At 60.4% G+C, this 45,743-nt stretch carries 39 protein-coding genes, 6 tRNA genes and 1 rRNA gene (1 of these 46 cut by a window edge); 9 read left to right on the forward strand and 37 right to left on the reverse strand.

Features of this window, described 5'->3' with window-relative positions; translation table 11 throughout:
- The 26 genes from H6A60_RS03250 to H6A60_RS03375 all read right to left on the reverse strand — a co-directional run.
- Positions 1–886, reverse strand: partial view of a M20 metallopeptidase family protein gene (locus H6A60_RS03250; RefSeq protein ID WP_205101972.1) — the 5' portion only. The gene continues 287 nt to the left of window position 1, outside the view; the window shows 886 of its 1,173 coding nt (coding positions 1–886); its start codon is at positions 884–886; the stop codon falls past the left edge of the window.
- A 91-nt stretch (positions 887–977) separates the two neighbouring features.
- A complete protein-coding gene (locus H6A60_RS03255; RefSeq protein WP_205101973.1) occupies positions 978–2,168 on the reverse strand; it encodes a hypothetical protein in 1,191 nt (396 codons plus the stop codon).
- Positions 2,169–2,473: 305 nt separating this feature from the next.
- Positions 2,474–3,841, reverse strand: coding sequence for a phosphate regulon sensor histidine kinase PhoR (phoR, locus tag H6A60_RS03260; protein WP_205101974.1), 1,368 nt, complete (start codon positions 3,839–3,841; stop codon positions 2,474–2,476).
- Positions 3,842–3,900: 59 nt separating this feature from the next.
- Entirely contained in the window at positions 3,901–4,641 is a 741-nt protein-coding gene (locus H6A60_RS03265) for a response regulator (protein WP_205101975.1), read from the reverse strand.
- A gap of 43 nt (positions 4,642–4,684) precedes the next feature.
- Positions 4,685–5,374: a phosphate signaling complex protein PhoU gene (gene phoU / locus H6A60_RS03270; RefSeq protein ID WP_205101976.1), complete on the reverse strand. Its 690-nt coding sequence runs from the start codon at positions 5,372–5,374 to the stop codon at positions 4,685–4,687.
- Positions 5,375–5,410: 36 nt separating this feature from the next.
- Positions 5,411–6,172, reverse strand: coding sequence for a phosphate ABC transporter ATP-binding protein PstB (gene pstB / locus H6A60_RS03275; protein WP_239477558.1), 762 nt, complete (start codon positions 6,170–6,172; stop codon positions 5,411–5,413).
- Positions 6,173–6,320: 148 nt separating this feature from the next.
- Positions 6,321–7,178 (reverse strand): phosphate ABC transporter permease PstA, encoded by an 858-nt coding sequence (pstA, locus tag H6A60_RS03280; protein WP_205101977.1) that lies wholly within the window; start codon positions 7,176–7,178, stop codon positions 6,321–6,323.
- Positions 7,175–8,059, reverse strand: coding sequence for a phosphate ABC transporter permease subunit PstC (gene pstC, locus H6A60_RS03285; protein WP_205101978.1), 885 nt, complete (start codon positions 8,057–8,059; stop codon positions 7,175–7,177). The genes pstA and pstC overlap by 4 nt, the downstream gene beginning before the upstream one ends.
- 129 nt (positions 8,060–8,188) lie before the next feature.
- On the reverse strand, positions 8,189–9,013 hold the full coding sequence (locus tag H6A60_RS03290; protein WP_205101979.1) for a phosphate ABC transporter substrate-binding protein: 825 nt from the start codon (positions 9,011–9,013) through the stop codon (positions 8,189–8,191).
- A gap of 603 nt (positions 9,014–9,616) precedes the next feature.
- Positions 9,617–9,693 (reverse strand) — tRNA-Pro (locus tag H6A60_RS03295).
- A gap of 65 nt (positions 9,694–9,758) precedes the next feature.
- Positions 9,759–10,109: an integration host factor subunit alpha gene (locus tag H6A60_RS03300; RefSeq protein WP_205101980.1), complete on the reverse strand. Its 351-nt coding sequence runs from the start codon at positions 10,107–10,109 to the stop codon at positions 9,759–9,761.
- A 107-nt stretch (positions 10,110–10,216) separates the two neighbouring features.
- On the reverse strand, positions 10,217–12,640 hold the full coding sequence (pheT, locus tag H6A60_RS03305; protein ID WP_205101981.1) for a phenylalanine--tRNA ligase subunit beta: 2,424 nt from the start codon (positions 12,638–12,640) through the stop codon (positions 10,217–10,219).
- Between the two features lie 21 nt (positions 12,641–12,661).
- Complete coding sequence (gene pheS / locus H6A60_RS03310) at positions 12,662–13,678, reverse strand: phenylalanine--tRNA ligase subunit alpha (protein ID WP_205101982.1); 1,017 nt, start codon at positions 13,676–13,678, stop codon at positions 12,662–12,664.
- Between the two features lie 373 nt (positions 13,679–14,051).
- Positions 14,052–14,402 carry a 50S ribosomal protein L20 gene (rplT, locus tag H6A60_RS03315; RefSeq protein ID WP_205101983.1) on the reverse strand — a complete coding sequence of 117 codons (351 nt, stop codon included), beginning with the start codon at positions 14,400–14,402 and terminating at the stop codon, positions 14,052–14,054.
- 14 nt (positions 14,403–14,416) lie between these two features.
- Entirely contained in the window at positions 14,417–14,614 is a 198-nt protein-coding gene (gene rpmI, locus H6A60_RS03320) for a 50S ribosomal protein L35 (RefSeq protein ID WP_205101984.1), read from the reverse strand.
- 165 nt (positions 14,615–14,779) lie between these two features.
- Positions 14,780–15,301: a translation initiation factor IF-3 gene (gene infC, locus H6A60_RS03325; protein WP_205102028.1), complete on the reverse strand. Its 522-nt coding sequence runs from the start codon at positions 15,299–15,301 to the stop codon at positions 14,780–14,782.
- A gap of 152 nt (positions 15,302–15,453) precedes the next feature.
- Positions 15,454–17,373, reverse strand: coding sequence for a threonine--tRNA ligase (thrS, locus tag H6A60_RS03330; protein WP_205101985.1), 1,920 nt, complete (start codon positions 17,371–17,373; stop codon positions 15,454–15,456).
- A 175-nt stretch (positions 17,374–17,548) separates the two neighbouring features.
- Positions 17,549–17,625: transfer RNA gene (locus H6A60_RS03335), tRNA-Val, on the reverse strand.
- Positions 17,626–17,747: 122 nt separating this feature from the next.
- Positions 17,748–17,824: transfer RNA gene (locus H6A60_RS03340), tRNA-Val, on the reverse strand.
- A 250-nt stretch (positions 17,825–18,074) separates the two neighbouring features.
- Positions 18,075–20,201: a RelA/SpoT family protein gene (locus tag H6A60_RS03345; protein ID WP_205101986.1), complete on the reverse strand. Its 2,127-nt coding sequence runs from the start codon at positions 20,199–20,201 to the stop codon at positions 18,075–18,077.
- Between the two features lie 286 nt (positions 20,202–20,487).
- The gene (locus H6A60_RS03350; RefSeq protein WP_205101987.1) at positions 20,488–22,545 is read right to left on the reverse strand and encodes a hypothetical protein; all 2,058 of its coding nucleotides are present in this window, start codon (positions 22,543–22,545) and stop codon (positions 20,488–20,490) included.
- Positions 22,546–22,870: 325 nt separating this feature from the next.
- Positions 22,871–24,244, reverse strand: a complete 1,374-nt coding sequence (locus tag H6A60_RS03355; protein ID WP_205101988.1) for a PFL family protein — start codon at positions 24,242–24,244, stop codon at positions 22,871–22,873.
- A 45-nt stretch (positions 24,245–24,289) separates the two neighbouring features.
- Complete coding sequence (locus H6A60_RS03360; RefSeq protein ID WP_205101989.1) at positions 24,290–24,871, reverse strand: glycine cleavage system transcriptional repressor; 582 nt, start codon at positions 24,869–24,871, stop codon at positions 24,290–24,292.
- 119 nt (positions 24,872–24,990) lie between these two features.
- Positions 24,991–25,857 (reverse strand): TatD family hydrolase, encoded by an 867-nt coding sequence (locus H6A60_RS03365; RefSeq protein ID WP_205101990.1) that lies wholly within the window; start codon positions 25,855–25,857, stop codon positions 24,991–24,993.
- 21 nt (positions 25,858–25,878) lie between these two features.
- Positions 25,879–26,604 (reverse strand): ABC transporter ATP-binding protein, encoded by a 726-nt coding sequence (locus H6A60_RS03370; RefSeq protein WP_205101991.1) that lies wholly within the window; start codon positions 26,602–26,604, stop codon positions 25,879–25,881.
- A complete protein-coding gene (locus H6A60_RS03375) occupies positions 26,597–27,883 on the reverse strand; it encodes a lipoprotein-releasing ABC transporter permease subunit (protein ID WP_205101992.1) in 1,287 nt (428 codons plus the stop codon). Before H6A60_RS03375 ends, H6A60_RS03370 begins: the two co-directional genes overlap by 8 nt.
- A 136-nt stretch (positions 27,884–28,019) precedes the next feature.
- On the opposite strand from H6A60_RS03375, the gene H6A60_RS03380 reads away from it, so the two are divergent.
- The 5 genes from H6A60_RS03380 (at position 28,020) to H6A60_RS03400 (ending at position 34,789) form a co-directional block, all read left to right on the forward strand.
- Entirely contained in the window at positions 28,020–29,153 is a 1,134-nt protein-coding gene (locus tag H6A60_RS03380) for a hypothetical protein (RefSeq protein WP_205101993.1), read from the forward strand.
- The gene (recJ, locus tag H6A60_RS03385; protein ID WP_205101994.1) at positions 29,150–30,847 is read left to right on the forward strand and encodes a single-stranded-DNA-specific exonuclease RecJ; all 1,698 of its coding nucleotides are present in this window, start codon (positions 29,150–29,152) and stop codon (positions 30,845–30,847) included. The genes H6A60_RS03380 and recJ overlap by 4 nt, the downstream gene beginning before the upstream one ends.
- A 184-nt stretch (positions 30,848–31,031) precedes the next feature.
- Positions 31,032–32,157, forward strand: a protein-coding gene (gene prfB, locus H6A60_RS03390; RefSeq protein ID WP_205101995.1) for a peptide chain release factor 2 whose coding sequence is annotated in 2 segments (ribosomal slippage) — positions 31,032–31,112 and positions 31,114–32,157 — 1,125 coding nt in all. Because the reading frame shifts where the segments join, the coding sequence is not laid out codon by codon here.
- 132 nt (positions 32,158–32,289) lie between these two features.
- On the forward strand, positions 32,290–33,816 hold the full coding sequence (gene lysS / locus H6A60_RS03395; protein WP_205101996.1) for a lysine--tRNA ligase: 1,527 nt from the start codon (positions 32,290–32,292) through the stop codon (positions 33,814–33,816).
- A gap of 73 nt (positions 33,817–33,889) precedes the next feature.
- Positions 33,890–34,789 (forward strand): NUDIX domain-containing protein, encoded by a 900-nt coding sequence (locus tag H6A60_RS03400; RefSeq protein ID WP_205101997.1) that lies wholly within the window; start codon positions 33,890–33,892, stop codon positions 34,787–34,789.
- 41 nt (positions 34,790–34,830) lie between these two features.
- Here the strand turns inward: H6A60_RS03400 and iscX are convergent, their stop codons facing one another.
- The 10 genes from iscX to uvrB form a co-directional block, all read right to left on the reverse strand.
- Positions 34,831–35,031, reverse strand: coding sequence for a Fe-S cluster assembly protein IscX (gene iscX / locus H6A60_RS03405; protein ID WP_205101998.1), 201 nt, complete (start codon positions 35,029–35,031; stop codon positions 34,831–34,833).
- A 2-nt stretch (positions 35,032–35,033) separates the two neighbouring features.
- Entirely contained in the window at positions 35,034–35,369 is a 336-nt protein-coding gene (gene fdx, locus H6A60_RS03410; RefSeq protein WP_205101999.1) for an ISC system 2Fe-2S type ferredoxin, read from the reverse strand.
- Positions 35,370–35,390: 21 nt separating this feature from the next.
- Entirely contained in the window at positions 35,391–37,304 is a 1,914-nt protein-coding gene (gene hscA, locus H6A60_RS03415; RefSeq protein ID WP_205102000.1) for a Fe-S protein assembly chaperone HscA, read from the reverse strand.
- 18 nt (positions 37,305–37,322) lie between these two features.
- Positions 37,323–37,850 (reverse strand): Fe-S protein assembly co-chaperone HscB, encoded by a 528-nt coding sequence (gene hscB / locus H6A60_RS03420; protein WP_205102001.1) that lies wholly within the window; start codon positions 37,848–37,850, stop codon positions 37,323–37,325.
- Positions 37,843–38,166 (reverse strand): iron-sulfur cluster assembly protein IscA, encoded by a 324-nt coding sequence (gene iscA, locus H6A60_RS03425; protein ID WP_205102002.1) that lies wholly within the window; start codon positions 38,164–38,166, stop codon positions 37,843–37,845. The genes hscB and iscA overlap by 8 nt, the downstream gene beginning before the upstream one ends.
- Positions 38,167–38,176: 10 nt before the next feature.
- A complete protein-coding gene (gene iscU, locus H6A60_RS03430) occupies positions 38,177–38,560 on the reverse strand; it encodes a Fe-S cluster assembly scaffold IscU (protein WP_205102003.1) in 384 nt (127 codons plus the stop codon).
- Between the two features lie 88 nt (positions 38,561–38,648).
- Entirely contained in the window at positions 38,649–39,860 is a 1,212-nt protein-coding gene (locus H6A60_RS03435) for an IscS subfamily cysteine desulfurase (protein WP_205102004.1), read from the reverse strand.
- A gap of 37 nt (positions 39,861–39,897) precedes the next feature.
- Positions 39,898–40,443 (reverse strand): Rrf2 family transcriptional regulator, encoded by a 546-nt coding sequence (locus H6A60_RS03440; RefSeq protein ID WP_205102005.1) that lies wholly within the window; start codon positions 40,441–40,443, stop codon positions 39,898–39,900.
- 287 nt (positions 40,444–40,730) lie between these two features.
- A complete protein-coding gene (locus H6A60_RS03445) occupies positions 40,731–41,297 on the reverse strand; it encodes a low molecular weight protein-tyrosine-phosphatase (protein ID WP_205102006.1) in 567 nt (188 codons plus the stop codon).
- 179 nt (positions 41,298–41,476) lie between these two features.
- Positions 41,477–43,498 (reverse strand): excinuclease ABC subunit UvrB, encoded by a 2,022-nt coding sequence (gene uvrB / locus H6A60_RS03450; protein WP_439145074.1) that lies wholly within the window; start codon positions 43,496–43,498, stop codon positions 41,477–41,479.
- A gap of 250 nt (positions 43,499–43,748) precedes the next feature.
- Between uvrB and H6A60_RS03455 the strand changes: the two genes are divergently transcribed.
- From H6A60_RS03455 to H6A60_RS03470, 4 genes are all read left to right on the forward strand, one after another.
- Positions 43,749–43,824, forward strand: a tRNA-Asn gene (locus H6A60_RS03455).
- A 19-nt stretch (positions 43,825–43,843) separates the two neighbouring features.
- Positions 43,844–43,919 (forward strand) — tRNA-Asn (locus H6A60_RS03460).
- A 19-nt stretch (positions 43,920–43,938) separates the two neighbouring features.
- Positions 43,939–44,014: transfer RNA gene (locus H6A60_RS03465), tRNA-Asn, on the forward strand.
- A 359-nt stretch (positions 44,015–44,373) separates the two neighbouring features.
- Complete coding sequence (locus tag H6A60_RS03470; protein WP_205102008.1) at positions 44,374–45,432, forward strand: malate/lactate/ureidoglycolate dehydrogenase; 1,059 nt, start codon at positions 44,374–44,376, stop codon at positions 45,430–45,432.
- 172 nt (positions 45,433–45,604) lie between these two features.
- Here H6A60_RS03470 and rrf read toward each other — a convergent pair.
- A 5S ribosomal RNA gene (gene rrf, locus H6A60_RS03475) occupies positions 45,605–45,719 on the reverse strand.
- Positions 45,720–45,743: the final 24 nt, after the last annotated feature.

A 45,743-nucleotide genomic window follows, 5' to 3' on the forward strand; every position in this document is an offset into this window, starting at 1 on the left:
CCGGCACGAGTTCGGTGTACGTGAGCTTGGCTTCGCCGCCCAAAGCTCCCGCCGTCATTGATGCGATGCGCTCGATCTGTTCGGGCAGGCGATTGCGCACTTCACGGCTGTAGGCGCGGGTCGTACCCGTGAGCTTCGCGCGACCGGAAATGACATTCCAGCGGGAACCCGATTCAAACGTGCCGACCGTCACCACGGCCGTGTCGATCGGATTGACTTCGCGGCTCAAAATCGTCTGCAGGTTCTGCACGATCGCTGCGCCCATGACGGTCGCGTCGCGCGCAGACTGCGGTTCCGCCCCGTGGCCGCTCTTGCCAATCACGTCGATCTCGAAGCGGTCGCCCGAAGCGAACGCCGCACCCGTGCAAACGCCGAGCGTGCCCGCGGGAAGCGACCACCAGACGTGCTGACCGAAGCAGGCATCAACACCTTCGAGCAGGCCGTCGCGAATCATCGCGGGCGCGCCGGCACCGACCTCTTCAGCCGGCTGGAAAGCGAGAACGACGCGGCCCTTCAGGCGGTCCTTGACGTCGTTGAGGATCTTCGCCGCGGTGAGAAGCATCGAGATGTGGCAATCGTGGCCGCAGGCGTGCATCATCCCGGGCTTTTCCGACGCAAAGGGCAGTCCCGTATCTTCCGTAACGGAAAGACCGTCGATATCGCCGCGCAGCATGATCGTGCGACCGGGTTCGGCCCCTTCGATCACGGCCATCGTGCCGGTCTCCATGCCGCACTTGCGCCACTTGATGCCCATCTTGTCAAGTTCTTCGCGAATCTTGGCAGCCGTTTCGAATTCCTGTTCGCTCGGTTCCGGATGACGATGGAACCAGCGGCGCATTTCGATCTGATAGTCGCCGTATTGCTGCACGAGCGCTTCGATGTTCATAGGATATTCCTCATTTGCGGTTGTTCGAACGGGCGGCACACACCTCGCCGCCCGCATTTTTCTTGTTCAGTTCAATAGTGAGCCGAGACTCTTAAAAGAGCTTGACGAAGATGCCGGCCATGATGACCGAAGTGATCGTGACGGTCACAAAGCCGCCAACGATCATCGACGGGAAGATGCGGCTCATCAGGAACTCTTCTTCTTCGGGCGTCTTCGCTTCCGTGTGGCAGAGCTGCTCGGTGATGATCGCGTTGAACGGGAACCCGTAGAGCGCGGTGAGTGCGTTGCCGATGGCAAGGTAGGGCGAGACCTTGAGGATCTTGGCGGTGAGTGCGGCAAAGACGGCAAGCCCGCTCACGCCGAAGACGATGAGAGCAACGATCGGCACCCAGATATCGCCGAGCATCTGCGGCGTGCAGTCCTTGAGGCCGTCATAAACGAACATCATGAGAGCGAACATGAGGAGCTCGAGCGTGCCCGTTCGCTTGAGGGCATTGGGTTCCAGGAACCCGAGGCGGCAGAGAACGACGCCCACAAAAAGCGCCCAAATAGCCCCCGAAATCCCCGTGTACTTGCCAAGCAGGAAGGCGATGAGCGCACCGACGGCCACCTTCATCAGCAGGAAAAGGGGCGAATCGAGACTCGCAGGGGTCGAGAGAATGCCGCGCGCGGGTTCGGGGCCCTTGACGGCGTCTTCGATTTCTTCCTTTTCGGCCTCTTCGTTCACGACGTACTTGCCCGAACGATAGCCTTCGAGAAGGAGTTTGGCTTCCTTTTTAAGCACGACGGCCGTGAGCGGATAACCCGCAAATCCCTGAATGCAGTACATCGAAATGGCGAACACCGATGCCGTGAGATAGCCCGCCTTGGCGGCCGCATCCTGCATCATCGTCGCAGCAACAATGCCGCCAGCGAGCGGCGGCAGACCCGCGATCACCATCACGCGATCCATGAAGAGCGGGCAGAGGAACCACGCAAAGAGCGTCATCCCGACAAGCCCCATCAGGCAGATCGTCACGGTCTTCCACTGCGCCATCAGTTCCTTGGGCGAAATCATCGTACCCATGTGGGTGATGATGAGGAAGATCGAAATCGTCGCGCCCATCGGGATGAGGTAGGCATCCGAGACGAGCGTCTTCGGCAGTACAGTCCAGTAACCGATCAGAATCAGCACGGCCGAAACAAAGACGGACGGCAGCCACCCCTTTGTCATTCGGCTGACCCAGTCGCCGATCAAAACGATCAGCGTGCAGGCCAGGAAGGCGGTCATAAAGTTATACATGGCGTTTTTCTCCTGAATCCGCGCCCCCGGGCCGCCCGAGCGAGCGTTCCGTTCCGAACCGATCGGTTGCCTGCTTCGTTAAGAACGAGAGGGTTGCCGCAGGCACTCGGGCGCATTCTGAAGAAAAAATTTTATGTTTCTCCGATGACACATCTTCGTCGATCGTCTAAGCGGTAAACCCAAGCTCGCGTGACGCAAAGCCTGTGAAACGCTCTTTTCTCGAAAACAAAAAAAGGAGCCCTGCAAGAGCTCCTTATTGATATTTATAGAAAAATTCAAACAAAAATTGCGCGAGCGCAATTTACTCAGCCGATAGGTCGGAAAATGCGCGACTCAGGGAACCGCATCGAGAAGGTCGAGCCTTTGCCGAGCTCGGATTCGATGCCGAGTTCGCCGCCGTTGCGGCGCAAAATGTGCTTGACGATCGCAAGCCCCAAGCCCGTGCCGCCCGTGGCGCGCGAGCGACCTTTGTCGACGCGGAAGAACCGCTCGGTGAGGCGCGGGATGTGCTTGGCCGCAATACCGATGCCTGTATCGCGAACGCTGAAGATCGCGCCCGTGCCCTGGCGGCGCCAGACGACGTGAATCGATCCGCCGTCGGGCGTGTAGCGTACTGCATTCGAAACGAGGTTCATCGCCGCGCTACGAATTTCCTCAGGTTGGCCGATCAGCGAAACGTCTTCCACTTCCATCGTGATCTCGTGTCGCCCGTTCGAGAGAGCCTTGCCCTCGCGCACGACGTCTTCGACAAGCTTGGGCATGGCAATCACGGCGGGCTCGTCCGAGCCGGGTTCGTCCGCATTTTCCAGCCCCGAGAGCATGAGAAGGTCTTCGAGAAGCCGCTTCATGCGGCGCGTCTGCTCCACCATGAGCTGACGGTGATGCATGAGAAGCGCCGAGGGAGCCCCCGGCTGCTCGACCTCCGTTTCAAGAAAGCCGCTGATAACGGTCAAGGGCGTGCGCAGTTCGTGCGAGACATTGGCAACAAAATCTCGACGCATGTCGTCGATGCGGCGCCGCTCCGTCACGTCGTGCGTCACGATAAGCGTATGGCGCGCGTCGGGTGCGACAACCGCCACCTCGAAGATGCGGCTGCCGCCCGGCTGCTCGAGCATGAAGCGGCTCGCGAAGTCCCCTTCGGAGAGCCAGCGCTCGAAATCCCGGTCCGTCACGACGTCAAAGAAGGGCTTGCCGGCATCTTCCTGACGAACGCCCATGTGCACGGTCGCCTGCTCGTTCACCCATTCGATGCGCCGGCCCTCGCCGAGAATCACAACACCCTCGGGCAAAAGCGCAAGCGTCTGGCGGTAGCGCGCATCGCGGTCGCGAATGCGCTTGGCTTTTTTGGAGTCTTCGCGAAGCAGATCCTGAAAAAGGAACATCGCTGCGGCAAAAAGTGCCATGGCGCCGAGCATGAGGACAATGAGCGCAGACTCGGCGCCTGCCATGTACCAAATGACGGCCGCGCAAAAGAAGAGTGCGATGAACCCTGCACCGACAATGCGGGCGCGAAGCCGAATGTTCGCGAGACGCTCGTCGGGTCCCGGATCGCTTGGCGCGAGCCAGGGTGAAGCACCTGCGGCGCCGTTCCTGCCGTTGTAGCCGTTGCTGCCGCCATTCGTGCCGCTGCCGTTCGTGCCGGCAGCGCGCTTCGAAGCGTTTTCGTTCGTCATGTTCGCCTCGGCGCGCCGCAGCCCACCGCGAGCGGAATGCGGGCGCGCCCTTCGATCCGTCAATTTTCCGCGCGGCACCGGTAGCCGACGCCGCGAACCGTTTCGATAAGGTTTTCAGCCGCCGTTCCCGCCAGTGCCTTTCTCAAGCGCAGCATGTGCACATCGACCGTGCGCTCATCGACAAAAGCGCTCTGCCAAACGGCAGCAAGGAGATTTTCGCGAGAAAAAACGCGTCCGGGCTTGGACGCAAAAAGGTAGAGAAGCTTGAACTCCTTGGCCGAAAGCTTCAGGGGCTTGCCTTCGACCGTCGCCTCAAAGCGCGCCTCATTCATCATTAGGGGACCGCAGCGCACGATGCGCTCGGCCTCGTCGGCGTCGGCCGACTCCCCCGTGCTCTCGACGGGCGCTTCCGTTCTCGGTGCACTGTGGCGGCGCAGCACGGCGCGGATGCGCGCCGTGAGTTCTCGCGGCAAAAAAGGCTTCACGATATAGTCATCTGCCCCTGCGTCGAGTCCGGCAACGCGATCCATCTCGTCGCCTCGCGCCGTCAGCATGATGACGGGGACGCCCGCAGCGTCGGGTTCCTCCGGCAAACCCTTGAGCCACTCAAGCCCCGACATGTCGGGCAGCATCAAGTCGAGCAGAATGAGATCGGGCCGCACTTTGGCGAGCGCGGCTCGCGCCTCGGCAATGCTGCCGACGCGGATCGTTTTGTAGCCGTCCGTTTCGCAGACAAACGCAACAAGCTCCCTAATGGCAACTTCGTCCTCAACAATCAGGATGACGGGCGGCTCTGACATCGATGAATCCTTTTGGTTCGGCTGTGTGGCTGAATGAGTGGGATTATTTCAGATGTTCGTGACGAATGTCGCGTCCCTCAAGCATGAAGACCACCGTTTCGCCGACGTTCTGCAGGTGCGCGGCAACGCGCTCGAGCGCGCGCGCAATGCGGATCATCTCAAGCCCGTCGGCCACTTCAAGGTTCGAAGCCTTGAGCCCCTCGGCGGTACTTGCCACGAGCGTCTTCATTTCGCTGCGAATGACGTCGCGCCGGCGGATGAGGGCGTAGGCACGAGCGGAATCGGGCGAACGAAGCAGTTCGAGCGCATCGTCAGTCATGCTTTCGACGAGCGCATGGACCTTTACGAGCGAGTGCCAAATCGTCTCAGAGGTCTCGGCAATCCGGCCGCGCTGATTGCGAACCCCTTTGGCGGCGCTTTCCACTTCGTCGCCCGCACGTTCGAGATCGACCGAGATGCGAAGCACGCCCATCAGAAAGCGCAAATCGCTTGCGAGCGGCTGACGGCGCGAGAGCAGAAACTGCACGTACGCGTCGAGCTCAACCTCCCAACTGTTGAGGACGGCGTCGCGCTCGACGACGCGGCGCGCTGCTTCTTCATCGATCGTCAAAAGGGCGTCTCCCACGGCGTTCACTTGGCGTCGCAGGGCTTCGCCCATGTTGATGGTGCGGTTTTTGAGGTCGGCGAGCTCCGCGTCGTAGCTCTTGACGATGTGATTGTTTTCCTGAGTCATTTCCGAATTCTCCGTTTCGTTGGCGCAAAGCGTCCGTTAGCCGAAGCGGCCCGTGATGTAATCCTCGGTCGCCTTCTTCTCGGGCTGCAGGAAGATCTTCTGCGTCGATCCGAATTCAATGAGTTCGCCGAGATACATGAAGGCGGTGTAGTCGGAAATGCGCGCCGCCTGCTGCATGCTATGCGTGACAATCACAACCGTATAGTCCTTCTTGAGCTCGTCAATGAGGTCCTCGATACGAGCGGTTGAAATCGGGTCGAGCGCCGAGCACGGTTCGTCAAGGAGGAGTACTTCGGGTTTGACGGCGATGCCGCGCGCGATGCAAAGGCGCTGCTGCTGACCACCCGAGAGCGACGTACCAGGCTGCTCGAGCTTGTCCTTGACGTCGTCCCAGAGCGCGGACTTCTTGAGCGCCCATTCAACGCGGTCGTTGAGCTCGCTCTTTGAGAGCTTCTCACGCAGGCGCACGCCGTAGGCAATGTTGTCGTAAATCGACATCGGGAACGGCGTCGGACGCTGGAAGACCATCCCGACGCGAGAGCGCAAGAGCGTTACGTCCGTGTCTTTCGCGAGGATGTCCGTGCCGTCGTCCAAACGAATCGTGCCCACCGCACGCTGTTCGGGATAGAGGTCCTGCATGCGGTTGAGCGAACGCAGCAGCGTCGACTTGCCGCAGCCCGACGGTCCGATGAAGGCCGTCACGCACCCCGTCGGAATCGTGAGCGTGATGTCCTTCAGGGCGCGGAAATTCCCGTAATAAACGTCAAGATGCTCGATGGCGATTTTCGCGGGCGGCATGACTGCGGGAGCCACGTGTTCGTCAAGGCCCTGCGGGTGGATCGTATTCATTTCCATTTTGAATTCTGCTCGGTGTGTGTTTTGTCCGCTCCCCGGGCGCTCCTTTCAATCCGAGCGCCCAAGTGCGTTTCGTAATCGTTGCGGCTCGTCAGCGGCTGCGCTTTCTTTCGCGGATCACAATCGCCGCGGAACTCATGACGAGAACGAGGAAGAGAAGAACAAGTGCCGTGCCGTACTGCAGCGGTCGAGTCGCCTCGATGTTCGTGCCCGACGTCGCAAGCACGTAGATGTGATAGGGAAGCGCCATCACGGGTTCGAAGGGCGAGATCCCGTCCTTGGGCGTAAAGAAGACGCTGCCCGTGTACATGATGGCGGCCGTTTCGCCCGCGGCACGCGCGAGCGCCAGAATCGCCCCCGTGAGGATGCCCGGCATCGCGTTCGGCAGCACCACCTTCATCGTGGTTTCGCGCTTTGAAGCGCCGAGCGCGAGACTCGCTTCGCGCCAGTCCTGCGGCACCTGCTGCAGAGCTGCCTCGGTCGTATTGATGATGATCGGCAACGAGAGCACTGCGAGTGTGAGAATGCCCGAAAGCAGACTCACCCCCAGACCGCAGAAAACAACAAAAAACGTGAGGCCGAAGAGCCCGAAAACGATCGAGGGCACGCCCGCGAGATTCGCAATCGAAAGGCGCGTGAGCGTCGTCCAAACCGAAGCGCTGTTGCTGTACTCGTTAAGATAGACGGCGCTCGCCACGCCCAGAGGGAGCGCAATCACCAGCGCACCCGCAGCGAGAAAGAAGGTGCCGACAATGCAGGGCCAGATGCCGCCTTCGGTCATCATGGACTTCGGCGGCTCGGTGAGAAATTCCCACGTGAGCGCTGGCCAAGCGTTATAGGTAATGAGAACGATGATCGCCAAAAGCGCGCCGATATTGATGACGGCCGCCGCGCGCATGAGTGAAAAGCCCGAAAGCTCCGCGAGCGTTCTGCTCAGTTTCGACTTCATTTCTTAAGCCCCAGACGGCGCGATGCGTACCATGCGCAGAAGTTGAAGATGAACGTAATGAGAAAGAGCACGAAGCCCGTGGCGTAGAGCGCGTAGTAGTGCTCGCCGCCGACGGCCGCTTCGGCCATTTCAGCCGCAATCGATGCGGTCATCGGACGCACCGGATCGAAGATCGACTCGGGGATGATGGCGGCACCCCCCGCCACCATGAGAACCACCATCGTTTCGCCGATCACGCGCGAGATGCCGAGCATCACGGCCGTACCGATGCCACCCATGGCCCAGCGCAGCTCAACCTTGACAAGCGTCTCCCAACGGGTCGCGCCGAGTGCCAGACTCGCCTCGCGCATGCCGCCCGGCACGTTGCGCAGCGCATCTTCGGAAATCGACGCAATGGTCGGAATGCACATGAAGGCAAGCATGATCGAAGCGTTCAGCAAGTTGAGGCCCGAAGCGATGCCGAAGGTTTCCTGCATCCAGGGCGCGAGCACCACCATGCCGACAAAGCCGATCACGACCGAGGGCAGCGCCGCCATGAGTTCGATAAGGGGCTTCACAAATCGACGAACCGATTCGGGCATCGCACAATGAATTGCTGCGGCTGTGAGAACGCCGAGCGGCACGGCAATCACGGTCGTCACGAGTGCAACGACGAGCGAGCCCACGATGAGCGCGCCGATGCCGAAGACGGGTTCTTCGTCCGTCGGGTACCACTCTGTGGAAAAGAGGAATTCGGAGAGAGTTGTTTGACCGAGAAGCGGGACGGCTTGGGAGAAAAGAAATACGACAATCGCGGCCAGCGCAAGAACGCTCACGCAGGCCGCGACCCCCAAGCCCATCTGGAAGTTTCGGTCTTGCCGAAGCTTTTTGGGCAAAGCCATTGAAGGCTCCAAGTCGTTTGTTATCGTTGTTGGGCGCACCGAGCGGGTATGCCCCCTGTCGCACCTGCGCCGAATTCGACGCCCGTCAAACAGCGAGCCTCAAACCCGGCGCACTATGTCGCCACCTGATTACTTGGCACTCGGCACCGGCACAAAACCGGCCTTTTCGACATCCTTCTGGCCTTCGGCCGAGAGCATGAAGTCGATCACCTGCTTGGCGGCACCGGCGGGTTCACCGGCCGTGAAGAGGAAGAGATCGCGCGAGATGGGCCAGGTCTTGTTCTTCGCGGCATCAAGCGAAGGCGCAACGCCGTTGATCGTCAGACCGTGCGTCTGGTTGTCAAGGTAGCCGATGCCGATGTAGCCGATCGCGTTCGGGTTGCCGGCCACAGCCTGGACAACGCCGCCGCTCGAGGACTGCAGAAGAGCGCGCGGCGAAACGCGGGTCTTGCCCATAACGAGTTCCTGGAAGCATTCGAACGTGCCCGAGGAAGTGTCGCGGCCGATCACGACGATCGGCGCGGCAGCGCCGCCGACTTCCTTCCAGTCGCGAATCTTGCCTGCGTAAATGTCACGCAACTGCTCGATCGTCAGTTCCTTCACCGCGTTCTTGTTGTTGACGACCGGGATGATGGCGTCATACGCGACCGTGAAGCGAACGGGCTTGTGACCGGCCTTGGCGAGGTCGTCGGCTTCCTTCTTTTTGAGGTCGCGCGAAGACATGGCGATGTCGGTCGTGTTGTCCATCAGCGCCTTGATGCCGTTGCCCGAGCCCGTGCCGGAAATCGTGATCGTGACATTGGGGTTGGCCTTCATGAAGCCTTCGGCCACGAGCTGCATCGCGGGGAGAACGGTGGTCGAGCCGTTGACGGTAACGGTTTCGGCCTGAGCGGCGCCCACAACGCCAGCCATCGCACAGAGAGCGCCGAGCGCAGCAATGTTCTTCATCTGCATTTTCAATTCCAACAAATCAATCGAGAGGGGAAACCTGTGTGCCGCGACGCGCGCTTCACTTGAAGCCACAATCGAATGCGTCTATTCGACACGCAGAGAAGTATGAAAGTTGGAATTGACAGGGCCGTGACCGATTAATGAATATTGGGTGACTTATCACACCCAAGCGCCATTCGGCCGTCATCTTATTGTCACAAAGTTGAGACCAAGGCCATCAGTTTGTGTTGAGGAACCGCGTCTTCTGCACCGACGCCCTGCGGGAGGCAATAAAAAGGCCGCCTACTCGGGCAGCCCGTTTAGTGTGAAGCGGGGAGAGAGTTGGAAGGTTTTTCGCTCCCGTTTCGTCATGTGGCTGGCGACTTTGCGCTTGCTAGATCTATTTCACGCAAGAAAACGAAGAATTTCGGGTTCTATCCACACTTCGTTCGCCAATGTGTGCTTCTGTGCGTGATTCTAGCCGCGCACTAGAGATACGTTACGACACGTTCATTTAAGGCATCTTTCTGCATGTTTTTTTTTCGCGAGATGCCCTGTGCTGCAAGGATAGATGAGACAAACGGACAACAAAAAAGGCCATCTTTGCAGATGACCTGTTTTGTTATCTGGTCGGGGTGGCGGGATTCGAACTCGCGACCCCTTGCACCCCATGCAAGTGCGCTACCAGGCTGCGCTACACCCCGAACAGAGAAGAGAAGTATATCTACTTGCCTCGAAAAAAGCAAGAGTCTGAACGAAAAAATTTCGCTTATCGTTCGTTGGTGCTCGCTTCTTCCTCTTCGTCACGGATGAGGTTGGCCGTAACACGGGCGTTGAGCGTGCCCGACGGGTGGAAAGTCACAACGCGGCGCTCGGAAATCGTCACCGTCTCACCGGTCTTCAAATTGCGGCCGGGACGTGCGACCTTCTGGCGAACGGAGAAATTGCCGAGACCGGGGATCTTCACCGTGTCACCCTGCTCGAGGTGGCGCGCAATCATTTCGAAGAATTCTTCAACGAGCACCTTGGCAGATTGGCGATCGATGTTCTCAACCTTCGAGACCACAGCCTCCGCAAGCGCGGCCTTATTGAGCGTGATGCAATCTTGTCTGTCAGTCATTGGGAAAAATAGTCGGAAATTGAATTCGCTTCGCTTGGAGCGAGTCGACCGGTGCACTCCGACGCCCGCTCTGCACGGGAGAGGTCGGCGCACCGGTCGCCCGGCAATCAGGCGCGCAGCTTCGCGCCCGTCGATTCCAGCGCCTCGAGAATCGCCTTCATCGCGGCTTCGACGTCTTCTTCGGCGAGAGCCTCTTCGCCGCGGGCGTTGAGCTCGACAGCAAAGGCGAGCGACTTTTCGTGCGCTTCGGCTTCTGCTTTGGGACGATAGAGGTCAAAGAGACGGAAGTCCGTGAGGCACATCAGACGCGGATCCTTGCGGGAAGCGCGCTTGACAGCGTCAAAGAGCACTTCGACTTCGGTTTCGGCCGGCACGACGACAGCGATATCGCGGTGCGTCGGCTGGAACTTGCTCACGACGCGGTAGCTCGGCAGCGGCACCGACGTGAGCGCCTCAGCGTCGAGCTCAAAAACGATCGGCGCATGGGGAAGCTCGAATTCACGCGCAACGCGCGGATGAATTTCGCCGATAAACCCGATGCGGCGCTCGCCGAGATAGATGCCCGCACTGCGGCCCGGGTGAAGCGCCGGGATCGTTTCGCGGACGAAGCGCAGCTTGAGGGGCGCCGCCAGGCGTTCGATGTCGCCCTTGACGTCGTAGAAGTCAACCTGGCGGGCAGGCACGCCCCACTGCATGTCGGCAGCGGGCCCGTAGGCGAGGCCGCCGATGTGCATCGGCTGGCGAACGCCCTTGACATCAAAGGGACCGTCGGCTACTTCGGGGTCGCGGAAGAAAACGCGCGCAAGCTCGAAGACGCGCACGCGATCGGCGCGGCGATTAAGATTGTATTTCAGGATGTCGACGAGGCCGCCCACGAGCTGCGTGCGCATCACCGACAGGTCCGAATTGATCGGATTGAGCAGGCGGATCGGGTTTTCGCTCGGCGAGAAAACCTTTTCCCACTTCTCGGGCACGAACGCAAAGTTGATGAGCTCCTGATAGCCGAGCTTGGCCATTTCGATACGAAGCGCGTGCAGACCGCGGCGTTCTTCCGCGGGGCTGCGCATCGCCGAACGCGCCATCGGCGGACGGTCGGGAAGCTTTTCGTAACCGTGCAGGCGAGCCACCTCTTCGATCAGGTCTTCTTCGATCTCGATGTCGAAGCGATAAGCGGGCGGCACCACCGTAAAGACGCCCTTCTCTTCGTCGTAGGCGTATTCAAAGCCAAGACGCGTAAAGGCAGCGTGCATCGCCTCGAGCGGGATATCGATGCCGACAACCTTGCGGCAGCGATCTACGCGCATCGAAACGGGCTTGCGTTCGGGGAGATTGGCAACCACGTCGTCGACAGGCCCCACCTTCGTCTCGGGCGTGCCGCAAATGTCGAGAACGAGCTTCGTGATGTATTCGAGGTGATCGACCGTCGTGGCGAAGTCGACGCCGCGCTCGTAGCGGTACGAGGCATCGGTCGAGAAATTGAGGCGGCGGCAGCGGCCCTGGATGGCCGTCTGATGCCAGAAGGCCGCTTCAATGAAGATATCCTTCGTCGTGTCGGAGATCGCGGTGCGCTCACCGCCCATGATGCCCGCGAGGCACTCCGGACGATCGCCGTCGCAGATGACGCCGAAGTACGGGTCGAGCGCGATTTCGCGACCGTTCAGGGTCGTCGTTTGCTCGCCCTCTCGCGCCCAGCGCACGGTCAGGTGATCGGACTCGATCTTGTCGAGGTCGTAGAAATGCGTCGGGCGACCGAGCTCGAGCATGACGTAGTTCGAAATGTCGACGAGCGCCGAAATCGAACGCTGGCCGGCGCGTTCAAGACGCGACTTCATCCACTCGGGCGTAGGCGCAGCGGTGTTGAGGCCGCGGATGATACGGCTCGAGAAGCGGCCGCAGAGTTCGGGCGCTTCGATGCGAACCGGCAGCTTGCATTCGCACGTGGAGGCAACGGCAGGCATGTCGGGGAGCGTCAGAGGCGCGCCCGTCACGGCGTGAAGGTCGCGCGCAACGCCGATGAGACTCAAGGCGTCGCCGCGGTTCGGCGTGAGCTTCAGTTCGATGCGTGCGTCGTCGAGCTTGGCGTATTCGCGAATGTCGACGCCGATCGGCGCATCGTCGGGCAGGATCCAAATGCCGTTGTGATCTTCGGTGATGCCGAGCTCGCGCTGCGAGCAAAGCATGCCCATCGAAACAACGCCGCGCAACTTCGACTTCTTGATGCGGAAGTCGCCGGGCAGCACGGCGCCGATCATGGCGCACGCAACCTTGATGCCGGCGCGCACGTTGGGTGCGCCGCAGACGATCTGCAGCACTTCACCCGTGCCCGCGTCAACTTCGCACACGTGCAGGTGATCGGAATTTTCATGGTCGCGGCAGGTAAGCACCTTCGCGACAACGACGCCCGTGAAGGGCGGCGCGACCGTGGTGACCTCTTCGACCTCAAGGCCGTGCATCGTCAGCGCATCGGCGAGCTCTTCGGTATTGAGCTGCGGATTGACATACTGACGCAGCCATTCTTCAGTAAAAAGCATGTTGTGCCTCTGGCGCTTGAATTAGTTGAACTGACGGAGGAAACGCAGATCGCCTTCGAAGAAGAGGCGCAAGTCGTCAATCCCGTAGCGCAGCATCGTGAGACGTTCGAGCCCGGACCCGAACGCAAAGCCGATGTACTTTTCGGGATCGAGCCCGTAGTTGCGCACCACGTTCGGGTGCACTTCCCCTGCGCCGGAAATTTCGAGCCACTTGCCCTTGCGAGGACCGCTCGTGAACATCATGTCGACTTCGACGGACGGCTCCGTGAACGGGAAGTACGACGGACGGAAGCGCACGACGAGGTCGTCCGTTTCAAAGAAGCGGCGCAGGAAGTTGCTGTAGACGCCCTTGAGGTCCGTGAAGCTGATGTTTTCGTCCATCCAGAGGCCTTCGACCTGATGGAACATCGGCGAGTGCGTCGCATCGGAGTCGACGCGATAGGTGCGCCCCGGCGCGATCGTCTTGATCGGCGTCTGGTGCGTACGTGCGTAGCGAACCTGCATGGGCGAGGTGTGCGGACGCAGCGGCAGGGGACGGCCGTCGTCATCGTTGAGGTCCACGTAGAACGTATCCTGCATCGAGCGGGCCGGGTGATTGGGCGGGTTGTTGAGCGCCGTGAAGCTGAACCAGTCGTTTTCGATTTCCGGGCCATCAGCCACGTCAAAGCCGATCGAGCGGAAAATCTCCTCGATGCGCATCCAGGTGCGCATCACCGGATGGATGCCGCCTTCGGAGCGGATGCGGCCGGGCAACGTCACGTCGATCGCTTCGAGCGCAAGCTTGGCGGCGAGCGCCTCTTCGGCGAGCGCTTCGCGGCGCGCGTTGAGCGCAGCCTCAATCTGGGCCTTCGCTCTGTTGATCTCCTGGCCGCGCGCGCGGCGCTCTTCCGGCGCAAGCTTGCCGAGCTCCTTCATGAGCATCGTGATGCGGCCGGTCTTGCCGATGTAGCGCGCTTTGGCGTCTTCGAGTGCGGCGGGCTGCTTCGCTTGCGCGAAGTCATTCTGTGCGGACTCGATCAGTTCGGAAAGTTCCTGCATGTTGAATCTCTGTTCGCTGTTCTTATCGAACGGCAGCCGATCGCCGTCGGCACCCCGCTATCGGGCGCGCGGGCGGCAACTTCGGCCGTCAGTCATTTCGGGAGTCTTGCCTGACATGCTCAAAAAAGCGCAGGTGAAGAACCTGCGCTTTTTTGGGTGGGATCGGCGCCCGATTCGGGCGGCCGCGGCACTCGTGCGGCGATAAACGCGCAACAAGAGGCTGCGGACGTCATAGGATTCGGATTTTACACGAATTTTTTCCCGATTCAGATACAAAAAAAAGAGACCCGGCAAAAAACCGAGTCTCTCTTTCGTCAGCATCTCGCGCCCAAAAAAGACGGGCGCGAACGCTTTTTAGGCAATCCCTAACGAATTAGGCTGCCTTAACCTGGGCGACGAGGGCGGCAAAGCCTTCCTTGTCGAACACGGCCATATCGGCGAGCACCTTGCGGTCGAGGGCGATGCCGGCCTTCTTCAGACCGTTCATGAACACCGAGTAGGTCATGCCGTTGGCACGTGTACCGGCGTTGATACGAGCGATCCAGAGGCGACGGAACACGCGCTTCTTGTTGCGGCGGTCACGGTAAGCGTACTGACCGGCACGCATGGCAGCCTGCTTGGCAACGCGGAACACGTTGTTGCGGCGCAGACGGAAACCCTTCGTCAGGGCAAAAATCTTCTTATGACGGGCACGGGCCGTCACACCACGCTTCACACGAGGCATCTTTTATCTCCTAATTAGGCGTAGGGGAGCATGCGCTTCACGGACTTGATATCCGCTTCGTGCACAGTGACCATGCCGCGCAGCTGACGCTTGTTCTTCGTCGTGCGCTTCGTCAGGATGTGACGCTTCGTAGCGTGGGCGCGCTTAATCGAGCCGCTGGCACGCGGCTTGAACCGCTTGGCGGCGGCGCGCTTGGTCTTCATCTTCGGCATTTGGCCGTTTCCTCTTTATTGGATGAACTTCGGGCGTTCCCCTCAGACCGAAGAGACACTTCACTGAGCCGCGAGTTCACTTGTCATGCGAAGCCCGCCCCGAATGAGGGCGGGCATCTGAGAAACCGCGATTTTACGCGATTTAAATTTTGCTTTGCAACCGAATCAGCGCTTCTTTTTCGGCGCGAGCACCATGATCATCTGGCGCCCTTCGAGCTTAGGCTGATTTTCAACCTGCGCGATGTCCTGAAGCTCTTCCTTCACGCGGTCCATGAGGGCCGTGCCGAACTGCTGATGCGCCATTTCGCGGCCGCGGAATCGAAGCGTCACCTTGGCCTTGTCGCCGTCGTTGAGGAAGCGGATGAGGCTGCGAAGCTTCGTCTGGAAGTCGTTTTCGTCCGTGGCGGGACGGAACTTCACTTCCTTCACCTGAACGACCTTCTGCTTGGCCTTGGCTTCCTGGGCCTTCTTCTGTTCCTGATAACGGAACTTGCCGTAGTCCATCAGGCGGCAGACAGGCGGAACCGCCTTAGGGGCGATTTCGACGAGATCGACGTCGGCCTCTTCGGCCATGCGAAGGGCTTCGGCAGTACGAACAATACCGATCTGGGCGCCGTCGACGCCGGTCAGTCGGACCTCGGGAACTCGGATCTCACCATTGATCCGATGCTTGCGATCTTGAGCTATGGCTCTTCTCCGGTTGAATTTTTCCTCCGCTGTCGGTAGCAGCGAAGAAAGAACGGCGTCCGCTCGCGTGCCGACCCTATCGGGCCGCCGGGACCGCCGGAGCGCGCACCCTCACGACGCGCGCGCACAGCGGACGCTTACTATCGAAAAACTCAGGCGATGTCAGCAGCGTGTTCGGCCGCAGCCTTCTGCACCATGGCAATGAAGTCCTCGAGCGGCATGACGCCGAGGTTCTTGTTGCCGCGTCCGCGCACGGACACCATCCCTGCTTCGACTTCCTTTTCGCCGACAACGGCGATGTACGGAATCTTCTGCAGACTGAGCTCGCGAATTTTATAGTTGATTTTTTCGCTGCGCAAATCGGTCTGCACGCGAATGCCGGCCTGATGCAGCTTAAGGGCAACTTCCTTGACGTAGTCCGTCTGCGCATCGGTAATAGGCGCAACCGCCACCTGAACCGGCGCGAGCCAAACCGGGAAAGCGCCCGCATACTCTTCGATGAGCATGCCGATCCAACGTTCGAGCGAACCGAGCATGGCGCGGTGAAGCATCACAGGCACCTTGCGCGTATTGTCTTCGGCGACGTATTCCGCGCCGAGACGACCCGGCATCTGGAAGTCGACCTGAACCGTACCGCACTGCCACGAACGGCCGAGGCAGTCCTTCAGGTGATACTCGATCTTGGGACCGTAGAAGGCGCCTTCGCCTTCGAGGATTTCGTACTTGATGCCGAGCGCATCAAGGCTCGCCATCAGAGCGTGTTCGGCCTTGTCCCACACTTCGTCCTCACCGATACGCATTTCCGGACGCGTGGCGACCTTGTAAGCGATTTCCGTGAAACCGAAGTCGCGGTAGACCTGCTGAACGAGGCGCGTATAGGCTTCGCACTCCGGCAGGATCTGATCTTCCGTGCAGAAGATATGACCGTCGTCCTGCGTGAAGCCGCGAACGCGCATCAGGCCGTGCAGCGATCCGGACGGTTCGTTGCGGTGGCACTGACCGAATTCGCCGATGCGAAGCGGCAGATCGCGATAGGAGCGCAGCTTCGAATTGAAGATCTGGATGTGACCCGGGCAGTTCATCGGCTTAAGCGCAAAGTAGCGATTTTCCGATTCGGTCGTGAACATATTTTCACGATACTTGGCCCAGTGGCCGGAGCGCTCCCAGAGCGAACGGTCAAGCAGCTGCGGCGCCTTGACTTCTTCGTAGCCGTTGTCCTGATAGACGCGGCGCATGTACTGTTCGACCACCTGCCAGAGCGCCCAGCCCTTGGCGTGCCAGAAGATCATGCCCGGGGCTTCGTCCTGCAGATGGAAGAGGTCGAGCTCCTTGCCGAGACGGCGATGGTCGCGCTTTTCGGCTTCGGCGAGCATGTCGAGATAGTTCTTCTGCTCTTCCTTCGTCGACCAGGCGGTACCGTAGATGCGCTGCAGCATTTCGTTCTTGCTGTCGCCGCGCCAGTAGGCGCCCGCAACCTTCATGAGGCGATGCACCTTAAGGCGGCCCGTCGACGGGACGTGAGGACCGCGGCAAAGGTCGATGAAGTCGCCCTGGCGGTAGAGCGAAATCGTTTCGCCCTCGGGAATCGATTCGATGATTTCAGCCTTGTACTTTTCGCCGAGCGAGAGGAAGAACTCGATCGCAGCCTCGCGCTTCATCTCTTCGCGCACGACCGGAATATCCTTCTTCACGAGTTCGTCCATGCGCGCTTCGATCGCTTCAAGGTCTTCGGGCGTGAAGGGGCGCTTGTAGGAGAAGTCGTAATAGAACCCGTTCTCGATGGCGGGCCCAATCGTGACCTGAGCGTCCGGATAAAGTTCTTTGACGGCCTGCGCCATCAGGTGCGCCGTCGAGTGACGGATGATCTCAAGGCCTTCGGCGTCCTTGCCCGTGACAATCGAAACGGCCGCATCAGCGTCGACCACGTGGGAGAGGTCCACGAGCTTGCCGTCCACCTTGCCCGCAAGCGCAGCCTTGAAAAGACCGGCGCCAATCGAAGCCGCGATGTCGCCGACCGTTACCGGGGCATCGAACTCGCGTTTACTGCCATCGGGAAGAGTAATCGCTACCATTTTGAGATCCTTGGAAAAGTTACAGGCATAAAAAAAGTGCGGACATGAGCCGCACTTTTTCTGTCTGGCAAACTGTCGACAACGCTTCGCCCACGCCCACGTTTATTCATAGACGGGGTGTTGTTGTACGAAGAGCAGTCCTAAAAGACATCGTCAACAGTTCCCAAAAAAATCTTGGTAGGCACGATTGGATTCGAACCAACGACCCCCACCATGTCAAGGTGATGCTCTAACCAACTGAGCTACGTGCCTGTCAAGGTTTTGATTTTACGCGCGACTCCTCTTGGAGTCCATACCGTCGAAACGGTAGCGTGCACAGGACCTTGGCCTGCGCCGCACTGCTCATCCGCAACATCGCTCCTTTGAGAAGGAACTGGTAGGCACGATTGGATTCGAACCAACGACCCCCACCATGTCAAGGTGATGCTCTAACCAACTGAGCTACGTGCCTGTTGTGTCGCGAGCGGTGCGAGAGTCGAATTATACATAGACTTTTCAATTTTGCAAGGAGATTTTTAAAAAAGTCCGAAAAAATTTCACTTTCAGCAGTCGTTCCGCACGACTTTTACGTTCAACTCGTTGAAATTTAAGCGAATAAAAAAAATCGGAACAGCGAGAAAAAAGTTGAGCGCTCCAGCCTTTCGTCCAGAGCGCCTCTTTTTGGCCGTCTTTCGAACAGTCGAATGAAGCGAATTGAAACTTCAGACACGTCTTGCCGAAAGAACGCCCTTTACCTCACGCAGACCTGCGAGCGTGCGGCGCAGTTCTTCGGCGCCGCGGATTTCGATGCGAAAACGCATGTGCTGATCTCCCTTGACGGCGTTCGAGCTCATTGCAGTGATGTGCACCTTTTCGCGCTGGAAAACTTCGGAGATATCGCGCAGGAGCGCCGGGCGATCCTGCGAAACGATGAGGACCTCCGCCGGATACACGGCATCGACGCCGGCACCTGCGCCCCAGCTCACCTCGATAAGGCGGTCCGGCTCCTGCTCGAGCATGTTGCGCAGGTTCGGGCAGTCGGCACGGTGAATCATCACGCCGCGGCCGCGCGTGACGTAGCCGACAATCTCGTCGGGCGGCACCGGGCGGCAGCAGCGCGCAAGCTGCGTCAAAAGCGAATCGACACCGACGACGAGCACCTTGCCCTTTCTCGCGCTCGTGCTCTCGTTGCGAACGAGAACTTCAGGCTCCATTTCCGCGGGCTTTTGCTGCGGCTGCACGGCCTGCTGAAGTGCCGTAAGCGTGATTTCTTCCTTTGCAAAGGCGATGCAGAGCTCGTCGACGTTTTCAAAGCCGAGACGCTTGGCGAGCTCTTCGAGCTTCATCGCGGTGCGCCCGAGGCGGGCGAGCTCTTTATCAAGGCGCTCGCGCCCTTCGGAGAGAAGCTCCTGAGTGAGCTGCGCGTTGAACCACTGGCGAACCTTGTTGCGGGTGCGCGGACTTGCCGCATAGCCGAGCTCGGGATTGAGCCAGTCGCGGCTCGGCTGCCCGGTCTTGCCGGCAATGATCTCGACGGTTTGCCCGGTCTTGAGCTTCGTATTGAGAGGCACCATCTGACCGTCGACGCGCGCGCCCTTCATTCGGTGTCCGAGCTGCGTGTGCACCATGTAGGCGAAGTCGACGGGCGTAGCGCCTGCGGGAAGCTCCACAACGCGCCCCTGAGGCGTCAAGCAGTAAACGTGATCGTCCTCAACAGCGTGCTCCTTGGCGTCGGGGGCCTGCCCGACGTCGGATCGCCACGCAAGAAGCTGGCGCAGCCAGGCGACACGCTGCTCTTCCGCGGAACTCGCGCCGTTCGAGTTGCCCGCTTCCTTGTAGCGCCAGTGTGCGGCAACGCCGAGCTCGGCGAATTCGTGCATTGCGCGCGTGCGGATCTGAATCTCGATCGGCCGGCCGGCATTGTCGGTGACGACCGTATGAAGCGACTGGTAGCCGTTCGGTTTCGGTTTGGCGATGTAGTCGTCGTACTCCTTCGAGATCGTCTGGAAGTTTTCCTGCACAATCGAGAGAACCTCGTAGCACTGCTCAACCGTCTCGACAATGACGCGCAGCGCGCGCACATCAAAGAGCTGGTCGAAACGCAGATGCTTGCGCTGCATCTTCTTCCAGATCGAGTAGATGTGCTTCGGTCGCCCGGAGACATCCGCATGAATGTGGTTGTTCGAGAGAAGCGAGCGGATGCGCTGTACGGCCATCTGCATGAATTCCAAACGCTCTTCGCGGGACTCGTCGAGTTCGCGCGCAATGGCGTGGTATTCCTGCGGACGCGTAAAGCGCAGCGACAGGTCTTCGAGCTCCCACTTGATCTGCCAGATGCCGAGGCGATTGGCGAGCGGCGCATAGACGGCCAGCGTCTCTTCGCCAAACTGTTCGGAGCCCGCAGAGCGCGAAGACGCGAACCAGCGAAGCGTCTGCAGACGACTCGCGAGCTTGAGGAGCACCACGCGCAGATCCTGACACATTGCGAGGAACATGCGCCTGAGCGCCTCGGGCTGCATCGCCGCACTCGCCTCCTTGCTGTCGGTGCGCGCTTTGGTCGAGAGATCGTTGAGTTTGCCGAGCTCCGCGACAAGGCCGGCGACAGTCGCGCCGAAGCTCTTTTCAAGCCACTCGGATGAATTCTGAACGACACGCGGCACGCAGAAGAGATAAGCGGCTGCAATGAGTTCGGGATCGTCCCGAACGCCTCGAAGAATGGATGCGACGCCGTCGGCATGCACGAGGGCGGATTCCCCCGTTGAGAGCATCAGCTCTTTGTAAAGCGGTTCGACCATGCGTCTCGCGAGCGTCGGGTCGACCGTCAAATGCTGTGCTGCCGCTTCCCCCATTTTTTTCTTCCTTTTTTACTTCAACGGCCGCACGACCGCGCTCGTTCGGTCAGCGCGTTCTCCGGCCGTCTGCTTTTGTCTTTCGTTGTCTTTGCCCGACTTTTAGAGTCGGTTCGCCTGCGGCGGGCTGCGCTCGACCAGCGTCGGGCACCCGCCGCACGTTCTTTCATTTTAGGTAGCGAACGGCGCGCCTGCGCCGCTCGTCGATCGGGCTTTTCACCTCCTTACGATTATGCGTCTGCGCTCGAAAACTCTCCCGCTGGCAAAATTGTGCATGGCATACGCTTTAGATACTGAACAGCCACTCGCAGCGAATGAGCGCGCCGTACGAACGGTAGTCACCGTTCGAGCAGGCGCCGAAGCCTTCGAGTGCAATGCGCTTGTCGTCGGACTCGAGCGCAACCGAGCCCGATGCGCGCACGAGAAGCGCGTCGATTGAGGGCACGTCGACCTGAGCGCCCGGCGTTCGCCAGCCCGGCACGGAAAGCGATACGGTGCGCTCGCGATCGCCCGCAAAGTAGGAGACGCCCCCGGCGGCGTGCCAGACGAGGCGCTCGGGCAGCCGCTCGTCGATGAAGGCCGTCCCAGTTCTCGGCACGGCTTTCGCGCCCGAGAGATCTGCGTCAAGCGCAAAGACGCCGAGCGTTTCGACCGACTCCTCGGCATTGAGGAATGCCTCGCCGTCGGCACCGACGGCATAATCGGCCGAGTCAAAGCGCATCAGCTGCGCTCGCGCCGTGAACGCACCGCGTACCGATCCGTACGAAGCTTCGGGCGAACGCCAGGCCGCGCCCGCACTCCACACCGAACGCTTGACGTCATCGACTTCAATGCGCTTGGCGTAGCTCGTCGTTCGCGCCTTTTCCGAAGCTTCGCTCCAAGCGGCATTGAAAACGAGCGTTCCGAAAGTGATCTCACGACCGGCCCAAACTTGAAGGAGTACCGCATCGCTTTCGCCGCTCACGGGAATACTCGCAGAATTCTCGAGTCCGCCTTTCGTCTTGATGTCGCTCGACTCGAATGCGGCGCCGACCCCGACGCGCCAAGCGCCGAAGGCAGCCGCGCCGGAGGCCTCTGCCGTCACGTTGTCCGAACGAATTTGCCCGCGCATGCCGCCAACCCCCGTCTCATCCTCGCTGCGGCCGGCAGAGACAGCAACGTGAAGCGGCAGCGTCCCGAGATAAAGTCCGTCCCTCTTCCCTGTGCCCGCTGCGCCAAGCCAGCGAAAGGGCGTCTCGCCTGCGGCTCGTTCGTTCAGATGCGCGAGCCGCTCGTCGGTGCCGAGTCGTGAAGCGAGAACGGACGCATTGAGCAGCGCCGCTTCGCCCGCTTTGGCGCTCGCCCTTTCGTAAATCGCGCGAAAGAACCCGGGCAAAAGCAGATCGTGACGACTCACCCAGAGCGTTTCGAGCATTCCGGCAAAGGGTCCAGAAAAGCGCATTGGTTCGAAGCGCACGGTGTAACGGCCGTCGCCATCGAGCTCGAAGCGGCCGTTTTGCCCATCGTAGCTCACGAGCACGTTTCCGAGCCCCGAGATGTCGGTGCCGCCAAAGTCAATGGCCGCAAGCGCTTCATCGACATTTTCGCCGCAGCTTGTCGAAAGCCAAATTTCCGACCCCGCATCAAAACGGATCGTCGTGTCGTCGGCTGCCGAAAAGATCGGCTCACTCGCTGCGGAAAGCACATCACCGCGCGTGACGACGAGAACGCCCTCGGCGCCGAGCAGGAGATTTTCGCCCGCGGCCGTCTCGCTTGAACCGACATTGAAATGCATGCCCGAAGCAAGCTCGAAAGGCGCCGCGACAACGAGAAGCCCCTTGCTGTAGCGGTTATCCCGGTGCTTGAACTCGTTGTCGAGCGGCAGGCCCGAGAACTCTGCGCCGATACTCATTGCCGTTCCCCGCCCGATGCGCGCGTCGAACGTTGCACCCGCTTCGAGCGAAACGCCGTTGATGAAGCTTGCATGCACCGACTGCGTTTTATCGAACGCATCACTCGCACACTCGAGAATAATTTCGCTCACCCCGTCTACGTGAAGCGACTCGGTTGCCAGTTCCAGATCGGCGCCCGGCCGGCTGCCGGCAAGACGCACCTGAGCGTCCTCCAGGCGAAGCGCGCCATCGGCGATGGTGTAAACGATTTCGTCCGGAAGGTCCGTCATCTCGAAACGGCCGCCCGCCGATATACGGATGTCATCCGCAACGTAGGCAGCAGCCGTGCTTCTGAGCGTGCCACCCTCAACCGAGATCGAAGCGAACTCGTAGATGTCGCCCAAGACGGCCTCTTCGCCCGAACCCACATAGAAATCCTCCCCCAAGGACGTAGCCGAAGGGTTCGACGGCATGAAAAGCGTTCCATCAGGGGACGCGGCAAACGCTTCTGCCGCGCCAGCCGCAAACAAAGCACAAGCGCAGACAACTGCTTGAGAACGGGTGTACATGTTGTTCCTTTCTCCGTTATTGATTTCAGAAAAGGAACATATTTTTCATAAACAACTATACGTATTGAATTTTCCTACGCATTTTCCGAATAAAAAATCCCCGAGTCGCCTCGGGGATTTTACGTATAGGTTCGTATTTACAGCGATATATCGCTCGGTTCCTGTATTTTCAAGCGCCCTTTCCGCGCGCTCGGCAGGATGGCGACGCCATTTTCCGTCGGCTGGCGAATCAGTTTCTCAGACTGTGAATCGGTGCGGGAATACGGCCGCCGAGCTTCACGAACCCGGAAGCGTCGCCGCCCGGCACCCGGATGATGCTCGCTTCGCCCAAAAGGCCGCCGAATACCGCCTTGTCGCCGACGCCCTTGCCGGGCACGGGAATAACGCGCACGGCAGTCGTCTTGCCGTTGATCATGCCGATCGCGGCCTCGTCGGCAATGAGTCCCGAAATGGTCGAAGCGGGCGTGTCGCCCGGAATCGCGATCATGTCGAGTCCCACGGAGCAAACGGAAGTCATCGCCTCGAGCTTTTCAAGCGTAAGCGCCCCCGTGCGGGCCGCCGCTTCAATGGCGCTGTCTTCGGACACGGGAATAAAAGCCCCGGAGAGACCGCCCACGTGCGAAGAAGCAAAGACGCCGCCCTTTTTCACCTGATCGTTGAGCATGGCGAGAATCGCTGTCGTCCCAGGCGCGCCGATCGAAGAGAGCCCCATCGTCTGGAAGATTTCCCCGACGCTGTCGCCCACGGCAGGCGTCGGCGCAAGCGAGAGATCTGCGACACCGAAGGGCAACCCCAAGCGATCGGCCACTTCGCCGCCGATGATTTCGCCCACGCGCGTCACTTTGTATGCCGTGTGCTTGATCACCTCCGCGGCATCCGTGACGGTGAGATAGTCGCCCTTGGCAGCAAAAGCGCGCTCGAGCGCCTTCTTGACGACGCCCGGCCCCGAAACGCCCACATCGATCACGACGTCGGGTTCGCCGATACCGAGATAGGCACCCGCCATGAAGGGTACATCCTGCGGAATGTTGCAGAAAACGACGAGCTTGGCGCAGCCGATGGCATCGCGCTCGCGCGTAGCTTCGGCCACGTCGAGAATGCGCTCGCCCATGAGACGAACGGCATCCATGTTGATGCCCGCCTTGGTCGAGCCGACGTTGATCGAGGAACAGATGCGGTCGGTCTGCGCAAGCGCTTCGGGCAGCGCGTCAATGAGGTTGCGCTCGCCCGGGGTCATTCCCTTCTCAACAAGCGCGCCGAAGCCGCCGATAAAGTCGACGCGCACAGCCTTGGCGCATTCGTCGAGCACTCGGCAGGCCGCGACCATCTGATCGCGCGTAAAGCTCGCGCCCACCGTACCGATGGGACTCACGGCGATGCGCTTGTTGACGACGGGAATACCGTAGCGGTCGCCCACGGCGTCGCACGTCTCGACGAGCTTTTCGGCGTACCTGAGAATTTTGGAGCGGACTTTGTAGGCAAACACGTCAAAGTCCGTGCTTGCGCAGTCAAAAAGGTTGATGCCCATCGTCACGGTGCGGACGTCGAGGTGCTCGGCGCGCAGCATGTTGATGGTCGAAAGAACTTCGCGGTCGGTCAGCATTGATAGGTTTCCAATTCAGAAGAAAGCTTTTCTCTCATCGCGGGATCAGTCGACCTGAACGCGGTGGATGGCTTCAAAAATGTCTCGGTGCTGGATATTGCAGCGCAGGCCGCACGCGCGGGCACGCTCGCGCAGCACCGCGTTGAGGGCTCGCCGATCGACCGAGAGCGGCATCAGAACTTCGAAGAACTGCAGGCTTTCGCCGTTTTCAAGCGGCAGCGCGCGCAGGCTTTCGATATTGATGCCTTCGCTTGCAAAGATCTTTGCGAAAGTTGCGGTAATGTCCCCGCGGTCTTCGCCCCAAATGCTGACGACATAGGGTTCGCCCGCAGCCTCGCGCTTTTGATCGGGCGACTGAAAGTCGCGAACGAGTACCGACTGGCGCAGCTTCTTTTCGGCAATGCGCTCGCGCAGGAACGCCTCGAGCGTTTCGTTCGTGAGCGCAGCAGGCTTTTTCACGATGCCGATCAAAGCAAATTGCCCTTTCAGGGTCACCTGACTGATTTCTTCGACGCGGCAGTCGTTTTCCGCAAGCGCCGAAGTCACCGCAGCGACGATGCCGGGCATATCGAGACCGATGACGGCCACAACGACCGTACCGATGTTCTCTTCGGTTGTGTTTTGCATGTTGTCCTTTTGACGTGCATTCTTGTTGCGCCGCAGCGCCCCTTCTGCGCAGAACGCCCGAGGCGCCGCGCCGCATCAGCGCACCGCGGGGACTGCGGCTTCTGCTTGCTCGGTGCGCTTCAGTCGAGTGTATCGCGCCCGCGGCGGGCAAAGGCATCGGGTCGCGTCAAAAGGGGAGCGAGCCGCGGGAATGCGGCTATTGCATTGCGTCGCGAAACGGCAGCAACCGCTTCAAGCGGCAGTGCGCGCAGCATAGCGGCCGCATCAGCGGCCTCAAGAATGTCGGCAGGCGCCGTGTCGAGCAGCGATGCGCCGTGCGCGAACGCGTCGCGCCGACGGCTCGTCGGCATGTCGGGCGCATCCGTTTCGAGCACCCAGGCGTCCTCGGGAACTTCAGCGAGATGGCGCCGAATGCGCAGGCTTCCCGCGTATGTCGCCGCGCCGCCGAAACCAAGTTTGAGGCCGAGCTGGAGAAAACTTTCACGCTCTTGGTCGGAGCCGTTAAAGGCGTGTACTGCGCCGCCAGCCGGCATGCGGCGGCGCAGGTGCATGAGTACGCGCGAAGCGCTTTTTCTCACGTGTATCGATGCGGGCAGCGCATAGTCACGTGCAATCGCGAGGCACTCGGCAAATACCGCCTCCGCATGCGCTTGGTCCTGACCGGGCACGAAGCCGTCGAGCCCGATTTCGCCGATGCCGATAAAGAAGGGGTCTTCGAGCGAAGCTTCGACTTCGGCGCGCAGCCTCGCAAGCGCCGCCTCGTCGGCGTACTGCACAAAAAGGGGGTGGATGCCAAGAAGATAGCCGAGCCCCCAGGCATGCGCGAAAGCGCGCGTGGGCGCCCAGTCGCCGGGCGCCCCCGGCGCAAGAAGCATTGATTCGACGCCTGCGCGACGCGCTGCTTCGATTTCGAGCGCGGCCCGCTCGGGAGCGCCCGATAGCTGAATGTGGCTGTGGGTATCGATGAAGCCTGCTAATCCCAGCATTTCGGCGCCTCAAGCGAGCGGCTAGAGAAGCTCGCCCGTAGCGAGCGCATCGGCATGCATGATGCCGCCCGAGAGTCGAAGCGAGCGACCGCAGCGCGCGGCAAGACTCCGGTCGTGCGTCACGATGAGCGCCGCCGTACCCTCTTCGCGCGCAATGCGAAGAAACAGATCGAACACAACCGCAGCGGTTTCGTCATCGAGATTCCCAGTCGGTTCGTCGGCAAGCACGCACGCCGGATTCGTCACGAGCGCGCGGGCAATCGCAACGCGCTGCCGCTCGCCCCCGGAGAGCTGCGACGGCAGGTGTGCGGCGCGCGCGGAAAGCCCCACCGCATCAAGAAGTGCCGCAGCGCGTTTTCTTGATGCGGACGAGTCCTCCCGGCGAATAAAGAGCGGCATCGCCACGTTGTCGAGCGCGGAGAATTCGGGGAGCAAATGGTGAAACTGGTAGATGAAGCCAAGATAAGCGTTTCGCATCTCTCCGAGCGCGCGCTCGGAGAGTCCCGCGAGCGAGCGTCCCTGGATTTCGATGCGGCCGCTGTCAATCGTGTCGAGACCGCCGAGCGCGTGCAGCAGCGTGGACTTGCCGGACCCCGACGCGCCGAGGACGGCCACAGTTTCTCCGGGCGCAATGGAGAGCGACACGTCGCGCAGCACCGGTACGACGGCCGAGCCGTCGCGATAGCTTTTGGCCACATGCTCGGCGACGAGCACCAGCCCCTCATGACGGGAGAATGCGTTATTCATAACGAAGCGCCTCCGCCGGCCGGGTGCGCGCCGCGCGCCAGCTCGGATAAAGTGTTGCGACGAGGCTCAGCACGAGCGAGCAGACTGCAACAGGAACGATATCCGAGACCCGCGGGTCGGACGGCATATCGCTGATGAAATAGATTTCCTTGGGCAGGAACGCCACGCCGAGAAGCCCCTCGATCGCGCGCACGATCTCGCCCACGTTGCAGGCGACGAGAAGCCCAACGGCGACACCCGCTGCGACGCCCGCCACGCCGACAATCGCGCCCTGAATGACAAAGATCGCCATGATCGAACCTTCTGAGGCGCCGAGCGTTCGCAGAATCGCAATGTCGGACTGCTTTTCCTTCACGGTCATCACGAGCGTCGAAACGAGCCCGAAGGCCCCCACGAGCACGATGAGAAAGAGAATGATGCCCATCATGCGCTTTTCGACCTGAACGGCCGCAAACCACGTCTTGTTCTGCTGCGACCAGTCCGCTGCGTAGAACCCGGGCGGCAGCGCCGAGAGGATTCCTGCGGCAACGACCGGTGCGCGCTCCATGTCGGCGACGCGGATTCTCAGGCCCTGAGGACCACCCGTGCGAAAGAGCGCCGCAGCGTCATCGATGTGAATGAGCGCCATCGTGCTGTCGTACTCGTAGTGGCCGCTCGACAAAAAACCGAGCACGCGGAACTGCTTCATGCGCGGAATCATGCCCGCGGGCGTCATGTTGCCCTGCGGCACGAGGAGCGCCACCTTCTCGCCGGGCGAAACACGCAGGCGGCGCGCCAAGTCTCGCCCGAGAATGACGCCGAATTCGCCGGGCTTGAGGAGCTTAAGTCCCGAAGCCGACACATCCGAGCCGAGCGTGCCGGGCGTCGAAACTTCGAGCGCGAGCCCGCTCACCTTGGGTTCGAGATCGGGGTCGATCCCCTTGACGAGCGCCCCCGTCACCACGTCACCGCTCGAAAAGAGTCCCTGGCCCTGAACATAGGGCGCCGTCGCTACGACGTCCTCCCGCGCCTCGATTTTCTCGGCAATCGACTGCCAATCGCTCACCGGCCCGAATGCGGAAGTCACTTCGACGTGCGCAATCACCGAGAGCATGCGGTCTCGGACTTCCTTCTGAAAGCCGTTCATCACGGAGAGCACGATGATGAGCGCGGCAACGCCGAGTGCAATCGAAGCGACCGACATCGCGGAAATAAAGGACATGAAGCCGTCGCGCCGGCGGCCTCTTCGGCCGGCACGCGTATACGTGAGACCGATCAAAAGTTCAAAGGGCGTCTTCACTGTGCACCGAGGTCAAGCCGCACCAAGCGGCCCGATCCTGCCTGAATACTTCGAAAGGAACCATTCTAGCGGGCACGCCGCGCACACAGTTCCGCGCAGTGTCGCTCAAGCGCGAGCAGGTAAAATGCACGCCATCATGTCGAGAGCTTTTTTTCTGATCCCCGGCGCGCGCCTGCCCGCACGACTCGCCGCGGACCTGCTTGCGCACGCTTCGCACGAAGAAGCGGCTGCGCTGCGTCTTTTGGGCAGCGGCCGCGAAGCGCCCGAGACGCAGTGCCTGACGGGCAAAGTCGGCCGCTTGGCGCCCCACTACGCCTGGTGCTGGAAGGTGTTTGCACGCCGCCCGGGCGAACCGCAGACGGCACCCGCCCTTTGGCGGCTTGCCGACGGCCCGCATTTCGACGCGCCGCTCATGCGCTTGATTCCGCTCGCTCGTCAAGCAGCGGGTTTCGTTGAGGCAACGCTCGCCGAGCGAAACATTCTGCCGCTTCTCTGTGCGCTTTCCGAACCCGCTTCGCGCTTCGGCCTGCGCCTTCAGGTGAGCGGCACGGAACTCTTTTTGTCGAGCGCGACCGAACGAGACTTTGCCGCCGCCCCCGTGGCCGCCCCTGCTGCGCTGATGCCGCTCGCGAACACGGCGGATTTCGACGCACTTTTTTCTGCGGGTATGGAAGGCCCTGACACAAGCTGGGCGCACGACGTACTCGCCGCTTTCGGCGAGAAGCTCGCTTCGGACACCTCGCTGCAGCAATTGAACGAGCTGCGCGCCGTCTCGGGGCTGCCGCGAATCGAAGGCTTCTGGCTTTCCACCCCAGGACGCGTTGAAGGCTACCATCCGCCGTCACTCTTTCGCGCCGTGCTCGCCGACGACGGCGTTTTGCGCGGCTGGGCGCTCGCTGCGGGCATCCCCGCCGCATTCGTGCGTCCGCTCACACCCCGAAAAACGGACGAAAGTCTGCCTGCCTGGCCGAAAGACGTGCCGCCGGGCGACGTCGTCGCCGTTGTCGACGACCTTTACGCACCGTGGCTTGCCGGCGACCTCGCGGCTTGGCGCCGTGCGCTCCCCGCGGTCGTCCAAAAGCTCGAAGCGTTGCGTGCGGGACTCTCCGCACTCAAGGTCGATGAGGATGCACTTGTTCTTTTCGGCACGGCGGGCGCTGCGACGCTCATGCCGCAGGCGCGCAGCTTCTTCGACCGCTTGCGCCGCACCAAAAACGCGATCGCACCCGAAACCTGGCTTGCCGACCCCTACGAGGAGGCCTTCCGATGACCCGCATTCTTTCGAGACCCTTCGACATGCGGGCAGCGCTGAGCCTCTCTCAGTCGGGATTTCTGCCGCCCGTGGCCCGTGCGCTCGCCGCGCGCGGCATTAAAAGCGCCGACGACCTCGAACAGTCCTGGCGCGGCATGATTCCGCCCGCCTCCCTCGAAGGCACCCGAGAAGCGGCCGAACGACTTGCCGCCGCACGAGAAAAGGGCGAGCATGTCACGATCGTTGCCGACTACGACTGCGACGGTGCGACTGCCTGCGTCGTGGCGCTGCGCGGCCTTCGCATGCTCGGGATTCGAGCCGACTACTTCGTGCCCGACCGCGTTCTACACGGCTACGGGCTCACGCCCCTCGTCGTCGACATCGTCGCAGCGCGCACGCCGAAGCCCGACCTCATTCTCACGGTCGACAACGGCGTCTCGTCGGTCGCTGCCGTCGAGCGCGCCAACGAGCTCGGTATCGACGTCGTCGTGACCGATCACCACCTGCCCGGTGCGGAACTGCCGCGTGCAGCCTGCATCGTCAACCCGAATCTCAGCACCTCGGCCTTTCCCTCCAAGGCGCTCGCGGGCGTGGGCGTCGTCTACTACGTGCTTCTTGCACTCAGAGCGCTCCTGCGCGAGCGGGGCATCTTCACGCAGGCCACGCAGCCACGGCTCGACAACCTCGTCGACTTCGTCGCGCTCGGAACCGTTGCCGACGTCGTCAAACTCGACAAGAACAACCGCATTCTCGTTTCGCAAGGCCTCTCACGCATCCGCAGCGGCCGCACGCACCCCGGCATCTCCGCGCTCTTTAGCATTGCGGGCAAGGACATGATCAAGGCAAGCGCGCGCGACTTCGGCTTTGCGATCGGGCCGCGCATCAATGCCGCAGGCCGCATCGGCACGATGGAAAACGGCATCGAGTGCCTCCTTTGCGATGATCCGCTCGAGGCGCTGCGCCTCGCGCAGAGCCTCAACGACATCAACGCCGAGCGCCGGGAGCTCGAGGGCGAAATGCAGCAGGCGGCCGAAGCCGAAATTGCACGCTTATCGACCGAATCGCTCGCCGCGGTAACGCTCTTTAACGAGTGTTTCAACGAAGGCGTCGTCGGTCTTGTCGCCGCCCGCATCAAAGAGCACATACATCGCCCGGTGATCGCCTTTGCTCGAACAGAGTCGGGCGAACTCAAGGGCTCGGGGCGCTCGATACCCGGGATTCACCTGCGCGACATGCTCGACCTTGTCGCCAAGCAGCTCCCTGACATCGTGCTGCGCTTCGGCGGTCACGCAATGGCCGCGGGCCTTTCGATCCGTCCCGAGGGGCTTGAGCGCTTTGCCGAAACCTTCGAGGCGGTCGTTCGAGCCAACTGCGACCCGGCCGCATTCGAGCACGTCGTTCTCACCGACGGCAGCCTCGCGCCCGACGAAATCACCGAACGCCTTTGCACAGAAATCGACGCGCAGATCTGGGGACAGGGCTTTGAAGCGCCGCTCTTTGCGAACGAATTCAGCGTTCTCAATCAAACGCTCCTAAAAGACGCGCACCTCAAGCTCTCTCTCATGCTCGGTCGACAGCGCTTTGACGCGATTTACTTCCGCCGGCGCGAACCGATTCCGCAGACAGCCAAGCTCGCTTATCGTCCGGCCATCAACGAATTCCGCGGCCGCCGCTCCGTGCAGCTCGTCGTTGAAGCGGTCGAAGGCTCCTAAAGCGGGTCTTTCGCTCGGATTTTGCTCGTATTTTTTGCGCATTTCGCCTTCGCTCGGGCAAAGTGCGCGTCTATAATTAAACGCTTTTGCGCACCGGCCCCTAAAAACCGGCCGGCGCCCTTGCGCCGCGCGCTGCGCCGCGCGGCGGTTCACAACCCATTTCGCACAGGAACAGCGACTCATCATGGAAGCCGAACGCATCAATCAGATCCAGAACAGCATCGACGGCCTTCGCAGCCGTTTGATCGAACTTCGGGGGTATCTTTGACGTCGATCGCAAAGCGCGCCGACTCGAAGAAGTGAATATTGAGATCGAGAACCCCGATCTCTGGAACGATCCCAAGCACGCTCAGGAAGTGAGCAAAGAAAAGAAGATGCTCGACGACATCGTCGGCAGCTTCTCGCGCCTCACAGCAGGCGTCAACGACGCAGCTGATCTTTTCGAACTCTCCATGGCCGAAGAAGACTGGGACACGGTAGAGGCCGTCGGCGCCGACGTCGACGCGATCGAAAAGGAAGTCGCCGGTCTTGAATTCAAGCGCATGTTCAATCAGCCGATGGACCCGGCCAACTGCTACTTGGAAATCCAGGCTGGCGCAGGCGGCACGGAAGCGCAGGACTGGGCGAGCATGATCGAGCGCATGTACATGCGCTACGCTGAGCGCAAGGGCTTCAAGGTGACGCTCGAAGAAGAAACGCCCGGTGAAGTCGCCGGCATCAAGTCCGCGACCCTCTTCATCGAGGGGGAATGGGCCTACGGCACGTTGCGCACGGAAACCGGCATTCACCGTCTCGTTCGCAAAAGCCCCTTTGACTCGAACGCCCGCCGCCACACGTCCTTCAGCTCGGTCTACGTGTATCCGGAAGTGGATGACTCGATCGACATCGAGATCAATCCCGCCGACCTCAAGATCGACGTCTTCCGCGCTTCGGGCGCGGGCGGCCAGCACATTCAGAAGACGGAGTCGGCCGTTCGAATCCACCACGTGCCGACCGGCATCATCACGATCTGTCAGGACGACCGTTCGCAGCACCGCAATCGCGAAAAGGCCATGCAGCAGCTCAAGGCCAAGCTCTACGAGCTTGAAATGCGCAAGCGCATGGAAGAGCAGACGAAGCTCGAAGAGCAGAAGTCCGACATCGGTTGGGGTCACCAGATCCGCAGCTACGTGCTCGACCAGTCGCGAGTGAAGGATCTGCGCACGAGCGTAGAAACGGGCAACACCGGCGCCGTGCTCGACGGCGACCTCGATCAGTTCATCGAGGCCTCGCTCAAGCAGCAGGTGGGCGGCACCCGAACGGATGCCTGACGAGGCACCGACAGACAATTGCGTTTTAATCGGTTCGAAGCGCGCGTCCGGCAAACGGACGGTGCTTTCAGAAGGGCGGCGGCCAACGAGCGCACGCCGCCCGAACCGGCAGCTTTACCGAGATTTCAGCAAATGGCAGAAAACGAAATCAACACCGCAGCCGAAGCGGCGCAGGAAGAGAACCACATCATTGCCGAACGCCGCGCCAAGCTCGAGAAGCTTCGCGAAGCGGGCGTCGCTTTCCCGAACGACTTCGTCCGCAAGGACCTCTTCGGTGATCTGCGCGCCAAGTACGGCCACATGAGCATTGAAGAACTCGAAGCCGCCGCCCCTGAGGTGGCCTGCTCGGGCCGCATGATGCTCAAGCGCATCATGGGCAAGGCGAGCTTTGCCACCGTACGCGACTTCACGGGTGTCATGCAGTACTTCGTGCAGCAGAACGCGATCGGCCCCGAAGCCTACGCCAACTTCAAGACGTTCGACCTTGGCGACATCGTCGCCTGCACGGGCACGCTCTTCCGCACGAAGGCGGGCGACCTCGCCATCCGCGTCAACAGCATTCGCCTCATGACCAAGAGCATCCGTCCGCTTCCCGACAAGCACAAGGGCCTGCAGGATACGGAGCTCTGCTACCGTCAGCGCTACGTCGACCTCATCATGAACGAAGAGTCGCGCGAACGCTTCCTCACGCGCTCGAACGCAATTGCCGCCATCCGCAGCTACATGCTCGAAAATCGCTTCCTTGAAGTGGAAACGCCGATGCTGCACCCGATTCCGGGCGGCGCCAATGCCAAGCCCTTCGTGACGCACCACAATGCGCTCGACATGGACATGTACCTGCGCATCGCGCCCGAACTCTATCTCAAGCGCCTCGTTGTGGGCGGCTTCGAGCGCGTTTTTGAAATCAACCGCAATTTCCGTAACGAAGGCACGGACACGCGTCACAACCCCGAATTCACGATGATGGAGTTCTACGCGACCTACTGGACGTACCACGACCAGATGGATTTCACGGAAGCGCTTATCCGCCACACCGCGATTGCTGCTACGGGTTCTGCCGTCATCAACTATCAGGGCACGGAAATCGACCTCTCGAAGCCCTTCGATCGCCTCACCCCGATCGAAGCCGTGAAGAAGTTCTGCCCGAACTACACGGACGAAGAACTCAACAACCCCGAGTTCCTGCGTGCAGAAATTGAACGCCTGCACGGCGAAATTCCGGTTGCAGCCGGTTTGGGCGCGCTGCAGATTGCACTCTTTGAAGAGACCGCCGAATCGAAGCTCATCCAGCCGACCTTCATCATCAATCACCCGACGGAAATCTCGCCGCTCGCCCGCGCCTCCGACACGAATCCGGAGATCACCGAGCGCTTCGAGCTCTACATCGCCGGCCGCGAAACCGCCAACGGCTTCTCCGAGCTCAACGACCCGGACGACCAGGCAGCGCGCTTCCGCGCCCAAGCCGACAAGAAGAGCCACGGCGACGACGAAGCCATGTACTACGACGCCGATTTCATCCGCGCGCTCGAGTACGGTCTGCCCCCGACGGCGGGCTGCGGCATCGGCATCGACCGTCTCGTGATGCTGCTCACGGACGCGCCGACGATTCGCGATGTGCTTCTCTTCCCGCACATGCGCCCCGAAGCGACCGTCGCTTGACAGGTCGACCGATCGAAGGCTTGATGCGGCTTAAAGCGCGCATGCTTTGAGCCGCAACGCAAAACGCCGCACGATGCTTGACGCATTCCTTGCCCGCCTTGAAGTGCTCGCCGACGCACTTCGGGCGGGCTTTGCTTTCGGTGACGCTCGGCAAACCCGTCGTGCGCCGCTTCTCGTTTGCGACACCGGCCGCCATATCGAAGTCGGTAGCGCCGCCCGTGAAGCAGCCGAGGTGCTCGCCCGAACGCCCGGCATCACGCAGCTCCCCTCGGGCGCTCTCGTTATAGAGGGCGATACGCTAGAAGCACGAAGCGCGGCGATTGCATACGCCGAAGCGGCGCTGCGACAAGTCCACCCGGCTGGCGGTTCAAGTGAAGCGCTCGACTTGCGCGCACTCGCGGCGCGTGAGGCGTCAGCCCCCGTCTTTGCCCGGATGCCGCGCGGACTCTTTCGCCCGCTCGGCGCCAAAACCTATGCCGTTCGCCTCACGGCACTCCTTGCACAAGCAACGAATTGGGCAAAAGTGCCGCATGCGGCACTTTTGCCGCCCGACCTTGAAGCCCCCCTCTTTCTCTTTTCGCAGCGAAGTCTCAAAAAACGCATCGGTCCCGGACTTTGGGACAGTCTTGCCGCGGGACTCGTCGCCGCCGGCGAAACCCCTGAGGCCGCGCTTGCGCGCGAATGCGCCGAAGAGGCAGGACTCGCCTTCGACCAAGCGACCCTCATCGCTCTTTCTTCGCGCAGCTTCGTCTGCCCCATTCCCGAAGGCCTTCTTTTTGAAGAAAGTTTCGAATACGCACTTCGGCTCGCACCCGACTTTCGACCCCGCGCTCTTGACGGCGAAGTTGCCGCCTTCGGCGCTTTCTCGCCCGTTGAAACACTCGATCTCATCGAACGAGGCCTCATGATGCCCGAGGCAGCCGCAGCCGCCCTTGCGGTGCTTCAAAAAATGACGGCCGAAGCGCTTCAATAGCACTCCGGCCGCTTTGTGCGTGCGAATTCGAGCTTTAGGACTCAGTCCCGCTCGTCGAGCCACACCTGCAGAATGGCTTCGAGAATCGCTTCGTTCGACTTTTCTGGATCGTCCGAAAAGTCGGGCAGGTTCACGATCATCTCGTGCAGCCGCACGAAAGAAAGCGTAAGCGGATCGATCTCCGGGTTTGCATCGTAGAGCGCCTCCCCGATCGCCCGCACGTCGGACCAGCTCAGCGACATGATCAGGCCTCGTTGGCGTGGTTGCGATTGTACTTGGGGATCTCGATCACAAGGTCACCGTCGCCCACCTTCACCTGGCAGGAAAGACGCGACAAATGGCAGGCGCCCCAAGCCGTATCGAGGTGATCGAGCTCGTTGTCGCTTGGCTCTTCGAGCGTATCGAACCCTTCGCGAACGATCACATGACAGGTCGCGCAAGCACAGTTGAATTCGCAGGCGTGCTGCACCTTGACGCCGTGAGCAATCATGGCGCGCGCGAGATTCTCGCCCGGCGCCGCATTAAAGACAGTGCCCTGCGGACAGGCTTCCGGGTGGGGAAGAACGGTGACTTTCGACATGTCGGTTACCTCAGAAATGAGTCAGCTGTTGGTTTTGTTGCCCGAGGCTTTCTCGTCCTCAACGGCAAAAAGTTCGTCGTCAACGGAAAGGCCCGAAAGCGCCTCTCGAATCGAGCGGTCCATGCGGCGCTCGGCAAAGAGTTCCGTCCCCTTCGTGAGCGCTTCAATGCCCGCTTTAATGGCATCGGTGCGATCGGTTGCGGCAAGTTCGGCGAGCGCATCGGCAAGGCGATCGATTTCAGCGCGCTCGTCGGCCGAAAGCAGATCACCGTCGGCCGCAAGTGCGCTTCTCGTCGATTCGAGAAGACGACGCGCCTCGACCTGCTGCTCACGCAGTTCGCGCGCATGCATATCGGCTTCGGCACTCGCGTTGCCGTCCCTGAGCATTCGAATGATGTCTTCGTCCGAAAGCCCGTAGGAGGGCTTCACCGTCACGACCGATTCGACGCCCGTTGTCAATTCGCGCGCCGAAACGCGCAGCAGCCCGTCGGCATCGACCTCGAAGGTCACGCGAATGCGTGCGGCACCCGCGGCCATCGGCGGAATGCCGCGCAGCTCGAAGCGCGCCAGCGAGCGGCACGCGTCAACCACTTCGCGCTCACCCTGCAGCACGTGAATCATCATCGCGGTCTGCCCGTCCTTGAAGGTCGTAAAGTCCTGCGCGCGCGCGATCGGAATGGCGCTGTTGCGCGGAATCACCTTTTCGACAAGCCCGCCCATGGTTTCCAAGCCGAGCGAGAGCGGCGTCACGTCAAGCAGGAGCCAGTCGTCCTCTTCGTTCGTGTTGCCGACGAGTTTATTCGCCTGCATCGCCGCGCCGATCGCCACAACGCGGTCGGGATCGATGTCGGCGAGCGGGGCGCGTCCAAAGTACGCTTCGACGGCGCCGCGCACGCACGGCATGCGGGTTGCTCCGCCGACGAGAACAATACCCTTGACGTCTTCGCGATTGATATCGGCATCCGCAAGCACGTTCTTCACGGCTTCAAGCGTCTTGCCGACAAGGGAAGCGGTCATTGCGTCGAACGCTTCGCGCGTGAGTTCGAGCGTCTTGCGCTCGCCCGCATCCGTCTCAAAGACGAGCGTCGTGCGGTCCTTCTCAGTGAGTGCCTCCTTCGCTGCCTTCGCTGCAGAGAGGAGCGCACGCTTCTTTTCGGCCGACTGAATCGCCTCTTCGCCCGAATGCGTAAGCGCCCAGCAAAAGACGGCATGATCGAAATCGTCGCCCCCGAGCGCGGCGTTGCCCCCCGTTGCGAGCACTTCGAAGACGCCCTTCGAGAGCTTGAGCAGCGACACGTCGAACGTGCCACCCCCGAGGTCGTAGACCATGTACGTGCCTTCGGCGGCGTTGTCGAGCCCGTAGGCCAAAGCCGCCGCCGTCGGCTCGTTGAGCAGGCGCAACACGTTAAGACCCGCCAAACGGGCGGCGTCCTTCGTTGCCTGACGCTGCGCGTCGTCAAAGTAAGCGGGCACCGTCACGACGGCACCGGCGAGGTCGCCGCCGAGGCGCGCCTCTGCACGGTCTTTGAGAGTCTTGAGCACTTCGGCGCTCACTTCGATCGGCGTCTTGAGGCCCGAACTCGTACGGATTCGGATCCCGGTATCTTCATCAACGAGGTCATAAGGCAACGACGGAAGCGTCTTGAGATCTTCGCACTTGCGACCGATCAGACGCTTGGCGGAAAAGATCGTGTTCTTCGCATCCGCGTCGGCGGCGGCAAGCGCCTCCCAGCCGACGACAACGCTGCCGTCCTCAAGGTAGCGCACGACAGAGGGCAAAAGTGCCCGTCCCGCTTCGTCGGCAATCACTTCGGCGCTTGCGCTGATTACCGAAGCAACGAGCGAATTCGTCGTGCCGAGGTCAATCCCCACGGCGAGGCGGTGTTCGTGCGGCGCAGCCGAAAGACCCGGCTCCGCGATTTGAAAAAGTGCCATCTGTCGTACCGTTAAAAATCAAAGAAAAGCGCCGCGCGCTTTTTTGGCTTCACCAATGAAGCGCTGCAGGAACATTAGACGCCGCGCCGCATCAGCCGCTTTGGGCCAGTTCTTTTCGTCGTCAGCAGCCGCAGCAATCTCGGCTTCAAGCCGCCGGGCTTCGTCGCCCGCCTGTGCGAGCAGCGCTTCGACCGCGTCGAGCGTTTTTGCACTTTCAAGCGCTTCGCGTCGTTCGATCTGCGCCAAAAGAAAGTCGGGCGGCATCCGCGTGTTGGTTTCCGCTTCGACGGGGGTACCCGCCGCTTCGCAGAGCCATGCGGCGCGCCGAACTGGATCGGCGAGAATCGCATGCGCTTCGTTGATGCGCGCGCTCCACTGCTCGGCAACACGGCGTTCGGCAGCCGATCGCCCGGCAAAGCGGTCCGGGTGCACCTTCAGAATCGCACGCTCGTAAGCGGCCTCGAGACGCTCTGCATCGATTCGGAATGCGGGCGCGAGACCGAAAATCGAAAACGGCGTCGGCGCCGAGCGACTCGCCTCAGACATGGAACGATTCGCCGCAGCCGCAGCGGCTCTTTTCGTTGGGATTATGGAACTTGAAGCCTTCCTGCAGACCTTCTCGCGTGTAATCGAGTTCCGTGCCGTCGAGATAGGGCAGGCTCTTTTCGTCCACGATCACTTTGACGCCGAAGCTTTCATAAACATGATCGTCTTCGTTGACCGCATCGGCGAATTCGAGCTTGTAGGCCATACCCGAGCAGCCCGAGGTCTTCACCCCGAGACGCAGACCGATGCCTTTGCCGCGCCGGTCGATGTACTTCTGCACGTGGCGGGAGGCCGCTTCGGTGAGGGTCACTGCCATGTCTTGCTCCTTACTTGTCCTGCTTGGCGCGGTAGTCCGCAATGGCGGCCTTGATCGCGTCTTCGGCGAGAATCGAACAATGAATCTTCACGGGCGGCAGCGCAAGTTCGTCGGCAATAGCTGCATTCGTGATGGCGCTCGCTTCGTCGAGCGTCTTACCCTTAACCCATTCGGTGACGAGCGAAGACGAGGCGATGGCCGATCCGCAGCCATAGGTCTTGAACTTCGCATCTTCAATGACGCCCTCGTCGTTAACCTTGATCTGCAGACGCATCACGTCGCCGCAGGCGGGCGCACCCACCATGCCCGTGCCGACATCCTGCGCGTCCTTGTCGAGCGTGCCGACATTGCGCGGATGTTCATAGTGATCGATGACTTTTTCGCTGTAGGCCATTCTTTGGTCTCCATTGGGGGCTGCCGACTTTTTCTTTGGACGGCAGCGCCCCGTGTGCTCCGAGTCCTCGGAGCGATCATTTCCGTGATTAGTGATTCGTCCATTCGATCTTCGAGAGATCGACGCCTTCCTGGTGCATTTCCCAGAGCGGGCTCATTTCGCGCAGTTTCGCGACGTTTTCGGTCAACGTCTTGATGGCGAAATCGACTTCTTCTTCCGTCGTGAAGCGCCCGAGCGTAATACGGAGCGAACTGTGCGCGAGTTCGTCGCTGCGGCCGAGTGCGCGAAGCACGTAGCTCGGCTCGAGCGAAGCGGACGTGCAGGCCGAACCCGACGAAACGGCGAGATCCTTCACAGCCATCATGAGGCTTTCGCCCTCAACGTACGCAAAACTCACGTTGAGGTTGTGGCAGGAGCGATGCTCCCAGCTGCCGTTCAGATACACCTCGGGAATGTTCTTGCGGATCCCTTCCCAGAGGCGGTCGCGCAAGGCGCGGATGCGCGGCACTTCCGTTTCCATTTCGGCCTTGGCCAGGCGGAAAGCCTCACCCATACCGACGATCTGGTGCGAAGGCAGCGTACCCGAGCGCATGCCGCGCTCATGGCCGCCGCCATGCATCTGGCACTCGAGGCGAACACGCGGACGACGGCGCACATAAAGCGCGCCCACGCCCTTCGGACCGTAGACCTTGTGGCCCGAGAGACTCATGAGATCAATGTTGTAGCGGTCGACCGTGAGATCCATCTTGCCCGCGGCCTGCGTCGCGTCGCAGTGAAAGAGCACACCCTTTTCGCGGCAGAGCTTGCCAATGCGCTCGAGGTCCTGAATGACGCCAATTTCGTTGTTAATCGCCATCACGGAGACGAGCGTCGTGTCAGGACGGATCGCCCTCTCGAGATCTTCAAAGCGGATGAGACCCTCTTCGTCGACATCGAGATACGTCACTTCATAGCCTTCGCTTTCGAGGTGGCGCATCGAGTCGAGCACCGCCTTATGCTCCGTCTTCACCGTAATCAGGTGACGGCCCTTGTCGCGATAGAAATGCGCGGCCCCCTTGATCGCGAGGTTGTCGCTTTCGGTCGCGCCGGACGTAAAGACGATTTCCTTCGGATCGGCACCGATCAGGGCGGCGATATGGCCGCGGGCCTCTTCAACGGCCTTTTCGGCCTCCCAGCCGTACGCATGGCTGTGCGAGGCCGGATTGCCGAAACGCTCGTTGAGATAGGGAACCATCTTTTCAACGACACGGGGATCGCAGGGCGTGGTCGCCGAATAATCCAGATAGACGGGGAGCTTCATGATTGCTTAGTCCTAGAAATTGCGTCTCTTCGACAGCTCAATGATCTAGAGCGGCCGCCGCCTCTTCGGCAACGGGGTCTGCCGCTTTCGACTTCTCTTCTTTTCGATGCTCGGGCGTCGCTCCTTTCACGGGAATGACAGCGGGCACCGTCTGAATATGTCCCGAACGCTTATTGTGCGCGGCCGTCACGAGGCTCTCGAGCGTCACGCCCGAGAGGAAGCGTTCGATGACGCTGTTGAGATCCTCCCAGAGGTGATGCGTGAGGCACGCGGCGCCGCCCTGGCAGGTTCCTTCCCCGCCGCACTGCGTCGTATCCATGTTTTCGTCGACCGCATCAATGATGCGTTCGATCGTGATTTCACCCGGCGCGAGGGCAAGGCGATAGCCGCCCCCGGGACCGCGGGTGCTCTCAACAAGGCCGGCGCGGCGCAGTCGACAAAAAATCTGCTCGAGATACGTGAGTGAGATTTTTTGGCGCTCGGCGACCTGCGCAATCGGAATGGGCGCACGCGCCTCACCGGCGTTCATCGCGATGTCAAGCATCGCCGTTACGGCAAAGCGTCCTTTCGTAGTGAGCTTCAAGTGCGTTCTCCCGATGCCTGTTGCGGCCGTACAAACGAAAACCGGATTCCTGACAGAAAAAGTCAGAATTTCGGAATGCGACGAATATTACACCGCAATTCCCGACCAATCAAGTCAGCAATTCATGATTTCCCTTATTTTCCTGCAATTCGAGGACAAAAAAGAACCGGCCGCAACGAACGGTCGGTTCTTTACTTCGGATTCGGCCGAAAGCGGCGCACATCAACTGCCGGATCTGCGCACGCTCTTCATAGGTCCGGTCAATCGTGCGCGAACTCGAGCGACGACTACGCCGGCGTCTCGGACGACTCGGACTGCTGCTCTGCCTGCGGGTGCTCGGCAAGATACGCGGCTTTTTCGCGCTGCAGCTGCTTGGCCTTCTTTTCGAGCTCTTCGAGAAGCCCCTCGCAGGCATCCGTGCAATAGTCAAGAACGATATTGAAGCCCTCGTTGAGGCCGTAGTACGGGTCCGGAACGACGGCTTCGTCGAAGTCGTTCGCGTAGCGCATCAAAAGCTGAATCTTGTGCCGGTAGGGGGCGGGCGAGCGCTGCTGCAGCTCGGTGAGCACTTCCCAGTCCATCGCAAGGATCAGATCGGCCGACTCGAAGTCGGACGGATCAACCGCGCGCGCACGGTGCTGCGAAATATCGAGGCCTCGTTTCTTGCAAGCAAGCTGCGCGCGGATATCGGGCGCCTGCCCGATGTGCGCTTCGCTCGTGCCGGCGCTGTCGGCCACGATGACATCGTCATAGTGCGCCTCACGCAGCTTTCTGCGGAAAATGGCGGCAGCCGTCGGACTGCGGCAGACGTTGCCGGTGCAAACGAATAAAACTTTTAAAATTTTGGGATCCATGGCGTGCGTAAATTAAGAGACGGGTGCGCTTCCGAAGCACGGCCGTCCGAACACATGGCAATGTTTGTGAGACAGTGAGTATCGTACTGCACCCACAGGATTTTTCCTAGAGCGACAAAAACCCACTCGGGAAAGGAGACGCAAAGAAACGTTTCGAAAATTTGCAGCCGCTTTGTTGCTTACTGTTCGGCTGACGCCCCGAAAGCCGTCTCGCGCAAGCGTCGGATCGCATCGCGAATCTGTGCGGCCTTTTCGAAATCCAGATTGCGAGCGTGCTCGAGCATTTCCGCTTCGAGGCGCTTGAGCTCTTTGGCGACATTCTTTTCGGACAAGTCTTCGAGTACGGGAGCACTCGGCTGAGCCTGTACGTCGGGACCGCGGTAGACGCCGTCGATGATGTCGCGAATTTCCTTTTTGACGCCTCTCGGCACGATGCCGTGCTCGGCATTGAAGCGCTTTTGCTTGTCGCGGCGACGTTCCGTCTCCTCGAGTGCGCGCCGCATCGAGTCGGTCATGCGATCGGCGTATAGAATCGCACGTCCGTGAAGATTGCGCGCCGCGCGCCCGGTCGTCTGAATAAGCGAGCGCTCGCTTCGCAGGAACCCCTCCTTGTCCGCGTCGAGAATAGCAACAAGCGACACCTCCGGGATGTCGAGCCCCTCGCGCAGCAGGTTGATTCCGACGAGGACATCGAACGTCCCGGCTCGCAAGTCGCGAATGATTTCAACGCGCTCGACCGTATCGATGTCCGAATGGAGATAACGCACGCGTACGCCGTGCTCGCCGAGGAAGTCCGTGAGATCCTCGGCCATTTTCTTCGTCAGCGTCGTCACGAGAACACGCTCGCCCTTAGCGGTCACTTCCGTGATCTCGGAGAGGAGATCGTCGACCTGCGTCGTCGCGGGGCGCACCTCCACCTCCGGGTCAACGAGACCGGTGGGGCGAACGACTTGTTCGACAATTTCGCCGCCGCACTTGTCGAGTTCGTAGTTCGACGGGGTGGCCGAAACGAAGACCGAACGGCGCATTTTTCGCTCGAATTCGTCAAAGCGAAGCGGCCGGTTGTCAAGCGCAGAAGGCAGCCGAAAGCCGTAATTGACGAGCGTTTCCTTGCGAGCACGGTCGCCGCGGTACATGCCGCCGAGCTGCCCCATCATCACGTGGCTTTCGTCAAAGAACATAATCGCATCGGCGGGGAGATAGTCTATGAGGCAAGGGGGCGCCACACCGGGGGCAAGCCCTGTCAGATGGCGCGAATAGTTTTCGATGCCTTTGCAGAACCCCACCTGATCGAGCATTTCAATGTCGAAGAGCGTGCGCTGCTCAAGGCGCTGCGCCTCGACAATCTTGCCTTCGGCCAGGAGCTCTGCTTTTCGCTCGGTAAGTTCCGTCTTGATAGTGCCGATGGCGCGAACGATCTCTTCGCGCGGCGTCACATAATGGCTCGCCGGATAGACGACAAAGCGCGCAACCTTTTGAATCACTTTTCCGGTGATCGGATCGAAGAGAAGCACCGCATCGACTTCGTCGTCAAAGAGCTCTATGCGCACCGCCACTTCGGCATGTTCTGCAGGGAAAACATCGATCGTGTCGCCGCGCACGCGAAAGTACCCGCGCTGAAAGTCCATATCGGCACGGCGGTACTGCATGCGAACGAGCTGGCTGATCAGCGCCTTCTGCGTCTTTCTATCGCCCTGCCGCACGATGAGACGCATCTCTGTGTAGCTCTCTGGCGCACCGATGCCGTAAATCGCCGATACGGTCGCAACGATAATCGTGTCGCGCCGCTCGAGAATGGACTTCGTTGCCGCAAGACGCATCTGCTCGATGTGTTCGTTGACAGCGGCATCTTTTTCTATGAAAAGATCGCGCGCGGGAACGTACGCTTCGGGTTGATAGAAGTCGTAGTAAGAGACAAAGTACTCAACGGCGTTTTCCGGAAAGAAATCGCGCATTTCGGAGTACGTCTGCGCCGCGAGCGTCTTGTTGGGCGCCATGATGATCGCCGGTACCCCCTCGCGCGCAATGACATTGGCCATCGTGAAGGTTTTGCCCGACCCCGTGACGCCTAAAAGGGTCTGGTACATCGTACCGTCTTCAAGACCACGGCAGAGCTTCTCGATCGCCTGCGGCTGATCACCTGCCGGCGGAAACGGCGCATGCAAAACAAAAGGCGAATTGGCGAACGTGAAGGTTTGCAATGGAGCTCTCCGTGAATCCTGTCGAGTAACGAGCATGCCAAAATCGAGCCGCCCACCTCGCGAAATAGGACCATAGTATAGAGGGAGCGGTAGCGGGCCTAGCTTTTACTCGAAATGAATCCATTTTTATCTAATTGATTTTTATGAATTTATAAATTATTAATTTGATTAATATCAAATTAATAAGTAGATATTCAAAACTCACTCTTGCCTTTTTCTTGCATGTGACCATATAATTCAAATCCTTGATTCCCCGATAGCTCAGTCGGTAGAGCGACGGACTGTTAATCCGCAGGTCGTTGGTTCGAACCCAACTCGGGGAGCCAAGCACAATTTATTCGGCATTCCCCGATAGCTCAGTCGGTAGAGCGACGGACTGTTAATCCGCAGGTCGTTGGTTCGAACCCAACTCGGGGAGCCAAGCACAATTTATTCGGCATTCCCCGATAGCTCAGTCGGTAGAGCGACGGACTGTTAATCCGCAGGTCGTTGGTTCGAACCCAACTCGGGGAGCCAAGAATTCCAGAGGAAGGAGCATGAATGATCATGCTCCTTCTTTTTTTGCGCATGTCGGTGTCAGCGCGCCTCATACGCCGCTTGCCGTCTCCGTCTGGCGTTTATCGAGCGTCTTTTACAACCGTCGCAATACGAGCAGTCCTGCTCTCGAGTGTTGTAATCGCCCGAGACGTTTCAGCTTCGCCCGCTTCTTCCGCGCAAGTCCCAAGACAAGTAGACAGAACGAACCATCAGACGTGAATCTTTGTTCGGTATTCGCTCCGCTAGGACTTTTCCGCTAGCCACCTGCACCAGTTTGCTCGCTTCTCAGTCATAGGATTGAGAAACAGTCTTTTGATTCACTATTAGGAGCGGCACCGATGCGACATTCCAAGGAACAAATCTACAAGGTCACGCATGCGTTTCTCACACAAACCGGAAGCGACGAATACGAAGCCCACCTCGTAGCCGACCACATGCTCAATGCCAATCTGCGCGGTCACGACAGCCACGGCATCGGCATGATCACGATGTACACCGATTACCTCAAGCGCGGCCAGCTCCACCCGAATACGCCGCCCACGCTCGTGAAGGACAAAGGCTCGATTCTGCAGTTTCAGGGCAACCTCGGCTATGGACAGCGCGCCGGCTACGAAGCGACGGCACAGGCGATTGCTCGCGCTAAGGAAAACGGCATCTGCATGTACACGATCGCTAACTGCTGTCACCTCGGACGCATCGGCACGTACGGCGAACAAGCCGCAGCTGCGGGCATGATTTCAGTGCACTTCGTGAACGTTCAGAACTTCGGCACGCTCGTCGCGCCCTACTGCGGCTCCGAAGCACGCTTTGGCACGAATCCCTTCTGCCTTGCGATGCCCAAAACGGACAAGTACGGCCCCTTCATTCTCGACTTCGCCACCTCGATCGTCGCCATGGGCAAAACACGCGTAGCGCACCTCGCCGGGAAGCATTTCGACGAACCGGTGATGCTCGACACGGCCGGTCATCCGACGACTGACCCGAGCGTAATGTGGCAGGAACCCCGCGGCGCACTCATGGCGTTTGCCAAACACAAGGGCTCGGGTCTCTGCTGGGCATGCGAACTGATGGCCGGCATTCTTTCAGGGGGCGGCACCATCGAACCGAGTCGACCGCGCGACGGTTCGATCGTCAACAACATGACTGCCTTTGTTATCGACCCGGCTGCCCTCACGAATCTCGAATGGATGCGCCGCGAAATCGACGCCATGAACGACTATGTGAAATCGAGCCCAGCCCCCGATCCGGTCAATCACCCGGTGCTGATGCCGGGCGAACCCGAACGCATTCGTACAGCTGATCGCAGTGCCAAGGGCGTTGAAATTTCCGAAGGCGAATGGCGTTCCATCGTGAAGACCTGCCTTGACGCAGGCGTCGATCCGAGCGTTCTCGAATAACGAATTTGTCTTGCGGGTAACGCCTGCAAGCCGATGAAAAAAGGGCGTCGCAGCGACGCCCTTCTTCGTTGTGCGAAGTATTTTTATTTTGAAGGGATGAGCCGGGCGTCATCTAAGACCGAAAAAACGAAACCCCTCGAGCGCTGAGCATCGAGGGGTTTCTTTATGGGGAGCCTGGCAATGACCTACTTTCACTGGAAATACAACCAACTATCATCGGCCCTGAAGCGTTTCACTGTCCTGTTCGGAATGGGAAGGAGTGGTTCCGCAACGGTATGGTCGCCAGGCTGAAAACTTTGGAAGGAAATGAC

The sequence above is a fragment of the Sutterella massiliensis genome, assembly GCF_016899755.1.
In the GTDB taxonomy this organism is placed as follows: domain Bacteria; phylum Pseudomonadota; class Gammaproteobacteria; order Burkholderiales; family Burkholderiaceae_F; genus Sutterella; species Sutterella massiliensis.

What these genes read in the sequence shown, in the direction of transcription:
- H6A60_RS03345 (WP_205101986.1), bottom strand. Translation starts at nt 20,201, where the DNA reads ATGGGGGAAGCGGCAGCACAGCATTTGACGGTCGACCCGACGCTCGCG.
- H6A60_RS03400 (WP_205101997.1), top strand. Translation starts at nt 33,890, where the DNA reads ATGCTTGACGCATTCCTTGCCCGCCTTGAAGTGCTCGCCGACGCACTT.
- pstB (WP_239477558.1), bottom strand. Translation starts at nt 6,172, where the DNA reads ATGCCGCCCGCGAAAATCGCCATCGAGCATCTTGACGTTTATTACGGG.
- H6A60_RS03370 (WP_205101991.1), bottom strand. Translation starts at nt 26,604, where the DNA reads ATGAATAACGCATTCTCCCGTCATGAGGGGCTGGTGCTCGTCGCCGAG.
- H6A60_RS03350 (WP_205101987.1), bottom strand. Translation starts at nt 22,545, where the DNA reads ATGCCGTCGAACCCTTCGGCTACGTCCTTGGGGGAGGATTTCTATGTG.
- H6A60_RS03290 (WP_205101979.1), bottom strand. Translation starts at nt 9,013, where the DNA reads ATGCAGATGAAGAACATTGCTGCGCTCGGCGCTCTCTGTGCGATGGCT.
- pheT (WP_205101981.1), bottom strand. Translation starts at nt 12,640, where the DNA reads ATGCTTTTTACTGAAGAATGGCTGCGTCAGTATGTCAATCCGCAGCTC.
- hscB (WP_205102001.1), bottom strand. Translation starts at nt 37,850, where the DNA reads ATGTCTGAGGCGAGTCGCTCGGCGCCGACGCCGTTTTCGATTTTCGGT.
- pstA (WP_205101977.1), bottom strand. Translation starts at nt 7,178, where the DNA reads ATGAAGTCGAAACTGAGCAGAACGCTCGCGGAGCTTTCGGGCTTTTCA.
- fdx (WP_205101999.1), bottom strand. Translation starts at nt 35,369, where the DNA reads ATGTCGAAAGTCACCGTTCTTCCCCACCCGGAAGCCTGTCCGCAGGGC.
- H6A60_RS03380 (WP_205101993.1), top strand. Translation starts at nt 28,020, where the DNA reads ATGTCGAGAGCTTTTTTTCTGATCCCCGGCGCGCGCCTGCCCGCACGA.
- thrS (WP_205101985.1), bottom strand. Translation starts at nt 17,373, where the DNA reads ATGGTAGCGATTACTCTTCCCGATGGCAGTAAACGCGAGTTCGATGCC.
- H6A60_RS03365 (WP_205101990.1), bottom strand. Translation starts at nt 25,857, where the DNA reads ATGCTGGGATTAGCAGGCTTCATCGATACCCACAGCCACATTCAGCTA.
- H6A60_RS03445 (WP_205102006.1), bottom strand. Translation starts at nt 41,297, where the DNA reads ATGGATCCCAAAATTTTAAAAGTTTTATTCGTTTGCACCGGCAACGTC.
- recJ (WP_205101994.1), top strand. Translation starts at nt 29,150, where the DNA reads ATGACCCGCATTCTTTCGAGACCCTTCGACATGCGGGCAGCGCTGAGC.
- iscX (WP_205101998.1), bottom strand. Translation starts at nt 35,031, where the DNA reads ATGTCGCTGAGCTGGTCCGACGTGCGGGCGATCGGGGAGGCGCTCTAC.
- H6A60_RS03265 (WP_205101975.1), bottom strand. Translation starts at nt 4,641, where the DNA reads ATGTCAGAGCCGCCCGTCATCCTGATTGTTGAGGACGAAGTTGCCATT.
- iscA (WP_205102002.1), bottom strand. Translation starts at nt 38,166, where the DNA reads ATGGCAGTGACCCTCACCGAAGCGGCCTCCCGCCACGTGCAGAAGTAC.
- H6A60_RS03300 (WP_205101980.1), bottom strand. Translation starts at nt 10,109, where the DNA reads ATGACTGACAGACAAGATTGCATCACGCTCAATAAGGCCGCGCTTGCG.
- iscU (WP_205102003.1), bottom strand. Translation starts at nt 38,560, where the DNA reads ATGGCCTACAGCGAAAAAGTCATCGATCACTATGAACATCCGCGCAAT.
- rplT (WP_205101983.1), bottom strand. Translation starts at nt 14,402, where the DNA reads ATGCCTCGTGTGAAGCGTGGTGTGACGGCCCGTGCCCGTCATAAGAAG.
- hscA (WP_205102000.1), bottom strand. Translation starts at nt 37,304, where the DNA reads ATGGCACTTTTTCAAATCGCGGAGCCGGGTCTTTCGGCTGCGCCGCAC.
- H6A60_RS03355 (WP_205101988.1), bottom strand. Translation starts at nt 24,244, where the DNA reads ATGCTGACCGACCGCGAAGTTCTTTCGACCATCAACATGCTGCGCGCC.
- lysS (WP_205101996.1), top strand. Translation starts at nt 32,290, where the DNA reads ATGGCAGAAAACGAAATCAACACCGCAGCCGAAGCGGCGCAGGAAGAG.
- phoU (WP_205101976.1), bottom strand. Translation starts at nt 5,374, where the DNA reads ATGACTCAGGAAAACAATCACATCGTCAAGAGCTACGACGCGGAGCTC.
- phoR (WP_205101974.1), bottom strand. Translation starts at nt 3,841, where the DNA reads ATGACGAACGAAAACGCTTCGAAGCGCGCTGCCGGCACGAACGGCAGC.
- H6A60_RS03470 (WP_205102008.1), top strand. Translation starts at nt 44,374, where the DNA reads ATGCGACATTCCAAGGAACAAATCTACAAGGTCACGCATGCGTTTCTC.
- pstC (WP_205101978.1), bottom strand. Translation starts at nt 8,059, where the DNA reads ATGGCTTTGCCCAAAAAGCTTCGGCAAGACCGAAACTTCCAGATGGGC.
- pheS (WP_205101982.1), bottom strand. Translation starts at nt 13,678, where the DNA reads ATGCAGGAACTTTCCGAACTGATCGAGTCCGCACAGAATGACTTCGCG.
- H6A60_RS03360 (WP_205101989.1), bottom strand. Translation starts at nt 24,871, where the DNA reads ATGCAAAACACAACCGAAGAGAACATCGGTACGGTCGTTGTGGCCGTC.
- rpmI (WP_205101984.1), bottom strand. Translation starts at nt 14,614, where the DNA reads ATGCCGAAGATGAAGACCAAGCGCGCCGCCGCCAAGCGGTTCAAGCCG.
- H6A60_RS03255 (WP_205101973.1), bottom strand. Translation starts at nt 2,168, where the DNA reads ATGTATAACTTTATGACCGCCTTCCTGGCCTGCACGCTGATCGTTTTG.
- H6A60_RS03435 (WP_205102004.1), bottom strand. Translation starts at nt 39,860, where the DNA reads ATGAAGCTCCCCGTCTATCTGGATTATTCGGCGACCACGCCCTGCGAT.